This window comes from Dyella sp., assembly GCF_036384435.1.
Classification (GTDB): Bacteria; Pseudomonadota; Gammaproteobacteria; order Xanthomonadales; family Rhodanobacteraceae; genus GSA-30.
This window is the reverse complement of sequence record NZ_DASVMI010000086.1, coordinates 1-47,050: the sequence shown is the minus strand read 5'-3', so window position 1 is coordinate 47,050 and position 47,050 is coordinate 1. Positions and strand designations below refer to the sequence as shown.

Below are 47,050 nucleotides of genomic sequence, written 5' to 3'. Positions count from 1 at the left end.
GCATCATGACCCATGCCTCGGTACCGGCGGCCACGCGTAAGAGGTTGGGGATCAGTGAAGGTTTGATTCGTCTGTCCGTGGGCGTGGAAGACGTTGCGGACTTGCGCGCCGAACTCGCCGAGGCTCTTGGATGACTGGAGTTGTCGATATCCGCCGCCAGATCGGCATTCTAGGATTTTTGCGCGCCCCGATTTCATCTCTTCTGCGTCATCGATCGCTCGTCACCGAACTGAGCAAGCGCGATGTGCTGGGACGCTATCGAGGCGCCAGTTTTGGCTTGCTTTGGTCGTTAATCAGTCCCTTTCTGATGTTGGGCGTATATACCTTCGCTTTCGGCAATGTACTCAACAGTCGTTGGCCAAAGCCGGAGGGCTCTGAGCAGAGCAGCTACGCAATCATTTTGTTCATTGGATTGATCGTCCATGGCTTTTTTGCGGAGTGCTTGTCGCGTTCGCCACAACTGGTTGTAGGCAATCCCAGCTATGTGAAACGAGTGGTGTTTCCGCTAGAGGTGTTGCCATGGCCGATGATTTTTTCGGCCTTGTTTCACATGGCGATGAACATTGTTGTGTTTATTGTCCTTAGGCTGGTCATCGATCATGCGTTCTCATGGACGATCATCCTTTTGCCCCTGGTTGTTCTGCCGTTCGTCGTGACTGTATTGGGATTGGGATGGTTGCTATCCGCGATAGGTGTGTACTTCCGCGATATCGGTCAGATTACCGGGGTGCTTGCGACAGCGCTTTTGTTTACCTCCTCAGCCATTGTTCCCGTCACCTCGGTAGCGGAGAAGTATCGCTGGATCTTTCAATGGAATCCGTTGACTTTCATTATCGATCAGGTGCGCGATGTGGCTCTCTGGGGACAGATACCTGATTGGCAGGGGCTAGGTACCTACATGCTTGGCGGTATTATTTTCAGTTACATCGGTTACGCCTGGTTTTCGACGACGCGTAAAGGGTTCGGTGATGTCATCTAATACTGCCATTTCTGTCGTGAATGTCAGTAAGGCGTTCCCCATTTACGCGAAACCACATCATCGGTTAATGCAGATGATTTCGCCGCCTTCGGCGAAGTCGCACTGGTTCAAGACGTTCACCGCATTGCGCGATGTGTCGTTCGACATAGAGCGCGGTGAAACGCTTGGCATTATTGGTCGCAATGGTTCAGGTAAATCCACGCTGTTGCAGATTATCTGCGGTACGCTTGCGCCGAGCGCTGGCAACGTGTCGGTTCATGGCCGGGTGGCGGCGCTGCTCGAGTTAGGCGCGGGCTTTAATCCAGAATTCACGGGACTTGAAAACGTCTATCTCAACGCCACGGTGCTAGGTCTCACACAACGGGAGATCGACGAGCGGCTGGACAGCATCCTGGCGTTTGCGGATATCGGCCAGTTCATTGATCAGCCCGTGAAAAGTTACTCCAGCGGTATGTACATCAGACTGGCGTTCGCGGTCGCCATCAATGTTACTCCTGATGTACTGGTGGTGGATGAAGCGCTCTCGGTGGGTGATGAGGCGTTTCAGCGAAAATGCTTTGCGCGCATCCAGCAAATGAAGGAAGCCGGCGCGACAATACTCTTCGTGTCGCACTCTGCCAGTACCGTCGTTGAGCTGTGCGATCGCGCGGTACTGCTTGATCGCGGTGAGTTGCTGGCCATTGGCAAGCCCAAGTTTGCGGTATCTCGCTATCACAAGCTTCTGTATGCACCGATCGAAAGAGCTGACAGCGTACGACAATCCATCAAGAATGAGGCCCTTGCGGAGATTCTCGCTTTGGAGAGTTCGCGCGAGCATCCGGATGTCGAATCGGCTCAACGGGGGAATTCGCTGCTAATACCAGGTGAAGACTACCTGGACGAAGGCATGGTGCCCAGGAGTACGGTCAGGTATAGCCATCGCGGTGCGCATATCGAAGACGTGCGCATTGAGGCAGAAGACGGTCGGCGTGTGAATGTGCTCAAACGCAACGCCAGATACGATTATGTGTACCGGGTGCGGTTCGATACGGCGGCATCGCGTGTGCGCTTTGGCATGATGATCAAAACCACCGCCGGTGTCGAGCTAGGCGGCGGCGTCAGCCAGGGGGCGAGCGAGGCCCGAGATGAGTATCCCGAAGGTGGTGTGGTCGATGTGAGTTTCAGTTTCCGCTGCGCACTGGCTCCAGGCGTTTATTTTCTTAACGCAGGTGTCATGGGTTTCGTGGAGGGACAGGAACACTTCCTGGATCGTTACCTTGATGTCGCGATGTTCCGGGTGTTGCCAGAGTCGGAAATGGTCATGACCGGGATGGTCGATTTTTCGACCAAATCCACCATCGCAATACGATCGGGCGGGGTGAGCTGAGATGGAAGCGCAAGAGAGTGTCACCGAACCGATGATGCAGTCATCGGCTCATCCATCGCGCTGCCTGTTGGTGCTTGGCATGCATCGAAGTGGCACCTCGGCGCTGACGCGGACGTTGAATCTGCTCGGTGCTGACATCAGCGCCAAGCTGATGGATGCGGGCGCGGGGAACGAAAAGGGCTTCTGGGAAAGTGTCGAGGTCTACCAGATCCACGAGCAGCTTTTTGCTGAGCTTGGGCATAACTGGCAAGATGTGAGTCCTCTGCCGGTCGGCTGGATGCAGTCAGAGGCCGCTGCTCGCGCTGCCGAGGCGCTCACCCCAATCTTGTTGCGAGATTTCGCCGCGAGCAGCCTGTGGGTGGTAAAAGACCCTCGCATGTGCCGCCTTGTCCCCCTCTGGCGGCGTGTCTTGCTTGACTTGAATGTAGAGCCGATGGCGGTTGTTGTCGCGCGACATCCTGATGAGGTTGTCGCATCGCTCCAGAAGATGGTTGGAGTCCATTATCGTATTCCAAAGGATGCCGCCTACGGAGACCTGCTCTGGACCACCTATCTGCTGGATACCGAGCGCGATACGCGAGGCATGCCTCGCTGCCTGGTGACCTATGACGAACTGCTTGCCGATTGGGAGGGCACTGTCGGTGCGATCGAAACCGGGCTTGGCATCGCCTGGCCACGCGAGCGATCTGACGCTTGGCCAGAGATCGCGTCGTTTCTCAGTACAAGTCAACGCCATCATCTAGCGCCTTTCCAGGAAAGCGATATACCGACGAATTTGGCGCATCGGTTGTATATGGCCTGCTGCGTACCTGGCCCGACTTCGCGATTTGAACGAATTGCGCAGTTACGTAAATGCTACGACGACGCCATGGACACCTTAGGCGCCGGTTTCGAGCAATGGATCGCACGGCTCATCCGGGAGCTTGATGTGGGCGAGCGTTCCCGAGCCGAGGCCGAACGCAAGCTTTCCGAAAATGGTGAAGAGCTTTATCAGGCGAGGCTCGGTGCCATGCAGCAGACCGCGCAGATCAAGCAGTTGCAAGAAGAGCTATCCGAGCAACAGGCATTGGTCGCCTCAAGGAGCGAAGAGTTGTATGCGGCACGCCTCGATTTGCTGCAACGCGAGGCGGAGCTCCAGCAGACGAGGCAAGTCATGGAGGAACAGGCTCTCCATATTCAAGCCCGAGATGCTGCACTGATATCGAGTGAGGCCGAATTGGTCTCCTGTCAGGCGGAGCGGGATGAGCAATCGGCATTGGCGCACCGCCTCTCAGCGGAGCTGGCTGCCATGACCGAAAAACGTATCGGCATTGAGCGGGTATTGACGGAGTTGGTCGCCAACCTTGCTGATAGGCGTTGGTTGTTCAAGAAGCTGTTGTCGCGAAGAAATCGATCATGAGCCCGTAAGGTCGTTCTGAATCGCAATTATCGTGACCGGTTACATATCTAAATCAGGACTGCTTGTGAAACGCGTACTTTTCTATCTCTTTTTCGACGAACAGGGTGTCGTCGACGACTATATCCCCTACAAGCTTTCCAAGCTGCGGGAACATGTCGATACGATCTTCGTCGTTTCCAACTCTCCATTGGATGAAGAGGCGCGCCGTCGCCTCGAAGGTGTGGCGGACATCGTCCATGTTCGCGAGAACGTCGGTTTTGACGTTTGGGGATACAAGGAGGCAATGGAAACCTTCGGCGAAAAGCGGTTGGAGGAGTACGATGAACTGATTCTGATGAACTACACATTCTTCGGACCAATTTATCCGTTCTCCGAGACGTTTGCGGCGATGGATGCGAAGGATTGTGATTTTTGGGGCATCACTGCGCATAAGGCCATGACACCCAACCCGTTCACTCGGGAGGGAACATTGCCGCTTCATCTGAATTCCCACTGGATTTCGGTGCGGCGTAGCATGTTCATGTCCAAGGAGTTCAGGAATTACTGGGCGAAGATGCCGCCGATCACATCCTATGTGGACTCGATTCTTCAGCACGAATCCAAGTTCACCGACTATTTCAGTAAGAAGGGCTTCCGTTACGAAGTCACTTTTCCCGTCGAGGATTATCCGACCGAGTATTCGGCATTCCAAAGTATCGAAATGATGCTGCGCAACCGGTGCCCTATATTCAAGCGGCGGTTGTTCTTCCACGATCCACTTTTTCTTGAGCAGAACGCGATCATTCTTCGGGATGCCATGGAGATGGTTGAGCGGGAAGGTAATTACGATCCCGACTTGATATGGAAGAACATCGTTCGGACTGCGCACCCTCGTACAATCCATACCAACCTGGATTTGCTGGAAATTTTACCGGAAACCGCGTTGGATGCGCACGCGACGACGCTACCTCGCATCGCCGTACTCGCCCATCTGTATTACGACGACATGGTCGACGAGATCATGGAGTACGTATCGAATATCCCCTATCCGATTGATCTTTACGTCACGACGCATACCGAGGAAAAGAAAACCAATATCGAGGCAGCATTGACCGCGTATGCCTTAAACAAGGTGGATGTGCGCGTCATGGAACAAAATCGTGGCCGCGACATGGGGTCGCTGTTTATTTCCTTGCGCGATGTACTTCTTTCGGGACGTTATGATTACGCGTGCCGTATTCATTCAAAGAAGTCGCCGCAGAACGGCTACAACATGGCCATGCTGTTTAAGCAGCACATGTTTGACAACCTGCTTTATACGCCTGGATACGTTCAGAACGTCATCGAACTGTTCCAGAAAAATCCGACCCTGGGCATGGTGATGCCGCCTGTGGTACAGATTGCATATCCAACCTTGGGCCACGCCTGGTTTGCCAATCGGGAGCCAGCGGCGGCTTGGGCGAAGAAGCTCGGCATCGAGACGGCTTTCGACGATGCGACTCCCATGGCCCCCTATGGCACGATGTTTTGGTTCAGGCCCGAGGCGCTACGTAAGTTGGCAGGCCATCAATTCGAGTGGAGTGATTTTGGGCCTGAGCCCAACCATGTCGACGGTAGCCTTGCCCATGTGCTCGAGCGCCTGATGGGATATGCCGCAATGAGTGATGGCTATCACCTACGTTGTGTCATGAATCGCCGCTGGGCCGCCATCAACTACACCAAGCTGGAATACAAGCTTCAGCGTCTTGCGTCCCAATTGCCTAACGGTAATATCTTCGATCAGATTTTCTGGATCGAGCGGGCCAAGGCGGTGATCAGTAATCTGGCGCGTGTATCCCAAAAGGACCCCTGGTCGGATGCTGCTGGGTGGCTGGAGCAGGCCAAAGACCTTCATCAGTCTTTTACGCTTGAAGCGAGCGGAGGAGTCAAACTCGCGTTTCGAGCATTGATGACCGCATTGCGACGCTCTTTTGTCTACCGCTTTCCACGAGTTGCCGGCGTGCTGCGGCCCATGTATCGAAAGGTCGTTAAAAGGCAGGTTCGCTGATGCCCATCAAGGGGATCATGGCGGCGCAGTCGGCCGACAACCAAACGGCATATGGCCATGTGGGGCGGCCTGCCTTCGGGGTGGCCCAGCCCTGTCTCAACCCATCCCATGGGGCGGTCGCGAATGGTTTTTAGCTCTTATTTATTTATCTTTGCGTTCCTGCCGGCTTTTTTGATCTTGTATAAGGTGATCGATAGCCGCTTCCGGAACCATTTAATACTGGCGGCTAGCCTCTTTTTCTATTGGATCGGGGACAAGGCGGGAACCTGGGTTCTGCTCGGAGCTATTCTGGGCAATTACCTGTGCGGCTATCTGATTGGCGGTCTCAAGGAGCGCACACCTACGGTGACTTCAGCCCGCGCACGCGCAATGCTGATCGTTGGTGTGGTGTTCAATCTGTCAGTGCTTGCATATTTCAAATATGTGGGTTTTCTTACCGAAAATGCGAAAAATTTTGCGGCGCTTCTGGGACATCCTGAAAGCGTGCACATCATCAAGGCAGCGTTGCCGCTGGGGATCAGTTTTTTTGTGTTCCAGGGCATCAGTTATCTCGTCGATGTGTATCGGGGTGATGTCAAGGCGACACGTAGCCTGTTGATCTTCGGCACGTTCAAGTCATTGTTTCCGCAGCTCATCGCGGGCCCTATCGTCCGATACAAAGACGTCGCGGCGGATCTTCCGGGCCGCACCATTAGCCATGACATGGTGTTTGCAGGTATTCACCGATTCGTCATCGGTTTTGCAAAAAAGGTGCTGCTTGCCGATACCTTTGCTATGACGGCGGATGAGATATTTAGGCTAGCGCCCGGGGATCTCAATGTCGGTACGGCATGGCTGGGCGCCCTGAGCTACACCATGCAGATTTATTTTGATTTTTCTGCTTATTCGGATATGGCCATAGGGCTGGGGCTAATGATGGGTTTCCATTTTCCGGAAAATTTCAACTATCCCTACAACGCCACCTCGCTCAGGGATTTCTGGCGGCGCTGGCATATGACTCTGTCGGGATGGTTTCGCGATTACGTTTACGTATCGCTCGGTGGCAATCGGGTAGGGCCAGCGCGAACCTACTTCAACTTGTTTATCGTTTTTGTGCTGACCGGTTTGTGGCACGGAGCATCGTGGACGTTTGTTGCCTGGGGATTGTGGCATGGCTTTTTCATGGTCGCCGAGCGATATTTAAAATTTGAATCGTTAGGTATTCCGTTGCTATTGCGTCGCATCTATACACTAGCGGTGGTGATCTTTGGTTGGGTTCTATTTCGGGCTGAATCATTCCACCAGGCTTTTCACATGGTTGCCGTCATGCTTGGTCTGCGTAGTGGCGCGCCGGGCTATCCATTCGCGGAGTTCTGGGACGGCATGCTGGTGTTGGCCTTTGTGTTGGCTGCCGTGTTGAGCTTTCCCGTTTATCCCCGACTTGGCGCAGCGATGCCAGAGTCATGGCGATTGCCTAGCGGATTTGTCCTGCTGTCGGCTTTGTTTGTACTTGCTAGCATGAAAGTGCTTTCTGGTGCCTATAGCCCTTTCCTCTACTTCCGGTTTTGAGTCATGAAAAATAATGCTCAATTCAAGAAGTTGATCAATGGCTTATTTTTGATCGCGCTGTGCGTGCCATTCCTGGCGGTACTGCGTTCGCCTCACTTGAAGGCGGTGGTACGCTCAGTCGTGGAAAATCCATCATCGTGGAACGGACAGCGCGACGTTTTGCGTAGAAGCACGCCACTTTGGAACAAAGCTGTCGAAGGCTATACGAGCCTGCTGTTTGCGCTGGGTACGACAAGCTCGCGCGATGTAGGTGTAGTGGGTACGGACCATTGGATATTCCTGGGTGATGGTTTTGATCACAACTTTTCTCAGGCATTGGGTCGCCGAAAATTTTCTATAGACGAACTCGAACGATGGCATTCGGTGTTGTCATTGCAGCAGGCATGGCTGGCGCGTCGCCAGATACCCATGTTGTTTGTGGTTGCACCCGCCAAATGGTCGATTTATCCAGAGAAATTGCCTGCGTGGAGCCAGCGTGAGATAGGCGAACATGCCTTCGACGGCGAGCTCGCCATCAAGGGTGATCTGCACATGGTAGATCTTAGGCCAACGCTGAGGGCGGCACGAAAAGAGGCAGATACGTACTCACCGCTCAATAGCCACTGGACGGACTTCGGTGCTTTCGTGGCGTGGCGGGCCCTCGTGCCTGAACTGGGTAGTCTCGCGACAAATTTGCAGGGTTTGTACATCCCACCCTACAACGGCGTTTCTCAGACCGATTACGGTAGCGAGTTCGCGGGATTGCTCAGCCTGCCTGTAAGTAATCGTTGGACAATTCCTAATTTCACGCAGCCGTTTCCTGACTTCCAGGGGACAGATGCCAATGGCCACGTCACTTCGTTTCCTGGCTTGACTCGCACTGGCTTGTTGGATTTGCCGAGAGAGACAGTCGCGCCCGCGGTCAAGAACAACATTCGGGCTCTCATTATGCGCGACTCGATGGGTGACTCGCTATCACTGTATCTGCAGGCGGCGTTCCATGAGACAAAGCAGGTCGACCATCACATCAACGTGCCCGCGTTAGCGCCCAACTTGCCGAGTCTGGTCGACAGTTATAGACCAAACCTGCTGATGTATGTCATGACGGAGCGCTATTTCGATCACGTGCCGAGAAGCGATGAGGTGCAATTCTGGCAGGCAGCCAACGACTTCGACCTCGCTTCCTCGGTAGGGGCCTGGACTAATGATGGTTCGGGCAGCGGCGTTGTTCGTCTAGAGGGTAGCCCTGATCTCAATACTGCCGCGTCGCTTTATTGGTCGCCGGAAGATAAGGAAAGCCTGGTGTTGCGCATCGATCTCGATGCGAGCTGGTCTGGGCAATTGCAGTTGCAGTTTTACGCCGACAATAAGCTTCAGCTTGAGGCAGAGCAATATGTTGCAGGCAACAATGAACTCTTTTTCAAGTTACCTGCCGGAGTCGCCGGATCGCGGGTAACCGTGGTTCGTGGCGAAGGCTCTGCGTCGGTACGACTCAATGATATAATGCTCAAGAAATTACATTGATAACTGTTTGATCTAGAACGGGAGTTGTTTCCGATGGCGGAAAAAAAATGTCTGGTAACAGGTGGTGCGGGCTTCATCGGATGCGCCATATCCAGCTACCTGGCCGATCACTTCGCTGAAGTGGTCGCCATGGACAACTTGCACCCGCAGGTGCATCCGAACAAAAGCCGTCCGGATATGTTGGATAAGCGGGTAAAGTTTGTGCTTGGCGACGTTACTGATGTGGCGGCGTGGGATGATCTATTGAAAGATTTCCATCCCGATCTGGTCATCCACCTGGCTGCGGAAACCGGAACAGGTCAATCGCTGACCGAAGGAAGCCGCCACGCAAGCGTGAATGTTGTTGGTACCACGCAGATGCTCGATGCCCTGGTCCGACACGAGTCGCTTCCGCAACGAATCGTCCTGACCTCAAGTCGCGCGGTTTACGGCGAAGGGCGCTGGTTGGATCATGCCGGCGCTGGAACCTATCCGGGACAGCGCACTCGTGAACAGCTGGAGCGTGGCGAATGGGACTTCCCGGGTTTGACATCCACACCCTTCAACTCGGGCACGACCGAGCCGCGTCCCACGAGCATATACGGCGCCACCAAGCTGGCACAGGAACAGGTGCTCAAGGCTTGGTGCCTTTCCATGGGCGTTACGCCCATCGTTCTTCGCCTTCAAAATGTCTATGGCCCGGGGCAGTCGCTGATCAATCCCTACACCGGCATCGTTTCGTTGTTTGCACGGCTTGCAAAGGAAGGTAAGAGCATTCCCATTTACGAGGATGGCGACATCCTGCGTGATTTCGTGTTTATCGAGGATGTGGCGAAGGCGATCTTTGAGGCAATGCTGCACGGAAAGGCAAACGACGCACCGTATGACGTCGGTTCCGGCGAGGCGACAAGTATCGCGCGACTCGGCGAGATCATCGCGGCGTATTACAACGCGCCTGCGCCCCATGTCACGGGTGCTTTCAGGCATGGCGACGTGCGTCACGCGTCGTGCACAATTGATGACACGCGCGCTGCGCTGCGGTGGGCGCCGGCTGTCATGGTGGAAGAGGGGGTCAAGCTGCTGTGCCGCTGGATCGACACCGGCGAGTATCAACGGTAAGAAGAGTGTGTCTGGACGCTACATGTCATCGTAGCGTCCAGCCGGGCCATCATGGGGAACTGGTTGGCCGGGTAGGATGACTGCTGGCCGGAAGGGTAAGTCGTTTGTCCCACCACGAAGGGTTGATTCGGAGTTCGACACTTTGCCCGGCGTCCAATGCATCCGCCTGAGCTTTCCAGTTCATATCGGGTAGCGGAGCCCTTCGCATCCAAGCAGGGTTCATGACTGCGATAGCGAACATGGCGCCTATGGTCATCGCTACCGGCGCCCTCGGATCTCGCACAAACAATGCGACGATGGACGGAACGATCCACCATGCGCAGGTCTTGCCAATTAAATAGTAACGGTCGCCTCCCATCATTCCGGCCTCTATGGCGCCCTGCTTGAGCGCGCCAAGCAGCAGCTCCGCGATGGCCATGCCCAATAGAAGCATGCACAGCAGTCGCTTATTGGCTGGGATGGCGCGTGCGTTAAAAAAAACAAAGGCAAGCACCAGAATGACAGGAACAAACAGGCCCGCCGGTAGAAAGCTGGCGCCGAAAAAGTGATCTTGTGACCACAGTCCGAAAACTTTCCAGATAAAACCTAAACGGGGTGGGTCGAGCTGATCCTTGATGGGCGATGCAATGGTTGTGGCAAGTTGCATTATTGAGCAAAGGATGAGCACAACGATGCGCTCTTTGGCGAGCGTTTGCCAGTAAGCGGCGGCGGTATCACGCATGCCGTACAGGCCAGCAGGCAGCTTTGCCAGTACATAGATGGCACCCGCCAGGCCTGCGACCAATACGCCGAAAGGTCCGGTTAGGCCGCATGCGGCGACGACCATGCACTCCATCCCGCGGCGACCTTTCGTTGCGGGTGCATGCGCCGAGCGCGGCAGCAAGCAGAGCGCGACGAGCGCAAATTGAGTAAACCATTGGATGTTCTGGATATAGCCGGTATAGAGGCCGTCGTTTGGCGCCAACACGAGAGAAAGCCAAACGACGATGGGAAGGAAAAATACCCCAGACTTTCGCGTGACATAGGCGACTGCCAGCGCGTCGATGATGAGCCCGAACAGACCGTAGTAAAACGGTTGATGGCGTAGCCCCAGGGGCATGGCGACCCAGGAGACGAGGCGTGGCAGAAAGTGTAGGTAGCCCCAGTATGGTGCGAACAGGTGAGGCCACCAGTCTCCATATTGTTGGGCGAAGAAGATGGCGCCATCCTCGGCCCAGAATTGTGGCTTGAGTAGAAGTTCAGGCGCCCGCCACGCAAGCACCGCTGCGGATACGAGTACAAGGAACAAAAACGAGACAGGTCGGCTTATCTGCATCTGCAGGCCGTTTGGGTCACTACAATTTTCCAACTGGTTAGCGTCGTTCATTGCCGTTGTTCATTGCCATCGTATCGGTGAAACAGGCTGATGAGGCATCAGGTTCTGAAGGTGAGCTTCTTGTGCCCGACGAAGCTGGTCAGTACGGGCGCCACGATGCCAGCGGCGTGGGAAACTTCTTTTACGTGCCAATGAAAGCCGCACGACGGGAATATATAGTCTGCTAGTGCGAGACTGACGAGTAGCGTCTGTGCTACTGCGGCCATGTTGATGACAACAAACCAGAAGATCTGATGATGGATCGCGTTCGTTGTATCACGGAAAACCAGTGCCCGGTTGAGCAAGAAGGCGGTCACCATACCCACGAGGTAAGCAAGCACGATGGAAGTCGTGTAGCTCAGCCATATATTGAAGCCGATCCGCGATAAGAAATTGACGCCGGCAGCCGTACCGCCGACAAAGACAAATAGCAGAAATTGACGCCGGGGTTGCTTCATGACGATTGTCGACATCAGCCAAGCGCAGCCTTCGCCAAGGCCTTGGCGACGTGAATACTTTCGTTGATGGAACGATCTTCAGGGTAGTAGTAACCGGTATCGGCCATATAAAAGCCCTGCACGGGCGTCTTCATAGCCGGGAGCATGTCGTAAAAGCCAGTGGGACAAATCGTCTGTGCGTATTCGTAGCGGTGACAATAGGTGTCGATCACCCAGTCCTGTGAAAAAGCCGGATTGATTCGTGGAAGGTAATAGAGAACTTCCCTTATCAACTGGTCGTTGCTTTGTTGCCACTTGGGATGCGTCTTCGGCATGTAGAAAGGCGCATAGACCACGGCCGTGTCGCTGGGATTAAGGTTGGAGTATTCGATAAGTCCAGGAATTTCGATGGATGCATCGTTGATGTTCATCCAGAAATTCTCGCTGAGCTTGTGCTTGAGCTTCAAGATGACGCAGGCGACAGGAATATTCTTGATGTTCTGGATCTTTTCGATGAAAGACGGGGGCAGGTTCGGTGCTATGCGTGGAATGTAGGGCAGTGGGATGGTGGAAATGACGCCGTCATAGCTGGTGTTAGCCACCCCGTTTACGATGACGCTTTCGATGCGATTGTCGCGAATGGTTACTTCCTCAACGCCAGATTTCAGATGAATCCGGCCTTGCCGCGATTTTATATAGTGCTCCATTTTTTCGAGTAGCACATTGGAGCCACCCTCGAGATAACCCATGGTTTCCTGCGTGAGGCTGCGTCGTGAAAGCGCGACGCGCTTGATGCGCGTTCCGATCCAGGCAGCGGATATCTCATCGGTATGTTCAAACAGTTTCAGTTCGAACAGACTTCGCCATAGCACATGGTAAGCGCGTTCACCGATCCACTTTTTTATCCAGGATGTCGCTTTGATCTTGTCAAAGGGGCGCCAGTCCTTCACACCTTTGGCATACATGGCATGTAGCCCATAGCGGATTTTGCTGACTAGATCCAGGCCGTCGAAGGCCAGAAGGGCTGTGGGTGTGCCCCATTTGTAGAGCTTTCCGTTGTAGAAAAATCCCATTTTGGTATCGGTCCAGCGGAGTTTGCCGGATAGGTCGAGTTCATCTAGGAGTTCGAACAGCGGATAGTCCGTCTTGCAAATGAAATGATAATAGCGCTCTATCTCCAGCCCGCCGAAGTCAAAGCTGGCAGACATGCCGCCAATACGATCGTCGCGCTCGAAGATGTCAACCTCGTGGCCATGCTTCAAAAGCTCCATGGCTACCATCAAGCCCATCGGTCCGGCGCCGAGTACGCAATATTTCATGAGTGTTTCCTTTAGGCGATAGGGCGGATGGTCAGCGCTTCAGCACGTATGAGCTGTACGTGGGATCGCAGTAGCTTTCGCTAACGGCTTGCGGAAAAGGTGTCTGTTCGATCCCGAAGATGGCTTTGGTATCCACGCCATGGAACTCGTCTCCAGCGGTGAGTGCCTTCAACTGGTCGGCAGTAAAAGGTGGCTTTCCACTAAAAAGAGCGTACACACGCAGTAGGAAAGCGAACAGACCATAAGGTATGTGGAGAATCCAGGTGCGAAGATTTTTAGCTCTTTTTATCGTATGGATGATATCGACATAATCGATCCGGGTGTCGCCAACGACATCATAGATCTCACCGTTTCGCTCCCGCAGTATGCAATCGACGATGCAACGGCAGAAGTCTCGCTCGTAAAGGGGCTGGCGCATGTAGCGACCGTCACCCGGGATGGGAAATACAGGTGTTCTTGCCATGAAGCGCGAAAGCCAGCCGAAGTGTTTCGGATCAAACCAGCCGAACATCAAGGTGGGGCGCAGTACGCAATGGCGGATGCCTGATTCAACCACGAGCTGTTCTTGCACTTTCTTCGTATTAGTGTAGTCATCGTCGGCGACGGATATGACCACCGACGAGCTAATGTGTACGAGGTAGGGCACTTGATGCCGCTTGATAGCATTGAGGACGACTTTCGTAGCTTCGACGTTGTTGCGGACGAATTCTTCCGTATGCTTGCTGGTGATCTGTGCGTGGAGCTGGACGACGCACGCGGCACCAGCGAAGGCATCTTCCCATGCCCCGCGATCGGCCACGTCTGCCTCAATGGTAACTACATCGGGATGGAGCTCGCGCAGAATGCCCAGGTTGTACGCATGCTTGTCGATGGCTACGATCTGCGTAAAACCTTGGTTCTTGAGCTCGACAACAAGGTTTTGCCCGACGAGTCCGGCAGCTCCGGTCAATACGATTTTTGCTTGCTTGGCGGGCATGTTCAGAGTTGGATTCGTTTGAAGACAAATTCGGGAATCGAGCGAATGATCGTCATGATGGGAAGCCAGAACCAAGGTAGATAGGCCACCGGCTTGCCTTTGTCGATGGCCCGGACGATTCCGTTCGCGACGTCCTCGGGTTTGGCCCACAAGAAGCCTTTCTTGAATTGGCTTGTCATGGGAGTATCAACGAAGCCCGGTTTGACGGTTACTACATCGACACCGTGCTTGTTCAGCCGCTGTCGCAGTCCGCTTAGAAATGCACTGACTGCTGCCTTCGCAGAGCCATACAAGTAATTGCTGGCTCGTCCGCGATCGCCTGCTACCGAGGAGATCACAGCGATGCACCCCTGTCCGGCCACCGCCATGCGATTGGCAATCAAGGTAAGTAAGGCAATGGTCGAGGTGGCGTTGGTGGAAAATTCAGTGAGTGCAACGTCAACGGACGACTCGCATGTTGCCTGGTCGGGCAAAGTCCCATGTGCAATCAAGACGATATCTACGCCGCCAAGCTTGGTCCACGCGTCTTCCAATACCGCCTCATGCGAGCCGATATCGTTGACATCCATTGAACCGCTGTTGACGTCGGCCGCGCCGCGGATACGCAGGTCCTCCATCGTGACATTCAGGCGCGCCGCGGTGCGGGCGACAAGATGCAGGCGTGCGCCGCGGCTAGCATAAAGCCGAGCAGTGGCCTCTGCAATCGCAGAAGTTGCGCCGATGATCAATACCCGTTGCATGTTTACTCCATGACCCTACGCCAGAAACTCGATGACAGAGCAGGATCGATAAAACGACTGAAAGTTTGCCAATGGGGGAAATAGCGACGGAAGCGTTCGCCTGACATTCGAGCATCTTTTGCGGGATAGACCGCGCCGCCCGCCGCATCGACCACGGCATCCAGGCGGTTGAGCAATGCGAAGGTACCCTGGCCCGTGTTAGGAAAGTCCAGTGCAAGCGTTGTTCCCGCGCGTGGAAACGAGAGCATGCCAAGGGACGGCAGATAGCCGAATTGTTTGAGCACGGCGAGGAATGATCCACCGCCTTCCGACGCAATTATCTTAATCAGTTCGGCAACCGTTTCCCTGGCCGAGTCCGGCGGAACGACGCACTGATACTGCAGGAAGCCTCGTGGCCCATACATACGATTCCAATGAGCGATGCCATCCAGAGGATAAAAGAACGGCGCGTAGTGCGTGGTGGCGTGAACCGACCGCTTGCGTTGCCGGTGGTAGTACAACTGGTTGAAGGCGCGAAGACTGACCGGGTTTACCAGGGATACTGGAGGAGTCAGAGGCATCGAGAGCCGACGCGTTGGCGCGGCGGGACGCCGATCCGGGTAGGCGGGTGCATGATTGCCGCGACTGAATAGCCCTCGGCCGAGCCCTTTGCCGCGCGCTACGCAGTCAATCCAGGAAACCGTATATTCATAGTCTTGGTCCGAGCTGTGGGACAACGCAAAGAAACCATTGAGGTCGTCGAATCGATGGCTTTCCGTGGACATCCACGGCCCGGCAATACGACGCAGTTGGATGCTAGCCCAGGTGATGACCCCGGTCAGGCCTAAGCCTCCTATCGTTGCGGCAAACCAATCAGAGTGCTGCTCCTTCGAGCACGTCAACCGTGAACCATCGCTACGCACCAACTCGAATTCGAGAACATGATGTCCAAAACTGCCTGCGCGGTGGTGATTCTTGCCGTGGACATCGTTGCCGATCGCTCCGCCGATGGTGACCAATCGCGTGCCGGGTGTGACAGGAAGAAACCAACCTTGGGGGACGGTGAGATCGAGGATTTCCGAAAATAGCACTCCCGCTTCGCAGGTAAGTATGCCGGTCGCCGGATCGAACGAGATGAAATGGTCGAGTCCGCGCATCGACAGCAGAGTGCCACCGTCATTAAGGCAACTATCGCCATAGCTTCGCGCATTTCCCAACGGCAACATGGGGTGATCGCAGCGCGGGAGTGGCGCATGCCGGTCACGTATCGATAGCACGGTTTCGTGCGTTATCGGATAGCGGCCCCAGGAGCGTCCAGCCGACTTCATCAGATGGCCAGCGCAACGATAACGGCGGCTATGACACCCAGTATCTGGCTGGTACGGTCCATCACTGCAAAGACCACAGGATCGTCGTGCATCAAGCCGCGATGAGCAATCGCCCATGTTCTGCTGATCCAGTACAGCAGCAGCGGGCACAACATCCAAAGGTAGTGTGGATGCGCGTATAACTGGGTGCTTGCGGTGCTGTCCACGTAGAGTGCAAGCACCAGGACTGCCAAATAGCCGCTCGATGCTCCTAGTGATTGTATTAGTGGAATGTCTTCAATGTCGTAGCCCCTTCCACTGGCTTTGACTTTGCCGCTGGCCTGGAGCGACAGCAATTCGACGAATCGTTTTACCATTGCCAGGCTGAGGAAGAAGAACATGGAAAAAGCCAGCAACCAGAACGAAGGCTTAAGATGAACTGCGGCGGTGCCGGCGAGAATTCGGGTTGTGTAGAGCGTGGCGAGCACCACGACGTCGAGCATCATGATGCGCTTGAGTTGGAAAGAATACGCTGTGGTAAGCGTGTAGTAGCCCAACAGGACTATCGCAAAATGGTAATGAACCAGCAGCGACAGTCCGAAGCTGGCCACCAGGAGGATGATGGCTAGCAGGGGGCCAGAGATAATTGGCAATGTGCCTGCAGCGTATGGGCGAGAACGCTTGCGATGGTGCTGGCGATCGGCTGCCAAATCGAGCAGATCGTTGGTGATGTAGACGCTCGATGCACACAAGCCAAAGCAGAGGAATGCCAGCATCGTCGTCAGCAGCGCGGGCACATCGAAGGCGCGATGAGAGGCGATGAGTGGCAGGAATACAAGGATGTTCTTGATCCATTGATGAATGCGCAAGGCTTTTGCCCAGGTCCGAAAGCTCGCCTTAGGCGCCTGAAACCGCAGTTCAACGGTGCTTGTTTTCGCGGCCGCTTTAGACAGCGCCTCGCCGCGCTCCACTACGATCGCTGCGTTGGCGTGTTTCCATACCGCTAGATCGACGACTGCGTTTCCGGCGTAATCGAAGCCGCGTTCTCCAAAAACCGATACCAGGCCCTGAGCCTTGTGCTTGCCGGAAAGATTTCGCCGCCCGTCGCTTGCCATTACATCGTCGAATACGGCCACATGGGACGCTACTTGCGCCGCAAGGGCTTCGTCAGAGGCCGTGCACAACAAAATTTTACGCTGCCCCTGCTGAGTGCGCAGCCAGGCGATCAGCGCCTGGTTGTACGGGAGCGTGGCGACATCCAATTCGATATGCTGGGCGATTTTCTGCTTCAGGTGCGCCTTGCCACGCAAGAGCCAGGCCAGCATGGCAAAAATCATGGCAGGGCGTTTGGCGACAAGCGCCAGCGCGGATTCGACTAGCAGATCGGACCAAATGAGTGTGCCGTCGAGATCGACACACAGCGGTTTCGCGGTTTTCCTCGCCATTGAGGCTGCGGCGTCATCCGCGTTGGAGCTCGTCAGCATGTTCCTCAATCCCTGCGTTCTTCGGCATGAGGGCGTACACCACCTTCGACCGCGCCCGTCAATCGAGCGATCTTACACTGAGAACGTAAGGCGAGAACGAAAGTACTTGCAGGTGCCCGTCGGAAAGCACGCCGCCGTCACGTAGGCAGTCACCTATGTTACGACGGCGTGAAGGTCTCGGTGGTTATTAACCCAACTGCGCCTCAAGCTCGGGCAGGATCTTGAACAGATCGCCCACCAGGCCGATATCGGCGATTTCAAAGATCGGCGCCTCGCCGTCCTTGTTGATCGCCACGATGGTGCCGGCGTCCTTGATGCCGGTCAGGTGCTGGATGGCGCCGGAGATGCCGATGGCCATGTACAGCTCCGGAGCGATGATCTTGCCGGTCTGGCCCACCTGCATCTCGTTGGGTACGTAGCCGGCGTCCACGGCGGCACGCGATGCACCTACAGCAGCACCGATCTTGTCGGCGAACTTGTAAATGATCTCGAAGTTTTCCTTGGAACCGACACCACGGCCACCCGATACCACCTTGGCGGCGCTCTGCAGATCGGGGCGGTCGCTCTTGCCCTGCTGCAGGTTGACGAAGCGGGTATGCGAGGGGAGGGCGACATCGAGCGACAAGGCTTCGATCGGGGCTGCGCCGGAAGATGCCGCTGCCGGCCAGGAGGCAGTGCGAACGGTGGCCACCACGGTCGAGCCGGCGTCCACTTCCACCGTGACAATGGCGTTGCCGGCGTAGATCGGTCGCTTGAAGCTGTGCGGGCCTTCCACGGTCATGATGTCGCTAACTTGCGAAACCCCCAGCAGCGCGGCGACGCGAGGTGCAATGTCCTTGCCGAAAGTGGTGGAGGGAATGAAAACGTGGCTGTAGCCAGCCGCAGCCTTGGCGATCTGCGGCGCGTAGATGGCGGCGAGTGCGTGTGCGTTTTCGGCGCGGGCAACGGTCAGTACCTTGCTGACGCCGTCGATCTTGGCCGCTTCGCTGGCGATGGCGTCGGCGGCTTCCGCCAGAACCAGCACATTGATGGCTTCGGGCTTGACCGCGGAGGCAGCGCTGACGGCACGTGCCGTGGAACTATTGAGTTTGCCGTCCAGGTGTTCGGCGATAACCAGAATCTTGCTCATCGTGATATCTCCTGTGCGGCTGCCTTACAGCAGGCCCTTTTGCTTGAGGGCCGCAACCAGCTCGGCGGCATCCTTCACCATGACACCCTTGCTGCGCTTGGGGGGCGCGGCATAGTGGGTGGTCTTGATGTGATCGGCGGCATCCACGCCGAGCGAGGCCAGTTCAATGACGTCGATGGGCTTGGATTTGGCTTTCATGATGTCCGGCAGCTTGATGAAGCGCGGTTCGTTGAGGCGCAGGTCCGTGGTGATAACCGCAGGCAGTTCCGCCTCGATCGTTTCCAGGCCCGCATCCACTTCACGAGTCACGGTGGCCTTGCCATCGGCGATTTCCACCTTGCTGGCAAAGGTGGCTTGCGGCCGCTCCCAAAGCGCCGCCAGCATCTGGCCCGTCTGGTTAGCATCGTCATCGATGGCCTGCTTGCCGACGATGACTAGCCCAGGCTGCTCCTTCTCCACCAGCTTCAGGAACACCCGTGCGGCCGTGAGCGGCGAAATCGCTTCGGCAGTCTGTACATGGATGGCACGATTGGCGCCCATCGCCAGGCCGTTGCGCAGGTGCGCGGTGAGATCGGCCGGACCGATGCCAACCACGATCACTTCTTCCGCCACGCCCTTTTCACGCAGCCGCAGTGCTTCTTCCAGCGCGATATCGTCGAACGGATTGGCCGACAGCTTGACGCCGTCGGTGACCACGCCGGTACCATCGGGCTTGACCTGGATGCGTACGTTGTAGTCCACGACGCGCTTGTAGCCGACCAGAATCTTCATCTAAGGTCCTCTCGATTTATGGGGATCGCAACCGCACATTCTACTGCGTATGGTGCGGAAAGAGCGCCATAGTGGTCTTGGGCGCTCCGAATTTAGCCCGTGTATCGTTTTAAACGTGAGACTTTACGGCACATGGGGAAAATTTGCTTGCTGCGGGTGAGGACATTCAGGCCGGGTGGATCAGAACGTTTCCGCGTCCTGTATACATGTCTTCGGCTGATAGCGTGAGGTCCCAGCCGCTGGCAGTCCATCGACCACGCGCTGCCTTTTGGAGTGGAACTTGGACAAGACGGGTATCAAGATCCAGATTGATGACGTCTTCACCGATCGCTTCCGTCGCGTCAAGCATGAAGCGCTCAATACCATCATGAATGCGTTTGATGGTTTCCCATGACGTATCCGTGCTATCGGCCACACGAAAATGAGCATGGTAGGAACGATCCTCATCTATCGTGAAATGCGAAAACTGCCCATGTGGTGCGGTAAGTATCGACTCCAACAGCAAGTGGTGGTCCATGACGGGTGACGAGAAATCGCCTGCGCGCTCGTCATGGAATCGCGCGAATGCCTCGCCCCCTATGGTTTCCATTTGGCTCGCTGACGCGTTCAAAGCGAAATACATGCCGCTCAAGGGCCGCTCGGTCAATCGGCTAAGTTGTGCCTGGATACTCCCTGCGTAGCCGATGTCGGATACGACGACCTGTTCGTCGGCTTCGACCAGGCTATTCCAATACTCAAGGTAAGCCATGCGTTCGCGGGCCGCAATTTCCAATATGGCGGCCTGTGCAGGCGCAAGCATGGTGATGATCTGTCCGCGCATGTCTGGCAGATAGACCTCGCGTTGCATGTCGCTGTCACCCAGTATCCTGGTGCAGGCGTTTGCCATGTCGGCACCCAGGCGAGTTTCGATCAGCCCGCGCAATGTCCCCGTAAAGGAGCTGCCGAGCGCATGGGTGAGATCATCCATGCTACGTATCGCAGCGGTATTCACGCCGCGTCGGGATACCAGCAGGTAGTGCGTCTGGATCTGCGCAAATTGTGGCACGGCCTGTTGCATGCGCCGAAACACGCGCTCCAGCAAGTGACCTTCCCGGCTGAAGAACAATAGCTTGCGTGCCCCCCTGGCCAGGGTCATGCGGCCGAGCCATGCCAGATAGTCAACAACCAGCGGCCCGATGACGACGTAACCGAAGGTCTCCGGATCGCGCATGACAGGGGAGCCAACGAGATCCTGAGGTCTTTCATCGGCGGTCGCGCTGAAGTGATTGGCGACCAGCCCGAGCCAGAGCTGGTCCTGCCAGCGCGAGCGCTGCTGTGGGGATGGGCGCAGTACGCGCAGCCCTGGAACCACGTCGAACAGCGCCGAAGGGCGCAGCACATGTACGGGGTGGATAAACCCGAGTGCCTGGGGGCGCTGCACATCGGCATGTTCATTGTCGCCTACATGCAACCAATGCGCGGGTGCAATGCCCGTGATGTCCGACAAATGCTTCCACGCCTGATCGTCGTCCTTGCGCCAGCCGGTGTCGCACGACACGTGGATCTTCGAGAGTGATCCGGTGACTTCTCCGGGCAGGATCGCACGCAAAAGTGGCTCGCCAAGATACATGTCCGACACCCCGATACGCAGCTGATCGGGTTTCAGCACGGTCATGGCATCAATGACCGCCTGCCGCGGTCGCAGCCAACGTTTCTCTAGCTCAAGTTCGAGCGCTTGCATGGCCTGGGCTTGGTCCGATGGCAGTCCGGCGCGTTGGGCGAGCGTGCGGTAGATCGTGTCCAGATCAGGATCGACGCCGTGATGTTCAGATCGGATCGCCACTTCGGCTTCATCGCGTAGCCTTGCCGCATCGGCGATACCCAACCTGCGTTGCACGACATGGCCGAAATAGGCACGTGCACCAGCCGGTTCCAAGAATGGGCGTAGAACCAGAGTGTCGAATACGTCGAACGATATGATCCGGGCTTCGAACGAGGCCTGCTCCAACCTGGCGGCAAACGGCAACTGGAAATAAGTGTGTCGATTGCGCTCGCCTTCGCCGGCCAGATCAAGGCGCCCATCAGTCGGCAGGATGCCCAGGTGCAGACCTTGCTGACGTACGACCAGGCCGAGCATGCGCTCGATGGCGTGTTGAAGGGTACCATCGGTTTGGCCCTGCTCAGCGGGAAAGGCCTCCAGACGCAGGCCAAGTTCGAACAGCGGGCGCAACGCCTGGCTGCGCGCCCAGAACATCGAGCCTGCTGGAAAGTCCAGGTATTGGGTCGTGTCGATGGCCAAGCCCAGTTGAGCGGCCAGTTGTCTGCCCCAATCGGCATTACCCAGCCAGGTATGACCCCATAAGGGCACGCCGCGAAAGCTTTCGGGATAAACCAGCCCCAGGTCGGGATTGGCCTGGAACATGCCTAGAATCCAGGCCAGCCGTTGCATGTCACCGAACAGCGAATCGACCAGATAATGACGCCAATGTGTCTGCTCCTGCCCGGAATACAATGACTTTTTCGTATGCAGGTGGCAGAACACGTCCGTGGCGAGAATCTCATCGCGGAAGGCCAGTAGCATCGGGGCTATGTCGCGGCCGCGATTGGCGACGACTTTGATGATCAATCGCTCCATATTGGCGAGGCTTTGCATCTGGCGCTGCACCTGTTCGCGCGCTTGGTCGTCAACTACCGATATCATCAGCACGAATGGGCGCGGTACCAGACTCAGCGATCGACTAAATTCCTCGGCGAGATCGGGGTAGAACATGTGGATCATGATGCCGATCCGCATATCTAACAGGTCAGCAGGTATGGGAGGTTTCAGGTTCGCATGTGCTACTGCATGCGCCATGGGAGCATGGCGTTCGTGTGACGCCGTAATGCGGCGAAGCAGGCCATGCATGCCTAGCGCACGTGCCACGCGTATGCCGCGGCCGATCACCGATACGATGCCTGTCCAGCCACCTCCGTGCCGTTGCACTGTGTCTCGAAAGACGCGCCATATGCCGTCAGGGGTCAATCGGCTCATGGCGCGCGAGCGAGGATGCGGCGCAGCACGGCGCGCGCTGCGTCTGGGGAAAAATGCGTTTCGACATTGAGCAGGGAAGCGTCGGAGAGCACCATCCACAGTGTCTCGTCGTCGTGCATGGCCTTGACGGCATGAGCAAATTGTTCGGCATCATTGGCGACATAGACATTACGCAGATGTTCAAGATGCATGCCTTCGATGGCAATCGTGGTGGCGACGACCGGCAGGCCATAGCTCATGGCCATGTTGATCTTGCCTTTCACGCCGGCGCCGAAACGCAGGGGCGCTATCGAGGCCACGCAGCTTTCGAGCCAAGGAGCAAGATCTGGCACGCGGCCATGCAGTATCAAGCCGGGGCGTTCCAGGGCCGTCCGCACATGCTCGGGCATGTCGCCAACGATGTGGATGCAGATATCGGGCAGCAATGCGCGAATCGCGGGCAGGATGTCCGTGGCAATCCAGTCGATCGCATCGACATTCGGTGGGTGGCCATAGCCGCCGATGAACACCAAGTCGCGGCGGCCGGCAAACGGGTGTTTGCGGCCGATGACCTCATGGATATTGCTGAGCAGTTCAACTCGTGCCGTAGGCGCAGCTTCTTTGAGCATTTGCTGTTCATGCGCGCTGACCACCAGCGATATGTCGCTACTATGGATTATCTGCAATTCGCTACGGCGCGATGCCTCGGCCTGCTTACGCATGCTGTGCAGGCCAGTCAGGTCGGCAGCGCGCTGTTCGCGCAGGAAGTGCAGGTCCACGGTGTCGAACACCAGCAAGGCTTGCGGCGCCGAGCGGCGAACGAAATTCAGGTATTGCCCGGCGACGCCATGGCGCGACAGGATGACGGCATCAAGCCCCTTGCCGTTGTCTTCCAACCAGCCCGGAAGGCTCGGTACCCAAGGCCGGCCAAGCAGCTCTACGCCAACCTTGCCCAAGTCTGCCGTATTCTGGCTGCCGCTCTGCCCATCGTCGGGGAAAAAACTCAGGCGATAGCCTTCCTCGTGCAGGATACGGAACATCGAGATCATGCGCAGCGAACCGGAATCGCGCGCAGCGTCTGGCGTGGCGCTGCCCACAATCAGGATATGGCCGCGCTGCCTGCGATGGATGGCCTGTGCCAGCGAGGTACCGCGAGGGGGGTGTTGCGCAAGTTCGTGTTGCCACTTGTCTGCGAAGACTGCCTGGTTCGCACGCTGGTGTTGCTTCATGCCAGTGCCCAGGTCGGTGCCCGCACTGATGCCTTCAGCATGAATGACCAGGCTGCGAGGTTCGTACACCACCCGATGACCAGCCTTGCGCACCGCGAACGCCAGGTCGGTATCTTCGTAATAAGCCGGGGCGTAACGCAGGTCGAACCCGCCGAGCTGTGCAAACAGGGCGTGACGCATGAACATGGCCGCGCCGGTGACGTAGTCGACATCGCGGCGATACAGGTAAGCGGGCTGGTTGCGCGATTCAAAACGGCCTATGTTCCAGCAACTGCCATCGGCGAAGACCAATCCGCCGGCTTCCTGCAGCCGGCCGTCAGGATAGACCAGGCGACTGCCGACGAGCCCGCAACCGGGTTCATCGTCCAGGCATTCGATAGCGCGATCCAGCCAGCCATCGGTGACCTGAGTGTCGTTATTGAGAAAATGAAGGATCTCGCCGTGGGCAGCCGATGCTCCAGCATTGCAGCTGCCGATGAAACCGAGATTGCTTGTATTTCGCAGTAATATCAGTCCATCGATCCGTGCCAGCACTTCGGCGCTGTCGTCTGGCGAGGCGTCATCGACGACTATCACTTCGAACGGCATGCTCGGCGGGTGTAGCGCAATGCTACGTAAACACGCCAGGGTGTAGGGCAGCTTGCCGTACACCGGAATGATGATTGATACCCGTGGCACATCGCTGGTGGGTAATGCAAACGGCTCGCATGACGATTCGAGCGGGAGCAACGTCAATGAAGGATCGACCGCCGGCCGCTTGCGCAGTTCATCCTGTACGCGGGCAAACGTGCCGCGCCAGCCGCGCAGTGCGATGCTTCCAAGCAGTCGCTGGCGGAAATAATTCAGGCGCTTGAGGCGCCATGTCAGGTGCCGGCTCAGCTTCGATCCTTCACGCGGTCAGAGATTCTGGTAATTCGGACCCGAGCCGCCTTCCGGCGTCACCCAGTCGATGATCTGGTAGGGGTCCTTGATGTCGCAGGTCTTGCAGTGCACGCAGTTGGCTGCGTTGATCTGCAAGCGTTTGCCTGCTTCGTCCTTGACGATCTCATACACGTTGGCCGGGCAGAAGCGTTGGCAGGGGTTGCCGAACTCCGTGGCACAGCGATCGATGCAGATGGTGGTGTCGGCCACGCGCAGGTGGATCGGCTGGTCTTCGTCGTGCTCGGTGGCGGCGAAGTACACGCCTGCCAGGCGGTCGCGTGGCGCGAGGTCGCGTTGCACGTAGTCGCGCTTGGGTTCTTCCTGCTGGCCAAGCTTGTGCAGGGCGTTGTAGTCGGCCTTGTTCTTCAGTGTCCAGGGCGAGGCGCCGCCGGTGACGGTCTCCCAGGCTGCATTCAACATGCCCAGCCACAGCCCCTTCTTGAAACCAGGCTTGATATTGCGTACTGCCTTGAGCTCGGTCATGACTTCCGAGCCGCGCAGTCTGGCGTTCCAGCCGGCGCTGCTGAGGGAGTCGGCCACATGCTCGGCGGCCAGCATGCCCGAGCGGATCGCCTGGTGCGTACCCTTGATTTTGGGCACGTTGAGGAGGCCCGCGGTGTCGCCGATCAGCAGGGCGCCTGGCATTTCCACGTTCGGCAGTGACTGATAGCCACCGGTGACGATGGCGCGGGCACCGGCCGACAGGATGGTGCCGCCCTCCAGCATGGGCTTGACGGTTGGATGGTTCTTCCACTGCTGGAAGGCCTCCCACGGCTGGTAGTTGGGATCGCTGTAATCCAGGCCGCTGACGTAGCCCAGTGCGATGCGGTCCTTGTCCAGGTGGTACAGGAAGCTGCCGGCATAGGTATGCGGGTCCGCCGGCCAGCCGAAGGTGTGCACGATCTTGCCCGGATCGCCCCGGCCCGCAGGCACCTGCCACAGTTCCTTGATGCCGATGGAGTAGCCCTGCGGATCGCTGTCCTTGTCCAGCGCGAAGCGCTTGATCAACTGTTTGGTCAGGTGGCCCCGTGCGCCTTCGGCCAGCACGGTCAGCTTCGCCTTGATATCGATGCCCTGCGTGTAGCCCGGCTTGTGGGTTCCATCCTTGGCCACGCCCATGTCGCCGATGCGTACGCCGGCCACTGATCCGTCATCGTTGTAGATGTTCTCGGCGGCGGCGAAGCCGGGAAACACATCCACGCCCAGGGCTTCGGCCTGCGGCGCCAGCCACGCGCACATGGCGCCCAGCGACACGATGAAATTGCCCTGGTTATGCATGCCCGGGGGGATCGGCAGCTTGCGCGCGCCAGTCTTGCTGAGCAGGTAGAACTCGTCGTGCTTGGCCGGGATGCAGATCGGTGGCGGGTTGTCGCGCCAGCCCGGCAGCAGGGCGTCGAGTGGCTGCGGCTCGATCACCGCACCGGAGAGGATCTGCGCACCGATGGTGGAAGCCTTCTCGATCACGCATACCGAGATATCCGGCTTGACCTGTTTCAAACGAATCGCGAAGGCCAGGCCGGAGGGGCCTGCACCGACGACGATCACGTCGTATTCCATCGTTTCGCGTTCGCTCATGGCGGACTCCAATCAGGCTGGCACGGTGTCACCGTGCTGGCGGGTACGGAAAAGCGCCATTGTCCTTTTTCACGCACCCAGGGGCAACGCGTGGTGCAGCACGGCTTGCAAACGTTTCACATCCGGCGGCGATAATCAGCAAAGCCTGCTGGAGAGATCATGAATACATTGCCACCGATCGCCCCTTTGGATATGCGCCGCGCCAGCCTCTGCCAGTTGCTGCACTGGCTTGCCGCCGGACGGGTGCAGCCGGAGGTCCTGGCCGAGGTGTACCAGGATGCGATCGAGCGGATCAATCCGGAGCTCAACGCCTATCTGGGCTCCGTGCCGGGCCTGGTGCAGGAGCAGGCGAGAGCAGCGCAGCATCGGCGCCGCGACGGCGTGATCGGCCGCCTGGACGGCATTCCGATCGCTTTGAAGGATAATTTCGACGTAGCCGGTTGGCCTACGCGTGCCGGCCTGGCTGGTCGCCGGGCGCCAGCTCAGGAGGACGCCCACGTGGTATCGCGCCTGCGCGCCTCCGGTGCGGTACTCCTGGGCAAGACTCACATGGACGAGGGCGCGCTGGGCGCGGTGACGGATAATCCGCACCATGGCCCCACGCACAATCCTTATCGTCACGGATACTGCGCGGGTGGCTCATCCGGCGGTGCGGCGGCGGCCGTCGCCGCAGGTCTGGCGGTGGCCGCCATCGGTTCGGACAGCCTCGGTTCGATCCGCATTCCTGCCAGCTATTGCGGCATATTCGCGCTCAAGCCGACACATGGCGAGATTTCGACGCGTGGCATGGTCGCCGCCGCGCGGCGTCTGGATGCGGTCGGTCTGCTGGCACGAAGCGTGGACGACCTGACTGTACTCTTGCAGGTGCTGGCCGGTTACGACGCTGACGATGCGCGTTCGCGCCGACGACGTGTGGCGTTTTCGCCGCCAGATTGGGAGCCGGGCAATCTGCGGGCAGGCTTGTTGGGTGATCTGGGCCGATTCGGCGTCCAGGCCGACGTCATCGAGGTATTCAACGCGGCACTTGAAAAGCTTCCGCGTGAGCTCGGTGAGCGGCGCACGGTCGACTTCGACGACTGGAACTTTGCCAGGACGCGTCGTGCCGGCCTGCTGCTGATGGAGGCGGAAATGCTCGGCACGTTTGCTGCCGACCTTGAAGATACGCAGCATCCGGTGTCCGAACGTTTTCGCAAGATGCTTGGTTATGCGGCAAGCAAGAGCGCGGCCGATTACGCTGTTGCCGATCGCGTGCTGGATGCTGCCACGCTCAAGATGCGCCGGCTCTTTTCGCAGGTTGACGTGCTGGTGCTGCCGACCACGCCGCAGGGAGCCTTTCCGCTGGATGGCCCCGTACCCGATACCCAGGCCGACCTCACCAGCTTCGCCAGCCTGGCCGGTTGTCCCGCCGTGAGCATTCCCATGGGGCGGCTGCCCAATGGCCTGCCGATCGGCATGCAACTGGTTGGCGCCCGGGGTTCGGATCTACGCTTGCTTGAGCTGGCATCCGTCTGCGCCGCCACATTGGACGCGGAGCCGGCGTATCCGGCCATCGCCTGACTGTGGATCTGTTTGCGGCGGCGCGAGGCAGGGATTGGGAACGCATCGACTTGCCTGGGGCGGACCTGCGCTGGATACCTCAATGGCTGACGCCGGGGCGCGCCTCGGACTTGTTCGAGGCCTTGCGCGAGCAGATTGCCTGGGAGGTGCATCGCATCCGCATCTTTGGCCGCCAGGTCGACTCGCCGCGGCTCAGTTGCTGGGTTGGCGATGCCGGGGCGACCTACGTTTACTCGCGCACACGATTCGAGCCGCAACCGTGGACGCCGTTGCTGGCCGATCTGCGTGGTGATGTCGAGCGGGCCTGCGATGCGCACTTCAATAGTGTGCTAGCCAATCTATATCGCCATGGCCAGGATGCGATGGGCTGGCATAGCGACGACGAGCCGGAACTTGGGGCCGAGCCGGTGATTGCGTCATTGAGCCTGGGCGCCGAACGCAGCTTTCGATTTCGTTCGCGCGATGGTGTGCGTACGGTGCGTTCCATCACCTTGCCCTCGGGCAGTCTCCTGCGCATGGCTGGCCGCACCCAGGCGTTGTATCAGCACGATCTGCCGCGACGCATGCGTGAGAGCGAGCCGCGCTTGAACCTCACCTTTCGCTGGATTCAGCCTGCGCAGCGATGACGATCTGAGCGACTGACCGGGTGTGCCAAGATCACTGGACTCGCTGCGCCGTTACCCACTCGACCACCTGGCGCGCTAGCGCGTCGTCGGCGCGGCCGAAGGCTGCCACGACTTCCGGGACGGCTTTGCCCTGGACGGGTTCGGCGATCTCGAAGCTATGTGTGGCGAGGATATGCAGGCCGTTGGTACGTACCAACTGAGCGTCATAGCGAATGACCACCGTTGGCTGGCCGTCGCGGTATTCGGTCTGGAACGCTCCCAGGTTGCCAGCAAGACTGAAATCAGCTTGCAGCGATGCGTCGTCGCTGCTCAAGGCCGTCATGCGTCCATCGTCGCGGAAGGCGTCCAGCAGGCGATTGCGGAACAGGGCAGGACCGCTATCGGTCCAGCGCGCCCCCTGGTAAACGCTGACCACGTTGCCTTCAGGCAGCACGACGATGCGTGCACTGTCGAGCATGCGGCCAGCCTGTGGGGTTTCGATGCGCAGCGAGCCGGTCAGCATGCTGGCCGCCCGGGCATGCGCCAGCGGTGTCGCCGGCAGGCGATAGATACTTGGCGACTCGGCTTTTGGCAGCACCGAGCAGCCGGCTAGCAGAATCATCAGCAAGGAAGCGGTGGTGGTGTGAAGCCTCATGGCACGAACTCCTTGCTGCGATCGCGGCCTAATAGATAACCGGCCGGGTTTTCGTCGATGCGACGGGTGATGCCGCGCAGCGAACTGGCGGCGTCGCGCAATTCGTGCACGGCAGGCCCCACTTCGTTGAGACCCTGCAGGCCACCGTTGAGTGCGTCGCGATTGTCATTGAGGATGCGGTCCAGGCTCGCGGTAGCGCGTTCAAGCGAAGCCATGGCATCGCGCGCGCTGTCCAGGGTCTGTCGTGCCTGGCCATTGATCAGCGTATTGGCGCTGCCGGCCAGCTTCTGGGTCTGGGCGAGCGTGGCGTTGGCTTGCTTGCTGGCGATGGCCAACTGGCGCAGCAACTCGCGGATATCTTCCCGCTGGTCGGCGATCACGCCAGTGGCCTTGTCCAGGTGTTCGAGAGTCTGGTCGATGTGCGCCACATTTTCGGCCGAAAGCAGCTTACTGGCACGCGCGACCACTTCATTGATGTTGGTCATCAGGTCCTCGCCGTTGGCCAGCAGCTTGGTCAATGGCGACGGATCGGCCACGATCACCGGAATCTGACCGTCGGCGGCAACGAGCGCGGGGCTGCCTGGTGTGCCACCGCTGAGCTGGATGATGGCCAAACCGGTTACGCCGGTCAGTGCAAGCTTTGCATGGGTGTCTTTCAATACCGGGGTGTCGCCGCGCAGGCGGATGATGGCAAGCACGCGGCGCGGGTCGGCAGGGTCCAGGCGCAGATGGGTGACATCGCCCACCTTGATGCCGTTGTACTGCACGGCACTGCCCTGCGAGAGCCCGGTCACGGCTTCATTAAAGACCACTTCGTATTCGAAGAACTGCCGGTCAGAACTGGATTTGGCCAGCCACAGAGCAAATAGTAGGGCGGCCGCCACGATCACCACCGTGAAGGTTCCGATCAGGACGTGATGTGCGCGGGTTTCCATCTCACTTCACCTCGGCAATGGAGCCGCCGGCCACACGCTCGGCGGCCTGTTCGGCGGCACGGCCACGCGGGCCGTGAAAATAGTCCTGCACCCAGGCATCGTCGTATTCGGCCACCGTTTGCAGGCGGTCGCAGACGAGCACTTTTTTCTGCGACAGCACCGCAACGCGATCGCAGGTGGTGTAAAGCGTGTCCAGGTCGTGCGTTACCAGGAAGACAGTCAGACCCAGCGCGTCACGCAGCGTGATGATCAACTGGTCGAAGGCGGCGGCGCTGATGGGATCGAGGCCGGCCGTGGGTTCGTCCAGGAACAGAATCTGAGGATCAAGCGCCAGTGCGCGTGCCAGTGCCGCGCGCTTGACCATGCCTCCGGAAAGTTGCGAGGGCAGCTTGGCGTCCGTGCCCAACGGGAGTCCGGCGAGGGCCAGCTTCACGCCAGCCAGGTGCATGGCGTCCTGGCGGGAAAGACCGGCGTGCTCGATCAGCGGCATGGCGATGTTCTCGCCCACGGTCTGTGAAGAGAACAGTGCGCCGTTCTGGAACAGCACGCCGAATTGCCGCTCTACCTGGGATCGCCGCACGGCGGGCAACGTCAGCAGGTCTTCGCCGAAGACATGCACGCGACCGGCCGTCGGACGTTGCAAGCCCACGATGCTGCGCAGAAGTACCGACTTGCCGGTACCAGAGCCACCTACCACGCCAAGGATTTCCCCTCGGCGTACGTCAAGATCCAGGTGTTCGTGGACCACCTGGGTGCCGAAGCGGTTGGTGAGGTCGCGAACCTGGATGATGTCCTGCGAGGCTGGCGTGGTCACGGCGTTCACCAGCCCATCTCCATGAAGAACAAGGCCGCCAGCGCATCGACCAGGATCACCACGAAGATCGACTGCACCACGCTGGAAGTGGTATGCGTGCCGACCGATTGCGCGCTACCGGCCACCTTGAAACCCTCCAGGCAGCCGATGACGCCAATCAGGAAGGCGAAGACCGGCGCCTTCACCATGCCCACCAGAAAGTGCTGCACACCGATATCGGACTTGAGCAGTGAGATGAACATCAGTGGCGTGATGCCCAGGGTGAGTGCGCAGACCACGCCGCCACCGATCAGGCCGGCCATCATCGCCACAAACGTGAGCATCGGCATGGAGATCAGCAGCGCCATCACACGGGGAAGCACCAGCAGTTCCACGGGATCCAGGCCCATGGCCCGGATGGCGTCGATTTCCTCGTTCGCCTTCATCGAGCCGATCTGCGCCGTGAAGGCGCTGGCGGTGCGGCCGGCCATGAGGATCGCCGTTAGCAGCACGCCGAATTCGCGCAGGAAAGAAAAGCCAATAAGGTCGACCGTATAAATGGTGGCGCCGAAGTCGGCCAACACCGTGGAGCCAAGAAAGGCCACCACCGCGCCGACCATGAAGGTCAGCATGGCCACGATCGGCACGGCATCCAGGCCGGTCTGTTCCATATGGGCCACCAGCGGGGTGATGCGCCAGCGTCGGGGGCGCGGCAGGCTGCGAGCCAGGGTCTCCAGTGTCAGCCCGATGAAGCCCAGCAGTTGCACGGTCCGTTTCCAGACCGTTTCCATGGACACGCCAATTCTTTCCAGGATGTCCGCGATCGACGACGGGCGAGCGGGTGGTGCTGGTTTGCAGTAGCTGTCCAGCGCCTCGCCGACTGTGCGCAGCAAGGCTTGTCGCGACGCCGGCATGCCGGGGCTGCTTCTGGCCAGCTCACCGAGGCGACGGGCACCCAATAGTTCGACCAGGAGGGATGCGCCAGCGGTGTCGAGTGCGCCCAGGCCATCCATGTCAATCGGCGTGTCGTCGCGCAACTGGGTTTTGACGCGGGCTATGTCGCGTTCCAGAGCAACGTACCCGGCAAGGGTCCAATCTCCCGCGATACGCAACTGCGGGGGATGCTTGGAGACGTCGAGTTGGGCGCTTCCGGTCGCTACCGTTGGATTCATGGCGCGATCTTACACGTAGGAACGTGCGTTGGGACGGGATCTGAAGGCCATCTTTATGGATGGCTTTTCCAAACGTGTGTTGATACGCGATTTACGTTAAATTTCTGCGCTTGACGTTCCGCATTCGGACACCCTCCGCTCAGTGAATCCTCCGTTATGTCCATGATTTCCCGCCTGGATGCGCTCGAAGCCGAAAGCATCCATATTTTCCGCGAGACTGCCGCCAGCTTCCAGCGGCCAGTAATGCTCTATTCCATCGGCAAAGACTCATCGGTGCTGTTGCATTTGCTGCGCAAGGCGTTTTATCCGGCAAGACCCCCTATGCCATTGCTGCACGTCGACACTACCTGGAAGTTCCGCGAAATGATCGAGTTTCGCGAGCAGGTTGCCGCCCAGGGCGACGTGAAGATTTTGGTACACATCAACGAAGAAGGAGTGCGACAGGGTATTTCGCCGCTAACCCATGGATCGGCGGTGCATACGGATGTCATGAAGACCGTGGCGCTCAAGCAGGCATTGGACAAATATCGGTTCGATGCCGCTGTTGGCGGCGCCAGGCGTGACGAAGAGAAATCCCGGGCCAAGGAGCGGGTGTTCTCATTTCGTAACGCACAGCATCACTGGGATCCGAAAAATCAGCGGCCGGAGCTTTGGAATCTGTTCAATGCTCAAATCAACAAGGGAGAAAGCGTGCGCGTATTTCCCCTGTCCAATTGGACGGAGCTCGATGTGTGGAATTACATCCGGCGGGAGGAAATTCCAGTGGTGCCGTTGTATTTTGCACGGCCCCGACCTGTCGTGGAGCGTGACGGTGCGTTGATCATGGTTGACGATGATCGTTTCACATTACGCGAAGGCGAGTCGATCACTACCCGGGAGGTACGCTTTCGTACCCTGGGCTGCTATCCCCTGACTGGTGCGATCGAGTCTGACGCCGATACGCTGGATAAGATCATCGATGAAATGAGCGCCTCGCGCAGTTCCGAGCGTCAGGGTCGGATCATCGATAACGATCTTAATGCGTCGATGGAGCGCAAGAAGCAGGAAGGGTACTTCTGATGGATATCCTGCAGGCTTCCGATGTCCAGGCATCGACCGATCTCTTGCGATTTATCACCTGTGGCAGTGTCGATGACGGCAAAAGCACTCTGCTGGGTCGCCTCCTGTACGATGCAGGTATGGTGCCAGACGATCAGATCGCGGCGTTGAAGCGCGATAGCCGGCGCCTGCATGTCGATGCGGATGAGGACTTGCTGGACTTTTCGTTGCTCACCGACGGTCTCGACGCTGAGCGTGAGCAAGGCATTACGATCGATGTGGCCTACCGTTACTTCCAGACTGGGCGACGCAGTTTCATTGTCGCTGACTGTCCTGGGCACGAGCAGTACACCCGGAACATGGCAACCGGAGCCTCGCAGGCTGATGTGGCCGTTGTCTTGGTGGATGCTCGCCAGGGCTTGCTGACTCAAACCAGGCGCCATACATATATATGTGCGTTGATGGGCATCAAGCATGTTGTTCTGGCGGTGAACAAGATGGATCTGGTCGACTATCGCCAGGACATCTATGCCGCCATCGTGACCGAATACCGGGCGCTGGCGACGCAACTGGGTATCCATGGCATTCATTGCCTGCCGGTTGCGGCTTTGCTTGGAGATAACGTCGGACAACGTTCCGCAAGGATGCCCTGGTACAGCGGCCCGGCGCTGCTGGAGACGCTGGAAAGCCTGGTTGTTGACACCGCTCAGTCCTCCGATTTCCGCATGCCTGTGCAATGGGTCAATCGACCGGACGCGAGTTTTCGCGGATACGCCGGCACTTTGTGTGGAGGGCGTGTGAGGGTTGGCGACGAAGTCGTCATTCAACCTGCCATGCAGGGTGCCCGCGTCCAGCGCATCGTCACCGCAGACGGCGATCTTCATCAGGCTGTGGAAGGGCAGGCGGTGACGCTGGTTTTCGATACAGAAGTCGATGCCAGTCGAGGGGATATTATTTCTTCTGCAGGCAGGCCGGCCGAGGTTGCCGACCAGTTTGCCGCGCATGTCTTGTGGATGAGTGGCGAAGCATTGCTACCCAACCGTACTTACTGGTTGAAAATGGGGACCCGGACGGTCAACGCGCGAATCACGGCGATCAAGCACAAGGTGGACGTCAATACGCAGGCGCATCTGGCGGCTCGCCGTCTGGATTTGAACGAGGTGGGTTATTGCAATATTGATCTCGATCGCAGCATTGCGTTCGAACCATACAGGCAAAGCCGGACACTGGGCGGATTCATTCTTATCGACCGTCAGACGCATGCAACCGTAGCGTGCGGCATGCTCGATTTTGCTCTCAGGCGCTCGAGCAATGTGCATTGGCAGCACCTTGATATAGATAAGAAAATTCGTGGTGCGAGCAAAGGACAGCAGGCCCGATGCCTCTGGTTTACCGGCTTGTCCGGTGCGGGAAAATCGACGGTGGCCAACCTGGTCGAGCGCCGCCTGCATGCCCTGGGTTACCACACGTATGTGCTCGATGGAGACAACCTGCGTCACGGCCTGAACAAGGATCTGGGTTTCACCGCCGAGGCACGCGTGGAGAACGTTCGCCGCGTCGCCGAGGTTTCGCATCTGATGGTGGATGCGGGGTTGATCGTACTGGTATGCGTGATCTCGCCGTTTGCGGCCGAGCGTCAATTTGCGCGCGAACTGTTCGACGATGGCGAATTCGTCGAGGTGTTCGTCGATACGCCGCTGGCCGAATGCGAACAGCGCGATCCCAAGGGGCTCTACCGCAAGGCCAGGGCGGGTGAGATCCGTAATTTCACGGGCATCGACTCACCCTATGAAGCCCCTGAGCGCGCCGAGATCCATCTGCGCGCCGATGGCCGCAAGGCCGAGCAACTGGCTGAAGAGGTGGTCCAACACCTGGTCGGGGAGCTTTCGTCGCCTTGATGCTTGGCGCAGCGCAGTACAAACTCCGCTGCGCCAAGGCTTGGATTGGTTGCCGGAAGGCGGTGATAATTGGCGACTTTCCCCAGGATCGCGCGCCATGACCGAGAAGACCATCCTCAACGAAACCCATCGTGCGCTCGGTGCGCGCATGGTCGACTTCGGCGGCTGGGATATGCCGATCAACTATGGCTCGCAGATCGAGGAGCACCACGCCGTGCGCCAGGATGCCGGCATGTTCGACGTGTCCCATATGACGGTGATCGACTTGCATGGCGAGCGCACGCGCGACTTCCTGCGCCACCTGTTGGCCAATAGCGTGGACAAGCTCAAGGTGCAGGGCAAGGCCTTGTACACATGCATGCTCAACGAGCACGGCGGGGTGATCGACGACCTGATCGTTTATTTCTTCGACGAGGCGCATTTTCGCCTGGTCGTGAATGCGGCGACCCGTGCCAAGGACCTGGCATGGATCGAACAGCAGGCCGCCGCCTACGGCGTGAACGTGAAGGAGCGCCCCGACTTCTCGATGATCGCCGTGCAGGGGCCGCAGGCACGTGCCAAGGTGCTGGCCCTGCTGCATGAGGGTGACCGGTCGCGCATCGAGAAGCTGGGCAAGTTCGCCGCCGCGGCAGGGCAAGGTCCCGATGGCATGCCATTGTTCATTGCGCGCACCGGTTACACCGGCGAGGACGGCTTCGAGATCATCGTGCCCAACGAGCACGCCGTGGCGTTGTGGCAGGCATTGGCTGAGGCTGGTGTGCGGCCGGCAGGCCTCGGTGCACGCGACACGTTGCGCCTGGAGGCGGGCATGAACCTGTATGGCCAGGACATGGATGAGGACGTCTCTCCGTGGGAAGCCAACCTCGGCTGGACCATCGTGCTGGACGAGGGGCGCGATTTCATCGGCCGGGCCGCGCTGGAAAAGCAGAAGCTCGAAGGGGTCAAGCGCGTCATGGTGGGCCTGGTACTGGACGACAAGGGCGTGTTGCGTCACGGGCAAAGGGTGCTGACGGCGAACGGCGAGGGCGAGATCCTCTCCGGCAGCTTTGCCCCTACGCTCAACAAGGCGGTGGCGTTTGCGCGCATTCCCACGGGTGACGCTGGCCAAGTGCGGGTGGATATCCGCGGCCGTGAAGTACCGGTGCGCATCGTCAAGTATCCATTCGTGCGCGATGGCCAGCCGCAACCGGGCATCTGAATCTGTCTGAAGAGGTCGTGCCGGGCTGCGGTCTTGCGTTGACCCTTTCGGCGGCCTGGCCGGAAGTCCGGCAAGTTCTCGTTACCCCTGCCGATGCATCGCGACACGGTGTCGCCGCGCATCGGCACTCAGTACAATCGGCGCCAGCATCCGCGTCCGGTCACCCACAGCGCTTACCAGGAGCCAACATGAGCGAGATCCCAGGCGATCTGAAATTTCTGAAGTCCCACGAATGGGCCCGCGTCGAAGACGATGGCATCGTGCGTGTGGGTATCTCTGACCATGCCCAGGGTCAACTGGGTGACCTGGTCTACGTCGAACTGCCGGAAATCGGCCAGAGCGTGAAGGCTGGCGAAGGTGCGGCCGTCGTGGAATCGGTCAAGGCGGCCTCGGATATCTATTCGCCGGTGTCCGGCGAAGTCGTCGAGATCAACGAGGAGCTCAGCGACAGCCCTGAGACCATCAACGATGATGCGTTCGGCAAGGGCTGGATCTTCGCTGTGCGCATCAGCGACCGTGGCGAACTCGACGAGCTGCTTTCGGCCGATGAGTACGCCGAAGTGGTCGAGAACGACGAGCACTGAAAAAGGCACCTCCTGGCGAGGTAATGAAACGACGGCCGCTCATGGGCGGCTGTCGTTTTTTTGCGACGAATGATTCCCATGTCGAGCTTCTCCTGATCGATCGTCGCCGGATGTTCGATATCGGACTCGGGGTCGTGGCGAGCGATCTGTCCGCTGATTCATCCCATTGCCGGGGGCTTGGGACTTCCCGGGAAGGACATTGCAAAAAAATCTGCTCAGTCAGTCGCGTTTCGTTCATCCAAAATGGGGTGCCAGATGCGTGCCTCAGGTACCGTTCGGCCCTCTTGAGCGCCTTGACCAATGTAAGGTGGCTGTAGGGTCCGATTTTCTACAAAAGTAGCGTTTTTAGGGTGTTTTATGCATTTCGGTTTGTCTGTAGATAATGCGTTCGACGCAGATGGACGTCCAAATGCGAAGCCCGTGCACGTCGGAAAAGTCAGTTGCGACAGCGCTTTTAGTGACATCACTGGGTGGATGAAACGCACTGATTTCACAGCTAAAATCAATTGACAGTAGAAATTTTCAGGAATAGCTTTCGCTTCAGACCACGGGGACCGGGTGTTATGACGTCATCGAAATTCATCAAGCCTTATGTAGACCACGGAGAGAAAGCCGGAGCAGTACGCAAGATCACGGTATCGATTCCGCGGCATGTACTGAGGTTGTTATCCGATGAACGCACCCGCCGCCAGGTCAACAATTTGAGGCACGCCACGAACAGCGATCTGCTGGTTGAGGCGTTCCTGCATGCTTTTACTGGGCAACCACTGCCAACTGATGAGGAGCTGAGACGAACCATGGCCACTGCCAAGAAAGCCACCAAGAAAGCCGTAAAGAAAGCCACCAAGAAGACCGCCGCGAAGAAGGCTACTGCCAAGCGTCCGGTCGCCCGCAAGCCGGCCGCCAAGAAGGCTGCCGCCAAGAAGACTGTTCGCAAGACCGCGAAGAAGGCCGCTGCCAAGCGTCCGGCCGCCGCCAAGAAGGCAACGGTGAAGAAGGTCGCCACCAAGAAGGTTGCCAAGAAGGCTGCCGCCAAGCGCACCGTGAAGAAGGCTGCTGCTGCCAAGGTGGTCAAGGCCACTCGCGCCGCCAAGGCACCGAAAGCTGCCAAGGCTCCGAAGGCCGCCAAGGCCGCCAAGTAATACAACAACGATATAAGTCTCGACTTGCTCTCCCTGCGGTGCCCAGCGCAGGGAGAATCTTCGAAAGCGATTCGTCCCGGCTCCGGTCGGGACGCTTCGTTTCCGGCCTTTGGACCACGCCGTCCTCAGTGGCACGGATCCTCAAGCCGCACCACACGAGCTAGCGCGAAATCCCACGCGCATGCTGTGATGGGGCCGACGAATTGCCGAGTTGTCCCTTTAAGGGTACCTTTGCATCATCCGCGCCGCGGTCGCCTGGGGAGGCTGCCGCTCCTGGATCCACAGGGGGAAAAAGCGCGGGTATCTGGCATGACTCAGCGAGAGACACCATGGATACCCGAAACACACTTCATGCGCGTCGCTACGCGCGAGGGGCTATTCGCCCCGTCGCCATCGCCATTGTGGGCGTGATCGGACTGATCGCCGCAGGTGCATGGTTGCTTATCTTCAAGCCGCACGAGGACATGGCCCTGTCCGATTCAGGTGGCCACCCGTCCACGCCAGTCACCGCCGGCAAGACTGCGGCGCCCACGCCGGCAAATGTCGGGGCCATGAGCCTCAACGAACTGCTTTCTGAGGCGCGCAAGGCGATGAACGACCAGCGCATGCTTGCGCCGGCCGGCAACAACGCCTTCGAGTTCTACCTTAAGGTGCTGGAAAAGCAGCCGGGCAACCAGGTGGCCGCCGATGCCTTGCGCGAGACGTTCCCGTTTGGTGCCAATTCGGCCGAACAGGCGATCAATCAGCGTGATTTCAACGAAGCCCAGCGACAGATTGACCTGCTTGCCAAGGCCGATCCTGCCAATTACACACTGACCATTCTTCGCTCCAAGCTCGACGCACAGCGCAAGCTGCAGGATCGTGAGCAGCAGCAGGCCACCGACAAGGAGCGCCAGCAGCAATTGGCGGCGCAGAAGGCCGCCAGCGACAAGATCGAGGCCGATCGCCTGGCGGCTGAGCAACAGAAGACCGCGCTCGCCGCCGAACAGCAGAAGGCCGCACAGGCACGGGCCGCGCAGCAGCAGGCCGAGTCGGCTCGGCAGCAGGCGATGGCCCAGCAGTCTGCCACTGCGCCAACGGGAGGAAGCGCTGCCGGCGGTGCGGGTACGCACGGTCCGGTGCTGGTCAAGGGGGGGCAGCCTCGCTACCCGACGGCAGCCATGCGCTCGGCACAGGAAGGCTGGGTGGAAGTGAGCTTCACCATTTCGCCGGATGGCAGTGTCGCCAACGTCAAAGTGGTCGATGCGCAGCCGCGCCATGTATTTGATCGTGCCGCGATGGATGCGGTCAGTCACTGGAAGTATGAGCCGGCCACCCAGGGCGGCACCCCGGTGGCTTCGGAAAGGCAGCAGCGCATCGAGTTCAAGCTTAATTGAGTGGGGCGAGCTCTGAGGCCGGCTGCTGCGCAGCCGGCCTCACCGCTTTTTCTTCCTCTTGGCCTTGCCCTTCTTCACGGGCGCGGCGGCAGCGGCAGGGGCGTTGCTTTCCACGTCGGCCCAATCCACATGGGGCAGGCCCAGGAGGCTGTCCAGGACCATGGGCATCAGGCCCGATGGCATCGCGCCAGCCGAATTCCACAGAGTAACCACGCCGGCGTGGTACTTGGGGAAGAAGCCGATCATCGTGCGGTAGCCTTCGACGGCGCCAGCATGGAAGATCAAGGTTTCGTCGCCATACTTGAATACGCGCCAGCCCAACGCGTAATGCGCGTCGGTGATGCGGGCGCGGCGCCAGGGCGTGGAGTGCATTTCCACCGGAGTGTCCACGCCGGGAGCATGCAGCGTATCGAGCAGGGGCTGCGGCAATACTTCCGGGCGGCCGCCCATCTGCGCGATCAGCCACTGCTCCATGTCGTGCAGGCTGGCGTTGACGCCAGCGGCCGGTGCCACGCGGTAATAGGTTTCCTTGGGTTCGAACGGTATCCAGCTGCCCTTGCCGGCAGCACGGTGCGGCCGGGCCCAGCTTTTGCTCGATTCCAGCGCGTCACGGCCGTAGCTGGCGGTCTTCATGCCTAGTGGCAGGAAGATGTTCTTATCGACCAGGCGATAGAAGAACTCACCGGTCTGCGCATACAGCACGTCGCCGATGAGGCTGAAGGCCACGTTCTGGTACCCGTAGCACTGCCCCACGCCGCAGGCCATGTCTACTTCGTCCAACCTTCGCACCAGTTCCTCATAGGAAATGTTGCCTTCCAGCATGTTGTCGTAGGTGTTGCGTGGCAGGCCAAGACGCTGGCCAAGGATGTCGCGCACCGAGGCTTGGCTGGAAGCCTGGGCGTCCTTGAGCTTGAAGAAAGGCAGCACGTCGGCGAGCTTTGTGTCCCAGCTCAGCTTGCCATCATCGACCAGCACCCCAGTGACGGCGGTAGCGAATGCCTTGGACAAGGAGGCCAGGCGGAACACGGTGTCAGGCGTCACCGGCTCTTTGGTGGCCGCGTCGGCGTAGCCTATCGATTGCTCGAATACGACCTTGTCGTCGATCACGACGGCTGTAGCGAGGCCGGCGACGGCGTTGCGCTGTTCGAGCTTGTTCAACCATTCCTTGTAGGAGGTCAGCGTCTCCTTGACGCGTGCGGGGGGAAGCTCCTCCCGGGAAAATGCTGCTGGATGGGCGGCTGTGGTCTCGGCACTGCCGGTGACCTGCATGGCGAACGCGGGTGTGCAGGCCACGCTGGTCAGACCAGCCATCATCAGGAAAAGGGTACGAAACGGCATGCTGCTCAACAAAGGTCTCGGCGGCGGGGATACGCCTTGGAAGAAATGATGGACGACACGACGCGTGATGGTCGATCACGGGATTGTCGTGCACTTGCGCATGAGCTACAACGAAAAATCGGCGTCGATTGCACGGCTATGGCATTGCGGTTCAGTCGTGCCCACACGTGCGCCAGTTCCAGGATATGGACCGCGACCGGCTCCTGAAGGTTCTTGCGGCCTGATGTTGCGTAGCAGCAGTATCCGCGCATCGTGTTAGTCTTGCCGGGGCCCACCCCGGATACGCTCTCGTGAGCAGTCATCGCCGATCCGACTCTGCGTCATCCCATTCTGCCGCGTGGCTATCCGCGCTGGCATTCTTTTTTGTCATGACGTCGTACTACATCATTCGGCCGGTGCGCGATCAATTAAGCGGCGCGGTCGGTTCGAAACTACTGCCCCTGTTCTACGCGGTGACTTTGGCGGTGATGCTGATCATCACACCGATCTTCGGCGCGTTGGTGGCCAGGTTTCGTCGCAAGGCCCTCCTTGGCTGGAGTTATTCATTTTTCGTAGCCTGCCTGTTGGCATTTGTACCGGTGTTCGTGGCGCAAGATCGTATCGGTGCCCGTCAACTGGGCATCGTGTTTTATGTGTGGGTCAGTGTCTTCAACCTGTTCGTAGTGTCGCTTTTCTGGAGCTTCATGGCGGATATCTTCAGTGCAGACCGGGCGCGCGTAGTCTTCCCGCTGATCGCGCTGGGTGGCATGGCTGGAGCGATTTTCGGCCCATTGGTAACCAAGGCACTGGTCGCTATGCTTGGGGTGGCTCCTTTGCTGGCGGTCTCTGCCACGGGTCTTGCGATTGCCTTGGGGCTACTGCTTTTTCTATCCAGCGAACAAGAAAAGATTACCCACGGTCAAGGTGGCGAGCCTGTGGGTGGTTCGTTATGGGCGGGAGTGCAGCAGCTATTTACGCGTCCGTTCCTGATGTATATGGCGGTGCTTATGCTGCTGGGCGATGGCATCGGCACATTCGCATACGCACTGGTGGCTGACTACAGCAAGGCGCATCTGGTCGACAAAGTCGCTCGGACCTCGTTCTATAACGATCTAGATCTCTACGCCAACCTACTAGGTGTGGTCCTGCAATTGGCTATCACTCCATGGGTGCTACTGCGGCGTGGGCCTGTTACCGCACTGGTCATCACATCGCTGGTCAACTTGGTCCTGTTGGTCGCGATCGTGATTTGGGGTCCCGGTGAACTGCCAGGTATAGGGATGCCCTTGCTGGCTGTGCTGATGATCGGTTCGCGGGGCTTTACCTACGGCATGACCAAGCCCGCCTCCGATGCGCTTTATACGCGTGTGCCGCGAGAGGCACGGTATAAGGGCAAGAACTTCATCGAGACGGCCATCTGGCGCTTGGGCGATCTACTGGTCACCGGTAGTGTCACCGGACTTACGGCACTGGGTGTGGCCGCCGGCGGCATGGCGGGTATCGGTGCTGGTTTGTCAGTGCTGGCAGCCTTGGTGGCGCGGGCGGTGGGGCGTACCCCGGAGGTGATCGATAACGCCTCCTTGCAACAGCCTGGCCTGCCTGGACGCCCACTGACCAGGCTATGAGCTCAACTGGCGATGTAGCGCTGAAGCTGTTCGATCTGTTCGGCCTGCTCGCCGATGACTTCCTTGACCAGGTCGCCGATCGAGATGACCCCGACCACGGTTTCCTCATCCACCACTGGCAGATGGCGGATGCGGCTATCGGTGCACAGGCGCATGCAGTCAAAGACGTCGGTATCCGGTGCGACCGTCAGCACAGGGCTGCTCATGATCTCCGATACGGCCGTCTGCGCCGACGAGCGCCCCTGCAGGATCACCTTGCGCGCATAGTCACGCTCGGAAACGATGCCGACCAGCACGTCGCCGCGCATGACCAGCAGGGCACCCACTCGATGTTCGGCCATGTGCTTGATGGCTTCGAGCACCGGGGCTTCGGGTGCGATGGCATGGCACTGGCTGCCCTTGCTCTCCAGAAGATGTTTAACCTGACGCATGTCTCGGGCTCTCTCTCCGGCCGCGGACCGGCCGCGTGATGGGCAGTCTAGCGCTGGCGTGTGGCGCGAATGTAGCGTCGGCGTGAAGTCCTGCCATTGCTCCGGCTTGGCGAAGTCCGCCGTATTCCTAGCCGCGGAACTCCTCATCAATGAAATACAGCGGCCGCTGCTTGCTCTCCGTGTAGTTGCGACCCAGGTATTCGCCGATGACGCCCAGGGCAAGCAATTGCACCCCGCCCAGGAACAGGATCACCAGCATCAGCGTGGGATAGCCGCGGACGGGGTCGCCGTAACAGATGGCTTTGACCAACACCCACGTGCCGTACAGGAAAGCCATGCCCGATGACATGAGGCCGACCCAGGTCGCCAGCCGCAAGGGTGCTGAGGAGAAAGAGGTGATGCCTTCGATGGCCAGTTGCAGCAAGCGCCAGTAATTCCATTTGGTGGTGCCGGCCTGGCGTGGCTCGCGATGGTAATGCACAGCCGTTTGTCGATAGCCGATCCAGGCAAACAGGCCTTTCATGAATCGCTGGCGCTCGCGTAGTTGGCGTAATGCGTCCAGTGCCCGGCGCGAGAGCAGGCGGAAGTCACCGGTATCGCGCGGGATTGGCGTATCGGAGAGTTTTTCCATGCCACGATAGAACGTGGCGGCAGTAAATCGCTTGAAGCGCGTTTCGCCTTCGCGCACCGTACGTGTGGCATAAACTACGTCATACCCGGCCTGCCATTGCTCGACCAGTTGGCCGATCAACTCCGGCGGGTCTTGCAGATCGGCGTCGATCACCACTACCGCCTCGCCATCGGCCAGATCCAGCCCCGCGGTGAGCGCTGCTTCTTTGCCGAAGTTGCGTGAGAGACGGATTCCACGCACAGGCAGGCCAGGCGAGCCCAGCGCGGTAATCAGCGACCAAGTGTCGTCGGCGCTTCCGTCATCGACGTAAAGGACCGAGCAGGCCAGCGACAACGGCGCGAGCGCCGCAGCCAGGCGGGCATGGAAGGCGCCGATGACGGCCGCCTCGTTGTAGGCAGGTACGACGACGACGAGTTTCTGCATGGGTTCGTTACGCGGATGGATCACAGGCATCTTAACGCATGGCGCGCGAGACCCCGATCAGCGCTTGCCCTGCAAATAGCCAGGGCCGCCGAGCTGATTCATCTGCTGCTGGATCCAGTTGGCTCGCCCCTGCACATAGGCGCTGGGATGGTCAGCATGGAAACGGCGCGGATTAGGCAACACCGCGGCCAGTCGTGCAGCCTGTGCCGGCCCGAGGCGGGCTGGGGGCATACCGAAGTAGGCGTCGCTGGCAGCGCCGACGCCGTAGATACCATCACCCAGCTCGGCGATGTTCATATAGACCTCAAGGATGCGTTGTTTGGGCCAGGTCATCTCGATCAGTACCGTGAAGTACGCCTCCAGGCCTTTACGGATGAAGCTGCGGCCATTCCAGAGAAACAGATTCTTGGCCGTCTGCTGGCTGATCGTGCTGGCACCGCGCAGGCGCTTGCCCTCGTCGGCCGCATCAATGGCATCCTGGATCGCATCGACGTCGAAGCCATGATGGAACGGAAATTTCTGGTCCTCACCGGCCACCATGGCCAGGGGCACGTAAGGCGAAACTTCTTTCCAGGGCACCCAGTGCTGGTGGATTTCAAAACCATGCTGGCCGTGAACCAGGGCGCTGACGCGGCGCTCCATCATCACAGCCGATGTCCACGGAGGGACGAAGCGCAGCACCAGCACCATCAGCCAGCTGAGCGCCAGCCAGGAAACCAGCACGATGGCGGCGGATTTAAACAGGCGCAGCAGCAGCGAACGGCGGGTAGTCATTGCGGACTCGAGCATGGCGTTGCCCGCAGTATATCGGGCCTTGCTGAAGTGTCGGGGCAAGGTTGCGTCGGAAGCGTTTTGCCCCCACATTCACCGATCTGGCCGAGACAGGCCCTCCTTTTCTGTTTCATGAGGCCCAAACGTGGAAACCGTGTTGGTCGAAGACGTGCTGCATCCCTTCCTGCTTGAAAAAGCCGGCGTGCGTGGCGTGATGGTGCGCCTTGGCGCTTCCTGGCGCGAGGTGGCCGCACGCGCGGAATATCCGCCAGCGGTGCGTGTCCTGCTGGGACAAAGCCTGGCGGCGAGCGCGCTGCTGACATGCAATATTAAGTTTGATGGCGCGCTGTCGATCGAACTCAAGAGCAATGATGCGCTACGCCTGTTGTTCACCGAATGCACCGATCGGGGCCGTCTGCGTGGCCTGGCGCGCTGGGAAGCTCCCTTGCCTGAACCTCTGGCGATCAACGAACTCAAGGACGCCACGATGGCCATCACCATCGGGAGCGTCGACCGGGGGCGATACCAGGGATTGGTCGACTTGCGTCGTCCGGATCTGTCCACTTCGCTGGAAAGCTATTTCGAGCAATCGGAGCAGTTGCCGGCCCGGATCGTTCTCGCTGCCGATGGTGTCTGCGCGGTCGGCCTGATGCTGCTGCGCCTGCCTAGCGAAGGTGGTCACGACGCGGCCGACGATGAAGATGGTTGGAATCGCGTCGAGCACCTGACTGCTACGCTGGGCCAGGACGAGCTACGCAACACGGCCCCCGAAGACCTGCTTTACCGTCTCTACCACGAAGAATCGGTGCGCCTGTTCGAGCCGCGTCCGCTGGCGTTCGGCTGCAGTTGCTCCCGCGACCGCGTGGAATCGATGTTGCGTTCCCTCGGTCGCAAGGAAGTGGAGGCCGCGCTGGAGGCACGTGATGGCGAAATCGAGGTGATCTGCGAATTTTGTGCAAAACGTTATGTCTTCGACCGCATTGATGCCGGGCACTTGCTCAGCGCAGGTCATACCGCAGAAGCACCGACCACTGAGCAATGAGTTGTTGCCGCGCAGAGAAGCCGCTCGCGTTGCTCGTTAAGAAGCCGCGCCTGCAGCGTTGCAAAGAGTAAAGAGAGAACACCAGCAACAATCAGCATGCTTGCTCCTGCTGTCCCTCTTTACTCTTTACAGGCGGCACAGCCGCCGATGTCACGGCGCTGCACGCGCGGCCTCTCAGCGAATGCTCTCAAGGCAAAGCAAAATGCCGCTCCCTTTCCAGCCACACCTCCGCCGGGCGCGGCGTGGCGAACAGGAATCCCTGCCCATAGCGGCAGCCAACGCGTTGCAATGCCTGGCGCTGGGGGTCTTCCTCGATACCTTCGGCAATTACCTGCATTTGCAGGGAGTCGGCCAGCACCTGAATGGCGCGCACCACGGCCAGGCCGTTGCTGTCCTCACGCTGGATCTCGGTCACGAAGGATCGATCGATCTTCAGCGTATCTATGGGATATTGATGCAGGTAGCTCAGCGATGAGTAGCCGGTGCCGAAGTCGTCCAGCGCGATGCCCACACCTTGTTCGCGCAGGTCGCCGAGCATGCGTTTGACCTGGGTCGGGTTTTCCAGGAGGGCGCGCTCGGTGACTTCGATACGCAACGATTGAGGTGTCAGCCGATGCGCGGCGAGTTGATCAAGCAGGCGCTTGTCCAGGTCCGCCGAACGGAAATGGCGGCCGGAGACGTTGATGCTGACGAAGCCGTCCTGGCCGACCAGCGCTTGCATCTGCGCGAACACCTGCTCGAAGATCTGCCAGTCGATACTTTCCGAACAACCGCTTTCCTCGGCCACGGCAAGGAAGTCGCTAGGCGTAAGTAGCCCCCGTTCGGGGTGCCGCCAGCGCAGCAGTGCCTCGTACCCGACCGTGCGGCCGGTATCGAGTGCCACGATCGGCTGGTAGAACGGCACGAACTCGTTACGGCTAAGGCCGCGACGCAAGTCGCCCTCCATCTCCAGTAGGGACAAGGCTTCGCGGCGCAGGCGATCGTCGAAGATGGCCGCGCGATGACGGCCTTCGTCCTTGGCGCGATACATGGCCGCATCCGCATCGCGCAGCAGTTCCTCAGGGCGTTGGTAGTGCTGGCCAGGCAGGGCGATGCCGATGGAGGCGGAGGTGAATATCTCCTTGGCGCCCAAGCGGAACGGTGCCTGCAATTCATCGATGATGCGTTCGGCGATCAACGAAGCCATGCGCAGATCAGTGATGCCTTCGGCCAGCACCGCGAATTCGTCACCGCCCAGGCGCGCGACCACGTCGCGTGTTTTCAGGCAGGCACGGATGCGCCCGCCGACCTGGAACAACAGATCGTCGCCTACCAGGTGACCCACCGAGTCATTGATCACCTTGAAGCGATCCAGGTCGATGAACAACACGGCGAACAGTTCCTGCGCATTGCCGTGGTAGCGCTGCAAGGCCTGCTCCAGGCGTTGCAGCAGCAGGGTGCGGTTGGGCAGGCCGGTCAGCGAGTCATGCAGGGTTTCATACTTGAGACGGCGCTCGACGCGTTCGCGTTCGGCGATCTGTTCGCGCAGGTCACGGTTGGCCAGGGCCAATGCGCGCGTGCGCTCGGTGACACGGCGCTCGAGGCTGGCGTAGGCCTGCTTAAGCGATTCGGTCGTGTGCTTGCGTTGCAGTGCGTTGGCCACGTGGTAGCCGACAAACGTCAGCAGTTCCTGGTCGCGCTCATCGTAGGTGTGTTCGGGCGAATAGCTCTGTACGGCAAGCACCCCCA

General features: G+C 58.9%; 38 protein-coding genes and 1 pseudogene. 18 read left to right on the top strand and 21 right to left on the bottom strand.

All coding sequences use genetic code 11. The features are described from left to right. The 8 genes from VF436_RS08560 to VF436_RS08525 all read left to right on the top strand — a co-directional run. Nucleotides 1-134: PLP-dependent transferase (locus VF436_RS08560; RefSeq protein ID WP_330903590.1), on the top strand; the 134-nt coding region annotated here is incomplete at its 5' end. Then, the gene (locus VF436_RS08555) at nucleotides 131-979 is read left to right on the top strand and encodes an ABC transporter permease (RefSeq protein ID WP_330903588.1); all 849 of its coding nucleotides are present in this window, start codon (nucleotides 131-133) and stop codon (nucleotides 977-979) included. The genes VF436_RS08560 and VF436_RS08555, both read left to right, overlap by 4 nt. After that, nucleotides 969-2,345, top strand: a complete 1,377-nt coding sequence (locus tag VF436_RS08550) for an ABC transporter ATP-binding protein (RefSeq protein ID WP_330903587.1) — start codon at nucleotides 969-971, stop codon at nucleotides 2,343-2,345. Before VF436_RS08555 ends, VF436_RS08550 begins: the two co-directional genes overlap by 11 nt. Nucleotide 2,346: 1 nt before the next feature. After that, nucleotides 2,347-3,744, top strand: coding sequence for a hypothetical protein (locus VF436_RS08545; RefSeq protein WP_330903586.1), 1,398 nt, complete (start codon nucleotides 2,347-2,349; stop codon nucleotides 3,742-3,744). A 64-nt stretch (nucleotides 3,745-3,808) separates the two neighbouring features. Beyond that, nucleotides 3,809-5,770: a rhamnan synthesis F family protein gene (locus VF436_RS08540; protein ID WP_330903585.1), complete on the top strand. Its 1,962-nt coding sequence runs from the start codon at nucleotides 3,809-3,811 to the stop codon at nucleotides 5,768-5,770. 51 nt (nucleotides 5,771-5,821) lie between these two features. Next, nucleotides 5,822-7,318: an MBOAT family protein gene (locus VF436_RS08535; RefSeq protein WP_330903584.1), complete on the top strand. Its 1,497-nt coding sequence runs from the start codon at nucleotides 5,822-5,824 to the stop codon at nucleotides 7,316-7,318. Between the two features lie 3 nt (nucleotides 7,319-7,321). After that, complete coding sequence (locus tag VF436_RS08530) at nucleotides 7,322-8,821, top strand: alginate O-acetyltransferase AlgX-related protein (RefSeq protein ID WP_330903583.1); 1,500 nt, start codon at nucleotides 7,322-7,324, stop codon at nucleotides 8,819-8,821. A 33-nt stretch (nucleotides 8,822-8,854) separates the two neighbouring features. Next, nucleotides 8,855-9,919, top strand: a complete 1,065-nt coding sequence (locus VF436_RS08525) for an NAD-dependent epimerase/dehydratase family protein (RefSeq protein WP_330903582.1) — start codon at nucleotides 8,855-8,857, stop codon at nucleotides 9,917-9,919. Nucleotides 9,920-9,968: 49 nt separating this feature from the next. Here the strand turns inward: VF436_RS08525 and VF436_RS08520 are convergent, their stop codons facing one another. From VF436_RS08520 to VF436_RS08465, 12 genes are all read right to left on the bottom strand, one after another. Next, the gene (locus VF436_RS08520) at nucleotides 9,969-11,285 is read right to left on the bottom strand and encodes a hypothetical protein (protein ID WP_330903581.1); all 1,317 of its coding nucleotides are present in this window, start codon (nucleotides 11,283-11,285) and stop codon (nucleotides 9,969-9,971) included. 47 nt (nucleotides 11,286-11,332) lie between these two features. Next, nucleotides 11,333-11,746, bottom strand: a complete 414-nt coding sequence (locus VF436_RS08515) for a GtrA family protein (protein ID WP_330903580.1) — start codon at nucleotides 11,744-11,746, stop codon at nucleotides 11,333-11,335. Continuing rightward, entirely contained in the window at nucleotides 11,746-13,029 is a 1,284-nt protein-coding gene (locus VF436_RS08510) for an NAD(P)/FAD-dependent oxidoreductase (protein ID WP_330903579.1), read from the bottom strand. Before VF436_RS08510 ends, VF436_RS08515 begins: the two co-directional genes overlap by 1 nt. Before the next feature lie 31 nt (nucleotides 13,030-13,060). Next, on the bottom strand, nucleotides 13,061-14,005 hold the full coding sequence (locus tag VF436_RS08505; RefSeq protein ID WP_330903578.1) for an NAD-dependent epimerase/dehydratase family protein: 945 nt from the start codon (nucleotides 14,003-14,005) through the stop codon (nucleotides 13,061-13,063). A 2-nt stretch (nucleotides 14,006-14,007) separates the two neighbouring features. After that, a complete protein-coding gene (locus VF436_RS08500) occupies nucleotides 14,008-14,745 on the bottom strand; it encodes an SDR family oxidoreductase (RefSeq protein WP_330903577.1) in 738 nt (245 codons plus the stop codon). 2 nt (nucleotides 14,746-14,747) lie between these two features. Then, on the bottom strand, nucleotides 14,748-16,052 hold the full coding sequence (locus VF436_RS08495; RefSeq protein WP_330903576.1) for an FAD-binding oxidoreductase: 1,305 nt from the start codon (nucleotides 16,050-16,052) through the stop codon (nucleotides 14,748-14,750). After that, nucleotides 16,052-17,476, bottom strand: a complete 1,425-nt coding sequence (locus VF436_RS08490; protein ID WP_330903589.1) for a UbiA family prenyltransferase — start codon at nucleotides 17,474-17,476, stop codon at nucleotides 16,052-16,054. The genes VF436_RS08495 and VF436_RS08490 overlap by 1 nt, the downstream gene beginning before the upstream one ends. 226 nt (nucleotides 17,477-17,702) lie before the next feature. After that, entirely contained in the window at nucleotides 17,703-18,644 is a 942-nt protein-coding gene (locus VF436_RS08485; RefSeq protein WP_330903575.1) for an electron transfer flavoprotein subunit alpha/FixB family protein, read from the bottom strand. A 24-nt stretch (nucleotides 18,645-18,668) separates the two neighbouring features. After that, nucleotides 18,669-19,415, bottom strand: coding sequence for an electron transfer flavoprotein subunit beta/FixA family protein (locus VF436_RS08480; protein WP_330903574.1), 747 nt, complete (start codon nucleotides 19,413-19,415; stop codon nucleotides 18,669-18,671). 166 nt (nucleotides 19,416-19,581) lie between these two features. Further along, nucleotides 19,582-22,425, bottom strand: coding sequence for a rhamnan synthesis F family protein (locus tag VF436_RS08475; protein ID WP_330903573.1), 2,844 nt, complete (start codon nucleotides 22,423-22,425; stop codon nucleotides 19,582-19,584). Then, nucleotides 22,422-24,368 carry a glycosyltransferase gene (locus tag VF436_RS08470; protein ID WP_330903572.1) on the bottom strand — a complete coding sequence of 649 codons (1,947 nt, stop codon included), beginning with the start codon at nucleotides 24,366-24,368 and terminating at the stop codon, nucleotides 22,422-22,424. The genes VF436_RS08475 and VF436_RS08470 overlap by 4 nt, the downstream gene beginning before the upstream one ends. A gap of 162 nt (nucleotides 24,369-24,530) precedes the next feature. Continuing rightward, on the bottom strand, nucleotides 24,531-26,129 hold the full coding sequence (locus tag VF436_RS08465) for an electron transfer flavoprotein-ubiquinone oxidoreductase (protein WP_330903571.1): 1,599 nt from the start codon (nucleotides 26,127-26,129) through the stop codon (nucleotides 24,531-24,533). A gap of 159 nt (nucleotides 26,130-26,288) precedes the next feature. On the opposite strand from VF436_RS08465, the gene VF436_RS08460 reads away from it, so the two are divergent. Together VF436_RS08460 and VF436_RS08455 are read left to right on the top strand one after the other, a co-directional pair. Then, a complete protein-coding gene (locus tag VF436_RS08460; protein ID WP_330903570.1) occupies nucleotides 26,289-27,686 on the top strand; it encodes an amidase in 1,398 nt (465 codons plus the stop codon). 2 nt (nucleotides 27,687-27,688) lie between these two features. After that, nucleotides 27,689-28,312 carry an alpha-ketoglutarate-dependent dioxygenase AlkB gene (locus tag VF436_RS08455; protein WP_330903569.1) on the top strand — a complete coding sequence of 208 codons (624 nt, stop codon included), beginning with the start codon at nucleotides 27,689-27,691 and terminating at the stop codon, nucleotides 28,310-28,312. Nucleotides 28,313-28,343: 31 nt separating this feature from the next. Here VF436_RS08455 and VF436_RS08450 read toward each other — a convergent pair whose 3' ends face one another. Genes VF436_RS08450 through VF436_RS08435 form a run of 4 tightly spaced genes read right to left on the bottom strand, consistent with a single transcriptional unit; the run spans nucleotide 28,344 to nucleotide 31,846 of the window. After that, entirely contained in the window at nucleotides 28,344-28,946 is a 603-nt protein-coding gene (locus tag VF436_RS08450) for an ABC-type transport auxiliary lipoprotein family protein (RefSeq protein ID WP_330903568.1), read from the bottom strand. Continuing rightward, entirely contained in the window at nucleotides 28,943-29,881 is a 939-nt protein-coding gene (locus tag VF436_RS08445) for an MlaD family protein (RefSeq protein ID WP_330903567.1), read from the bottom strand. Before VF436_RS08445 ends, VF436_RS08450 begins: the two co-directional genes overlap by 4 nt. A gap of 1 nt (nucleotide 29,882) precedes the next feature. Continuing rightward, the gene (locus tag VF436_RS08440; protein ID WP_414649830.1) at nucleotides 29,883-30,695 is read right to left on the bottom strand and encodes an ABC transporter ATP-binding protein; all 813 of its coding nucleotides are present in this window, start codon (nucleotides 30,693-30,695) and stop codon (nucleotides 29,883-29,885) included. 5 nt (nucleotides 30,696-30,700) lie between these two features. Next, the gene (locus VF436_RS08435; protein ID WP_330903565.1) at nucleotides 30,701-31,846 is read right to left on the bottom strand and encodes an ABC transporter permease; all 1,146 of its coding nucleotides are present in this window, start codon (nucleotides 31,844-31,846) and stop codon (nucleotides 30,701-30,703) included. Nucleotides 31,847-32,002: 156 nt separating this feature from the next. Here VF436_RS08435 and cysD point away from each other — a divergent pair, with 156 nt between their 5' ends. From cysD to VF436_RS08405, 6 genes and pseudogenes are all read left to right on the top strand, one after another. After that, nucleotides 32,003-32,905 (top strand): sulfate adenylyltransferase subunit CysD, encoded by a 903-nt coding sequence (gene cysD / locus VF436_RS08430; RefSeq protein ID WP_330903564.1) that lies wholly within the window; start codon nucleotides 32,003-32,005, stop codon nucleotides 32,903-32,905. Then, a complete protein-coding gene (gene cysN, locus VF436_RS08425) occupies nucleotides 32,905-34,782 on the top strand; it encodes a sulfate adenylyltransferase subunit CysN (protein WP_330903563.1) in 1,878 nt (625 codons plus the stop codon). Before cysD ends, cysN begins: the two co-directional genes overlap by 1 nt. 97 nt (nucleotides 34,783-34,879) lie before the next feature. Next, nucleotides 34,880-35,980, top strand: coding sequence for a glycine cleavage system aminomethyltransferase GcvT (gene gcvT / locus VF436_RS08420; protein WP_330903562.1), 1,101 nt, complete (start codon nucleotides 34,880-34,882; stop codon nucleotides 35,978-35,980). 188 nt (nucleotides 35,981-36,168) lie between these two features. Continuing rightward, nucleotides 36,169-36,564 carry a glycine cleavage system protein GcvH gene (gene gcvH, locus VF436_RS08415; protein WP_330903561.1) on the top strand — a complete coding sequence of 132 codons (396 nt, stop codon included), beginning with the start codon at nucleotides 36,169-36,171 and terminating at the stop codon, nucleotides 36,562-36,564. A 563-nt stretch (nucleotides 36,565-37,127) separates the two neighbouring features. Continuing rightward, nucleotides 37,128-37,403 (top strand): annotated as a pseudogene (metJ, locus tag VF436_RS21795) (met regulon transcriptional regulator MetJ); the annotation flags it as partial. Nucleotides 37,404-38,035: 632 nt separating this feature from the next. Next, on the top strand, nucleotides 38,036-39,082 hold the full coding sequence (locus VF436_RS08405; RefSeq protein ID WP_330903560.1) for an energy transducer TonB: 1,047 nt from the start codon (nucleotides 38,036-38,038) through the stop codon (nucleotides 39,080-39,082). A 39-nt stretch (nucleotides 39,083-39,121) separates the two neighbouring features. Here VF436_RS08405 and VF436_RS08400 read toward each other — a convergent pair whose 3' ends face one another. After that, entirely contained in the window at nucleotides 39,122-40,420 is a 1,299-nt protein-coding gene (locus tag VF436_RS08400; protein ID WP_330903559.1) for a serine hydrolase domain-containing protein, read from the bottom strand. Between the two features lie 290 nt (nucleotides 40,421-40,710). Between VF436_RS08400 and VF436_RS08395 the strand changes: the two genes are divergently transcribed. Further along, a complete protein-coding gene (locus tag VF436_RS08395; protein WP_330903558.1) occupies nucleotides 40,711-42,024 on the top strand; it encodes an NTP/NDP exchange transporter in 1,314 nt (437 codons plus the stop codon). Nucleotides 42,025-42,026: 2 nt separating this feature from the next. Here VF436_RS08395 and VF436_RS08390 read toward each other — a convergent pair whose 3' ends face one another. From VF436_RS08390 to mtgA, 3 genes are all read right to left on the bottom strand, one after another. After that, nucleotides 42,027-42,455: a CBS domain-containing protein gene (locus VF436_RS08390; protein WP_330903557.1), complete on the bottom strand. Its 429-nt coding sequence runs from the start codon at nucleotides 42,453-42,455 to the stop codon at nucleotides 42,027-42,029. 127 nt (nucleotides 42,456-42,582) lie between these two features. After that, nucleotides 42,583-43,509 carry a glycosyltransferase family 2 protein gene (locus VF436_RS08385; protein ID WP_330903556.1) on the bottom strand — a complete coding sequence of 309 codons (927 nt, stop codon included), beginning with the start codon at nucleotides 43,507-43,509 and terminating at the stop codon, nucleotides 42,583-42,585. Nucleotides 43,510-43,566: 57 nt separating this feature from the next. Beyond that, complete coding sequence (gene mtgA / locus VF436_RS08380; RefSeq protein WP_330903555.1) at nucleotides 43,567-44,298, bottom strand: monofunctional biosynthetic peptidoglycan transglycosylase; 732 nt, start codon at nucleotides 44,296-44,298, stop codon at nucleotides 43,567-43,569. 127 nt (nucleotides 44,299-44,425) lie between these two features. Here mtgA and VF436_RS08375 point away from each other — a divergent pair, with 127 nt between their 5' ends. After that, complete coding sequence (locus VF436_RS08375) at nucleotides 44,426-45,322, top strand: Hsp33 family molecular chaperone HslO (protein WP_330903554.1); 897 nt, start codon at nucleotides 44,426-44,428, stop codon at nucleotides 45,320-45,322. A gap of 187 nt (nucleotides 45,323-45,509) precedes the next feature. Here VF436_RS08375 and VF436_RS08370 read toward each other — a convergent pair. Further along, nucleotides 45,510-47,050: putative bifunctional diguanylate cyclase/phosphodiesterase (locus VF436_RS08370; RefSeq protein WP_330903553.1), on the bottom strand; the 1,541-nt coding region annotated here is incomplete at its 5' end.

What these genes read in the sequence shown, in the direction of transcription:
- VF436_RS08450 (WP_330903568.1), bottom strand. Translation starts at nt 28,946, where the DNA reads ATGAGGCTTCACACCACCACCGCTTCCTTGCTGATGATTCTGCTAGCC.
- VF436_RS08405 (WP_330903560.1), top strand. Translation starts at nt 38,036, where the DNA reads ATGGATACCCGAAACACACTTCATGCGCGTCGCTACGCGCGAGGGGCT.
- VF436_RS08435 (WP_330903565.1), bottom strand. Translation starts at nt 31,846, where the DNA reads ATGAATCCAACGGTAGCGACCGGAAGCGCCCAACTCGACGTCTCCAAG.
- VF436_RS08545 (WP_330903586.1), top strand. Translation starts at nt 2,347, where the DNA reads ATGGAAGCGCAAGAGAGTGTCACCGAACCGATGATGCAGTCATCGGCT.
- VF436_RS08390 (WP_330903557.1), bottom strand. Translation starts at nt 42,455, where the DNA reads ATGCGTCAGGTTAAACATCTTCTGGAGAGCAAGGGCAGCCAGTGCCAT.
- VF436_RS08385 (WP_330903556.1), bottom strand. Translation starts at nt 43,509, where the DNA reads ATGCAGAAACTCGTCGTCGTCGTACCTGCCTACAACGAGGCGGCCGTC.
- VF436_RS08465 (WP_330903571.1), bottom strand. Translation starts at nt 26,129, where the DNA reads ATGAGCGAACGCGAAACGATGGAATACGACGTGATCGTCGTCGGTGCA.
- gcvT (WP_330903562.1), top strand. Translation starts at nt 34,880, where the DNA reads ATGACCGAGAAGACCATCCTCAACGAAACCCATCGTGCGCTCGGTGCG.
- cysD (WP_330903564.1), top strand. Translation starts at nt 32,003, where the DNA reads ATGTCCATGATTTCCCGCCTGGATGCGCTCGAAGCCGAAAGCATCCAT.
- VF436_RS08525 (WP_330903582.1), top strand. Translation starts at nt 8,855, where the DNA reads ATGGCGGAAAAAAAATGTCTGGTAACAGGTGGTGCGGGCTTCATCGGA.
- mtgA (WP_330903555.1), bottom strand. Translation starts at nt 44,298, where the DNA reads ATGCTCGAGTCCGCAATGACTACCCGCCGTTCGCTGCTGCTGCGCCTG.
- VF436_RS08520 (WP_330903581.1), bottom strand. Translation starts at nt 11,285, where the DNA reads ATGAACGACGCTAACCAGTTGGAAAATTGTAGTGACCCAAACGGCCTG.
- VF436_RS08500 (WP_330903577.1), bottom strand. Translation starts at nt 14,745, where the DNA reads ATGCAACGGGTATTGATCATCGGCGCAACTTCTGCGATTGCAGAGGCC.
- VF436_RS08530 (WP_330903583.1), top strand. Translation starts at nt 7,322, where the DNA reads ATGAAAAATAATGCTCAATTCAAGAAGTTGATCAATGGCTTATTTTTG.
- VF436_RS08480 (WP_330903574.1), bottom strand. Translation starts at nt 19,415, where the DNA reads ATGAAGATTCTGGTCGGCTACAAGCGCGTCGTGGACTACAACGTACGC.
- VF436_RS08400 (WP_330903559.1), bottom strand. Translation starts at nt 40,420, where the DNA reads ATGCCGTTTCGTACCCTTTTCCTGATGATGGCTGGTCTGACCAGCGTG.
- VF436_RS08555 (WP_330903588.1), top strand. Translation starts at nt 131, where the DNA reads ATGACTGGAGTTGTCGATATCCGCCGCCAGATCGGCATTCTAGGATTT.
- VF436_RS08510 (WP_330903579.1), bottom strand. Translation starts at nt 13,029, where the DNA reads ATGAAATATTGCGTACTCGGCGCCGGACCGATGGGCTTGATGGTAGCC.
- VF436_RS08550 (WP_330903587.1), top strand. Translation starts at nt 969, where the DNA reads ATGTCATCTAATACTGCCATTTCTGTCGTGAATGTCAGTAAGGCGTTC.
- cysN (WP_330903563.1), top strand. Translation starts at nt 32,905, where the DNA reads ATGGATATCCTGCAGGCTTCCGATGTCCAGGCATCGACCGATCTCTTG.
- VF436_RS08490 (WP_330903589.1), bottom strand. Translation starts at nt 17,476, where the DNA reads ATGGCGAGGAAAACCGCGAAACCGCTGTGTGTCGATCTCGACGGCACA.
- VF436_RS08460 (WP_330903570.1), top strand. Translation starts at nt 26,289, where the DNA reads ATGAATACATTGCCACCGATCGCCCCTTTGGATATGCGCCGCGCCAGC.
- gcvH (WP_330903561.1), top strand. Translation starts at nt 36,169, where the DNA reads ATGAGCGAGATCCCAGGCGATCTGAAATTTCTGAAGTCCCACGAATGG.
- VF436_RS08485 (WP_330903575.1), bottom strand. Translation starts at nt 18,644, where the DNA reads ATGAGCAAGATTCTGGTTATCGCCGAACACCTGGACGGCAAACTCAAT.
- VF436_RS08515 (WP_330903580.1), bottom strand. Translation starts at nt 11,746, where the DNA reads ATGTCGACAATCGTCATGAAGCAACCCCGGCGTCAATTTCTGCTATTT.
- VF436_RS08475 (WP_330903573.1), bottom strand. Translation starts at nt 22,425, where the DNA reads ATGAGCCGATTGACCCCTGACGGCATATGGCGCGTCTTTCGAGACACA.
- VF436_RS08445 (WP_330903567.1), bottom strand. Translation starts at nt 29,881, where the DNA reads ATGGAAACCCGCGCACATCACGTCCTGATCGGAACCTTCACGGTGGTG.
- VF436_RS08495 (WP_330903576.1), bottom strand. Translation starts at nt 16,052, where the DNA reads ATGAAGTCGGCTGGACGCTCCTGGGGCCGCTATCCGATAACGCACGAA.
- VF436_RS08535 (WP_330903584.1), top strand. Translation starts at nt 5,822, where the DNA reads ATGGCCATGTGGGGCGGCCTGCCTTCGGGGTGGCCCAGCCCTGTCTCA.
- VF436_RS08505 (WP_330903578.1), bottom strand. Translation starts at nt 14,005, where the DNA reads ATGCCCGCCAAGCAAGCAAAAATCGTATTGACCGGAGCTGCCGGACTC.